Source organism: Azospirillum sp. A26, assembly GCF_042604635.1.
Taxonomy (GTDB): domain Bacteria; phylum Pseudomonadota; class Alphaproteobacteria; order Azospirillales; family Azospirillaceae; genus Azospirillum; species Azospirillum palustre.
The window spans coordinates 230,037-281,719 of record NZ_CP170478.1 but is presented as its reverse complement, the minus strand read 5'-3'; the positions used below and the strand labels follow the sequence as shown (position 1 = coordinate 281,719).

41 protein-coding genes, 3 pseudogenes, 2 riboswitches and 1 other annotated feature are annotated in these 51,683 nt (G+C 64.4%); of the genes and pseudogenes, 19 read left to right on the top strand and 25 right to left on the bottom strand.

Annotation, left to right across the window (positions count from 1 at the left end):
- The first annotated feature begins 18 nt into the window (after positions 1–18).
- Complete coding sequence (locus ABNQ39_RS37250; RefSeq protein WP_376968045.1) at positions 19–702, top strand: hypothetical protein; 684 nt, start codon at positions 19–21, stop codon at positions 700–702.
- Positions 703–1,527: 825 nt separating this feature from the next.
- Positions 1,528–1,800, top strand: a complete 273-nt coding sequence (locus tag ABNQ39_RS37245) for a hypothetical protein (protein WP_376968042.1) — start codon at positions 1,528–1,530, stop codon at positions 1,798–1,800.
- Between the two features lie 249 nt (positions 1,801–2,049).
- Here the strand turns inward: ABNQ39_RS37245 and ABNQ39_RS37240 are convergent, their stop codons facing one another.
- The 4 genes from ABNQ39_RS37240 to ABNQ39_RS37225 form a co-directional block, all read right to left on the bottom strand.
- Entirely contained in the window at positions 2,050–2,751 is a 702-nt protein-coding gene (locus ABNQ39_RS37240; protein ID WP_376968038.1) for a hypothetical protein, read from the bottom strand.
- Positions 2,752–3,273: 522 nt separating this feature from the next.
- Entirely contained in the window at positions 3,274–3,693 is a 420-nt protein-coding gene (locus ABNQ39_RS37235) for a hypothetical protein (RefSeq protein WP_376968035.1), read from the bottom strand.
- A 162-nt stretch (positions 3,694–3,855) separates the two neighbouring features.
- Positions 3,856–4,104, bottom strand: coding sequence for a type II toxin-antitoxin system Phd/YefM family antitoxin (locus ABNQ39_RS37230; RefSeq protein ID WP_376968032.1), 249 nt, complete (start codon positions 4,102–4,104; stop codon positions 3,856–3,858).
- 1 nt (position 4,105) lies between these two features.
- Positions 4,106–4,366, bottom strand: coding sequence for a hypothetical protein (locus ABNQ39_RS37225; RefSeq protein ID WP_376968030.1), 261 nt, complete (start codon positions 4,364–4,366; stop codon positions 4,106–4,108).
- Between the two features lie 1,138 nt (positions 4,367–5,504).
- On the opposite strand from ABNQ39_RS37225, the gene ABNQ39_RS37220 reads away from it, so the two are divergent.
- The gene (locus tag ABNQ39_RS37220; RefSeq protein ID WP_376968027.1) at positions 5,505–6,434 is read left to right on the top strand and encodes a recombinase family protein; all 930 of its coding nucleotides are present in this window, start codon (positions 5,505–5,507) and stop codon (positions 6,432–6,434) included.
- A gap of 93 nt (positions 6,435–6,527) precedes the next feature.
- On the opposite strand, the gene ABNQ39_RS37215 is transcribed toward ABNQ39_RS37220, so the two are convergent.
- Genes ABNQ39_RS37215 through ABNQ39_RS37205 form a run of 3 tightly spaced genes read right to left on the bottom strand, consistent with a single transcriptional unit; the run spans position 6,528 to position 9,089 of the window.
- Positions 6,528–7,685 carry a glycosyltransferase family 9 protein gene (locus ABNQ39_RS37215; protein WP_376968024.1) on the bottom strand — a complete coding sequence of 386 codons (1,158 nt, stop codon included), beginning with the start codon at positions 7,683–7,685 and terminating at the stop codon, positions 6,528–6,530.
- Positions 7,682–8,560 (bottom strand): tetratricopeptide repeat protein, encoded by an 879-nt coding sequence (locus ABNQ39_RS37210; RefSeq protein ID WP_376968021.1) that lies wholly within the window; start codon positions 8,558–8,560, stop codon positions 7,682–7,684. The genes ABNQ39_RS37215 and ABNQ39_RS37210 overlap by 4 nt, the downstream gene beginning before the upstream one ends.
- Positions 8,561–8,567: 7 nt before the next feature.
- Positions 8,568–9,089 carry an invasion associated locus B family protein gene (locus ABNQ39_RS37205; RefSeq protein WP_376968018.1) on the bottom strand — a complete coding sequence of 174 codons (522 nt, stop codon included), beginning with the start codon at positions 9,087–9,089 and terminating at the stop codon, positions 8,568–8,570.
- 450 nt (positions 9,090–9,539) lie between these two features.
- Here ABNQ39_RS37205 and ABNQ39_RS37200 point away from each other — a divergent pair, with 450 nt between their 5' ends.
- The 3 genes from ABNQ39_RS37200 to ABNQ39_RS37190 all read left to right on the top strand — a co-directional run bounded on the left by ABNQ39_RS37200 (position 9,540) and on the right by ABNQ39_RS37190 (position 17,904).
- Complete coding sequence (locus tag ABNQ39_RS37200; RefSeq protein WP_376968014.1) at positions 9,540–14,627, top strand: autotransporter domain-containing protein; 5,088 nt, start codon at positions 9,540–9,542, stop codon at positions 14,625–14,627.
- A 99-nt stretch (positions 14,628–14,726) separates the two neighbouring features.
- Complete coding sequence (locus ABNQ39_RS37195) at positions 14,727–17,198, top strand: sensor histidine kinase (RefSeq protein ID WP_376968011.1); 2,472 nt, start codon at positions 14,727–14,729, stop codon at positions 17,196–17,198.
- A gap of 34 nt (positions 17,199–17,232) precedes the next feature.
- Positions 17,233–17,904, top strand: a complete 672-nt coding sequence (locus tag ABNQ39_RS37190; RefSeq protein WP_376968008.1) for a response regulator transcription factor — start codon at positions 17,233–17,235, stop codon at positions 17,902–17,904.
- A 187-nt stretch (positions 17,905–18,091) separates the two neighbouring features.
- Here ABNQ39_RS37190 and ABNQ39_RS37185 read toward each other — a convergent pair.
- Positions 18,092–18,498: pseudogene (locus ABNQ39_RS37185) on the bottom strand (IS5 family transposase); the annotation flags it as partial.
- Positions 18,499–18,604: 106 nt separating this feature from the next.
- Between ABNQ39_RS37185 and ABNQ39_RS37180 the strand changes: the two are divergent.
- A protein-coding gene (locus ABNQ39_RS37180; protein ID WP_376968005.1) for an IS630 family transposase occupies positions 18,605–19,550 on the top strand; the annotation gives its coding sequence in 2 pieces (ribosomal slippage) (positions 18,605–18,943 and positions 18,945–19,550; 945 coding nt in all).
- A 12-nt stretch (positions 19,551–19,562) separates the two neighbouring features.
- On the opposite strand, the gene ABNQ39_RS37175 is transcribed toward ABNQ39_RS37180, so the two are convergent.
- Positions 19,563–20,159, bottom strand: coding sequence for a recombinase family protein (locus ABNQ39_RS37175; protein ID WP_376968002.1), 597 nt, complete (start codon positions 20,157–20,159; stop codon positions 19,563–19,565).
- 410 nt (positions 20,160–20,569) lie between these two features.
- Between ABNQ39_RS37175 and ABNQ39_RS37170 the strand changes: the two genes are divergently transcribed.
- From ABNQ39_RS37170 to ABNQ39_RS37160, 3 genes are all read left to right on the top strand, one after another.
- Entirely contained in the window at positions 20,570–22,060 is a 1,491-nt protein-coding gene (locus tag ABNQ39_RS37170; protein WP_376968000.1) for a PAS domain S-box protein, read from the top strand.
- A 68-nt stretch (positions 22,061–22,128) separates the two neighbouring features.
- Positions 22,129–22,926, top strand: a complete 798-nt coding sequence (locus ABNQ39_RS37165; RefSeq protein ID WP_376967997.1) for an alpha/beta fold hydrolase — start codon at positions 22,129–22,131, stop codon at positions 22,924–22,926.
- Positions 22,905–24,188: an ATP-binding protein gene (locus ABNQ39_RS37160; RefSeq protein ID WP_376967995.1), complete on the top strand. Its 1,284-nt coding sequence runs from the start codon at positions 22,905–22,907 to the stop codon at positions 24,186–24,188. Before ABNQ39_RS37165 ends, ABNQ39_RS37160 begins: the two co-directional genes overlap by 22 nt.
- Before the next feature lie 218 nt (positions 24,189–24,406).
- Here the strand turns inward: ABNQ39_RS37160 and ABNQ39_RS37155 are convergent, their stop codons facing one another.
- The gene (locus tag ABNQ39_RS37155; protein WP_376967992.1) at positions 24,407–25,582 is read right to left on the bottom strand and encodes an ISNCY family transposase; all 1,176 of its coding nucleotides are present in this window, start codon (positions 25,580–25,582) and stop codon (positions 24,407–24,409) included.
- Here ABNQ39_RS37155 and ABNQ39_RS37150 point away from each other — a divergent pair.
- A protein-coding gene (locus tag ABNQ39_RS37150; RefSeq protein ID WP_376967989.1) for an IS3 family transposase occupies positions 25,581–26,812 on the top strand; the annotation gives its coding sequence in 2 pieces (ribosomal slippage) (positions 25,581–25,875 and positions 25,875–26,812; 1,233 coding nt in all). The genes ABNQ39_RS37155 and ABNQ39_RS37150 overlap by 2 nt on opposite strands.
- Positions 25,865–25,981 (top strand) — a sequence feature (AL1L pseudoknot). It overlaps the preceding gene by 117 nt.
- A gap of 1 nt (position 26,813) precedes the next feature.
- On the opposite strand, the gene ABNQ39_RS37145 is transcribed toward ABNQ39_RS37150, so the two are convergent.
- Positions 26,814–27,050 carry a helix-turn-helix domain-containing protein gene (locus ABNQ39_RS37145; RefSeq protein WP_376967987.1) on the bottom strand — a complete coding sequence of 79 codons (237 nt, stop codon included), beginning with the start codon at positions 27,048–27,050 and terminating at the stop codon, positions 26,814–26,816.
- Positions 27,051–27,562: 512 nt separating this feature from the next.
- On the opposite strand from ABNQ39_RS37145, the gene ABNQ39_RS37140 reads away from it, so the two are divergent.
- The 3 genes and pseudogenes from ABNQ39_RS37140 to ABNQ39_RS37130 all read left to right on the top strand — a co-directional run.
- Positions 27,563–28,527, top strand: a protein-coding gene (locus ABNQ39_RS37140; protein WP_428846428.1) for an IS630 family transposase whose coding sequence is annotated in 2 segments (ribosomal slippage) — positions 27,563–27,914 and positions 27,914–28,527 — 966 coding nt in all. Because the reading frame shifts where the segments join, the coding sequence is not laid out codon by codon here.
- Between the two features lie 181 nt (positions 28,528–28,708).
- Positions 28,709–29,785 carry an IS5 family transposase gene (locus tag ABNQ39_RS37135; protein WP_376967981.1) on the top strand — a complete coding sequence of 359 codons (1,077 nt, stop codon included), beginning with the start codon at positions 28,709–28,711 and terminating at the stop codon, positions 29,783–29,785.
- A 147-nt stretch (positions 29,786–29,932) separates the two neighbouring features.
- Positions 29,933–30,406, top strand: a pseudogene (locus tag ABNQ39_RS37130) (ATP-binding protein); the annotation flags it as partial.
- 168 nt (positions 30,407–30,574) lie between these two features.
- On the opposite strand, the gene ABNQ39_RS37125 reads toward ABNQ39_RS37130, so the two are convergent.
- Positions 30,575–32,197, bottom strand: a complete 1,623-nt coding sequence (locus ABNQ39_RS37125; RefSeq protein ID WP_376968086.1) for an ISL3 family transposase — start codon at positions 32,195–32,197, stop codon at positions 30,575–30,577.
- A gap of 267 nt (positions 32,198–32,464) precedes the next feature.
- Between ABNQ39_RS37125 and ABNQ39_RS37120 the strand changes: the two genes are divergently transcribed.
- A complete protein-coding gene (locus ABNQ39_RS37120) occupies positions 32,465–32,737 on the top strand; it encodes a hypothetical protein (protein ID WP_376967978.1) in 273 nt (90 codons plus the stop codon).
- A 27-nt stretch (positions 32,738–32,764) separates the two neighbouring features.
- On the opposite strand, the gene ABNQ39_RS37115 is transcribed toward ABNQ39_RS37120, so the two are convergent.
- The 3 genes from ABNQ39_RS37115 to ABNQ39_RS37105 form a co-directional block, all read right to left on the bottom strand.
- Positions 32,765–33,157 carry a response regulator gene (locus tag ABNQ39_RS37115; protein ID WP_376967975.1) on the bottom strand — a complete coding sequence of 131 codons (393 nt, stop codon included), beginning with the start codon at positions 33,155–33,157 and terminating at the stop codon, positions 32,765–32,767.
- 536 nt (positions 33,158–33,693) lie between these two features.
- Positions 33,694–33,888, bottom strand: a complete 195-nt coding sequence (locus tag ABNQ39_RS37110) for a hypothetical protein (RefSeq protein WP_376967973.1) — start codon at positions 33,886–33,888, stop codon at positions 33,694–33,696.
- Between the two features lie 188 nt (positions 33,889–34,076).
- Positions 34,077–35,034 (bottom strand): IS630 family transposase gene (locus ABNQ39_RS37105; RefSeq protein ID WP_376967970.1). Its coding sequence is split into 2 segments (ribosomal slippage): positions 34,077–34,704 and positions 34,703–35,034, totalling 960 coding nucleotides; the frame shifts between segments, so codons are not numbered across the junction.
- Positions 35,035–35,394: 360 nt separating this feature from the next.
- Here ABNQ39_RS37105 and vapC point away from each other — a divergent pair.
- Positions 35,395–35,802 carry a type II toxin-antitoxin system tRNA(fMet)-specific endonuclease VapC gene (gene vapC, locus ABNQ39_RS37100; protein WP_376967967.1) on the top strand — a complete coding sequence of 136 codons (408 nt, stop codon included), beginning with the start codon at positions 35,395–35,397 and terminating at the stop codon, positions 35,800–35,802.
- A gap of 265 nt (positions 35,803–36,067) precedes the next feature.
- On the opposite strand, the pseudogene ABNQ39_RS37095 reads toward vapC, so the two are convergent.
- The 10 genes and pseudogenes from ABNQ39_RS37095 to ABNQ39_RS37050 form a co-directional block, all read right to left on the bottom strand.
- Positions 36,068–36,184: pseudogene (locus ABNQ39_RS37095) on the bottom strand (SAM-dependent methyltransferase); the annotation flags it as partial.
- Positions 36,185–36,318: 134 nt separating this feature from the next.
- The gene (locus tag ABNQ39_RS37090) at positions 36,319–37,179 is read right to left on the bottom strand and encodes an isocitrate lyase/PEP mutase family protein (protein WP_376967964.1); all 861 of its coding nucleotides are present in this window, start codon (positions 37,177–37,179) and stop codon (positions 36,319–36,321) included.
- Between the two features lie 18 nt (positions 37,180–37,197).
- Complete coding sequence (gene prpF, locus ABNQ39_RS37085) at positions 37,198–38,409, bottom strand: 2-methylaconitate cis-trans isomerase PrpF (RefSeq protein ID WP_376967961.1); 1,212 nt, start codon at positions 38,407–38,409, stop codon at positions 37,198–37,200.
- Complete coding sequence (acnD, locus tag ABNQ39_RS37080; protein WP_376967958.1) at positions 38,409–41,054, bottom strand: Fe/S-dependent 2-methylisocitrate dehydratase AcnD; 2,646 nt, start codon at positions 41,052–41,054, stop codon at positions 38,409–38,411. Before acnD ends, prpF begins: the two co-directional genes overlap by 1 nt.
- Positions 41,055–41,068: 14 nt before the next feature.
- On the bottom strand, positions 41,069–42,238 hold the full coding sequence (prpC, locus tag ABNQ39_RS37075; RefSeq protein WP_376967955.1) for a bifunctional 2-methylcitrate synthase/citrate synthase: 1,170 nt from the start codon (positions 42,236–42,238) through the stop codon (positions 41,069–41,071).
- 197 nt (positions 42,239–42,435) lie between these two features.
- The gene (locus tag ABNQ39_RS37070) at positions 42,436–43,527 is read right to left on the bottom strand and encodes a ribonucleotide-diphosphate reductase subunit beta (protein ID WP_376967952.1); all 1,092 of its coding nucleotides are present in this window, start codon (positions 43,525–43,527) and stop codon (positions 42,436–42,438) included.
- Positions 43,528–43,576: 49 nt separating this feature from the next.
- Positions 43,577–45,520, bottom strand: coding sequence for a ribonucleoside-diphosphate reductase subunit alpha (locus ABNQ39_RS37065; protein ID WP_376967950.1), 1,944 nt, complete (start codon positions 45,518–45,520; stop codon positions 43,577–43,579).
- A gap of 116 nt (positions 45,521–45,636) precedes the next feature.
- Positions 45,637–45,883: riboswitch (cobalamin riboswitch) on the bottom strand.
- 116 nt (positions 45,884–45,999) lie between these two features.
- Positions 46,000–46,707, bottom strand: a complete 708-nt coding sequence (locus ABNQ39_RS37060; protein ID WP_376967947.1) for a hypothetical protein — start codon at positions 46,705–46,707, stop codon at positions 46,000–46,002.
- A 110-nt stretch (positions 46,708–46,817) separates the two neighbouring features.
- Entirely contained in the window at positions 46,818–47,564 is a 747-nt protein-coding gene (locus ABNQ39_RS37055) for a CbtA family protein (RefSeq protein ID WP_376967945.1), read from the bottom strand.
- A gap of 17 nt (positions 47,565–47,581) precedes the next feature.
- The gene (locus tag ABNQ39_RS37050; protein WP_376967942.1) at positions 47,582–47,791 is read right to left on the bottom strand and encodes a CbtB domain-containing protein; all 210 of its coding nucleotides are present in this window, start codon (positions 47,789–47,791) and stop codon (positions 47,582–47,584) included.
- Between the two features lie 37 nt (positions 47,792–47,828).
- Positions 47,829–47,968, bottom strand: a riboswitch (cobalamin riboswitch).
- A gap of 33 nt (positions 47,969–48,001) precedes the next feature.
- On the opposite strand from ABNQ39_RS37050, the gene ABNQ39_RS37045 reads away from it, so the two are divergent.
- The 3 genes from ABNQ39_RS37045 (at position 48,002) to ABNQ39_RS37035 (ending at position 51,045) form a co-directional block, all read left to right on the top strand.
- Positions 48,002–48,613, top strand: coding sequence for a histidine phosphatase family protein (locus ABNQ39_RS37045; RefSeq protein ID WP_376967940.1), 612 nt, complete (start codon positions 48,002–48,004; stop codon positions 48,611–48,613).
- 444 nt (positions 48,614–49,057) lie between these two features.
- The gene (locus ABNQ39_RS37040) at positions 49,058–49,597 is read left to right on the top strand and encodes a TRAP transporter small permease subunit (protein ID WP_376967937.1); all 540 of its coding nucleotides are present in this window, start codon (positions 49,058–49,060) and stop codon (positions 49,595–49,597) included.
- Entirely contained in the window at positions 49,594–51,045 is a 1,452-nt protein-coding gene (locus ABNQ39_RS37035) for a TRAP transporter large permease (protein ID WP_376967935.1), read from the top strand. The genes ABNQ39_RS37040 and ABNQ39_RS37035 overlap by 4 nt, the downstream gene beginning before the upstream one ends.
- The last annotated feature ends 638 nt before the right edge of the window (positions 51,046–51,683 follow it).

Genomic DNA, 51,683 nt, shown 5'->3' with positions numbered 1-51,683 from the left:
CGATGATCGTTGTTAAGTGTGAGCAACCAGGCCCCGGTGAAGCGCCCATATGGCAATATTTGGGAAATGCCTATACAGGAATGGCTGGGCAACCACTGGGATCAGCCGATCAAGTACGAAGACCCCTTGGCCGTTGAATACGCCTATACGCCTGACAAGATCGATGCGGATTGGCGGAATGCATGCGTAGCTCTCGAAGAACGAAAGCCTGGAGCGGAGGAAATTAGTCGCGCCCTCCACGAGCAACCGCCAGTTCATGAAAACAATGGATATCAATTTGCGATCTTCTCCATGGCATTTAGTAATATGCCAACCTGCGTCATGGCAGTTGCTAAAGAGCAGGGGGATGAAGAGTGGAAAGCTGCTGGTGAATACCGAGACAATTTACTCATCATTAAGCGCGACTACCGGGGGAATGGCCTCAGTTACCCACTTATCCGTGCAAAGTTCAAGGCGAATGGGGGATACTCACCCAACCCAGATCGCGGCTATTCCAGTGCGGGACGCGGGGCGCTGCTTAATGCCTGGAAGCTGGAAGTCGAGTGGGCTCGTGCCAACGACCAGCAGGTGCCGCCAGCGATCCTTCAGGATTACGCTAACTGGTTTATCGAGGCGGTTGCGCCTGAAGCAACTGCACCTAGCGAAGGATGGATCGAGCGGTCACTGAAGAACGTGGGAAGGTACTTGGGGGTGATTAAATGAGTGCTGGTGGAGCTGGCCGGTCGCCAGGCTGGCACCGGCCGTTGCGGTCGGGTCCGCCATACCGGCGGCAGCGACCAGCAGCAAAATTTTCGCGCATGACGAGCATGCGCGCGGTAGACTACTCCGGCAAACAAAGCGAGGCCTCATGATCCGCCAGCTATTACCCGTCCAAGATCCCTAAATGACCGACAGGCGCCGCCCGGCAGGTGCCGAGCCTCCGGAGGCTCTTGATCCAGCCGCGGCATTTGCGCTGGGGCAGTGGGGCATGGCGAAGCGGCTAGCCCAGCCTGGTCGACCACCGCGCCGGCGCTGAGATGTCCAGGCAGGCATTGACCTGCCGCTGTCTATCAAAGGAGAACCTGCAAGAAGCGCTTGAGTGGTCAGCGGAGCCGGAGCATTCAGTGCGACGCGCTTCAAGCAGCTCTGCGGATTATGGATGGACGGATAGCCGTGTGCCGGAAGAGCGAAATCGACTGGGCAGCCCACTCCCCAGATGACCAGCTCGGAGCGGCGACGGAACGGGCGGCGCGCCGCGACTCTGAACTGGTCGCTGATCAGTTGCGTGCTCTTCGTCTAATTTCGGAGGGGAGCTGTGCCGCGTATGGCGACCCGCTGTATCCCCGGCAGAGCAGTGTCGTACGTAGCGCGAGCAGGTACCAGAAATTTCGTGGTTAGCACGAAACCATCGACTTTTATGCGATTATAGGGCGTAATGGGTGGCCGGGAGAGCAACGCCTTGCCCGCCATTAACTGCAGCACTGAGCAACAGGTTGACCAATGCCGAGAACCGTACACGACGTTCTTCTTTCCATGTGGCAAATGCAAATGCACAAGCATCCTGCCGAAATGCTGCGAAACCCGCTTCTGCCGGTCGAGGATATCTTGAGCCACGGCGAACAAAACTTCTATGATGAATTGCTGTATACCGCAAAAGTTGAAAGAACTACGATAAAGAAAGTACGTGTCCCACCAGTTTTCTTTGAGCGGGTTGGAAAGCCAATGGAAACAATCACGTATCAGAACCTTGTCGTTGAGCTGGATACTGCTCTCACTGACAAAGTTGCTATCGAATTCAATCCGTACACAGCAAGGTATTGACAAGGGCGACGATGTAGCGCCGCCATCTCACCGTAACCGAGGAAGATGTACCCCAGCGGCTGGAAACTGAAAGCCGCCGGTGAACCGAAGGTATACGTGCGATGCTGCAGGAATCAGGGCGCCCCGGCTTGGTGCAGGAACTGGACCGGCAGCGACGTGAAAGCCGGTTGGGGGTCACTGGGGCGCGGGTACTCCAAAGGGCGGCACTGTCGATGAGCGTCGCTCCTTGAGAGAGGCAGAGGTGCCACCTTAGGCGGTTGGATGGGCTGTCCTTTGTTCAACTGCGGTGTACCGGCCGTTGACGGCGCGAACCTCTCCCTTCTTGCAAAGCTTGGAAAGACAGGAGCTTACCGCTCCCAAAGTGGTCTCAGGGCGGAGTGTCACAATTCGCTCGAACAGCTCTCGGGTTGCGGCGCCTTGCTCTCCCATCGATAGCAACCTCTGTCTGATAGTGTCACTCAAGCTCGGTTGAGGGATCTTGTTCGGCGAGAGCTGCACAGTGTGCAGCAGGGATACAAGGTCGCCAGGTGCATGTTCGACGGCCCACCAGATCCCGTTCTGCCCGACAACCTTCCCCTGCTTCTTCTTTTGTGACAGAGAGCTGCTGACCCAGCCATTCTTCAGTTCAACCCCGGCTATGGCGCAAGCGTCAGCCAGAGCTTTGGCGCTTGCGCCCGTATGACCGAAGCCTCTCAGGACGTCGAGCATCGCCTCAACCTTCGGACCTGAGGGAGCAGACGGAAGGGAAGAGGGCGCTGAAGGCGCTACCCTGGCCGATGGTGATGCACTCTGCGACCGCAGGATTGACGCAATTTCTTCCCCACCGGGACGCACGCCGGCTGCCGCCTGATCCACGATCTCTTCAAGCAGGAATGCTTGGTTTTCGACCGAGGAGCGATCCGCCGCGAGTGATGCGAGGCGTTGCCGGCATGTCTCGATCTGACGTTCCAAGTCGGTGATTTCCCGGCCGATTTCCTCCAGCCGATTGCGTCGTTCGGCTAGGGCGGCTCGCACACCCTGTTCCCATGGATTCATACAGCGCCTCCGATGCGCTCACCGGACTTTGCGGCAGAGAGAAAAAGGCTCTTGCACTCGCAGGTCAAATAATTCTGACTGGAACACAGAGAGCAGAGCGTCACCGAATATATGCTAGGCGACGGACGGAGGGAAAGATGGAATAGGCTAGGCAACGCAAAAAGGGCGGCCGCGGGAACGGTCGCCCTTTTCAGAAAATGAGTATGCTCTTGCGCAGTCCTCAACTCCACAGTCATGAGGATTGCGCACGGGTGTGGGCTTGTCAAGCGCTGATTACTTCAGTGCTCGAGAGAGCTATTGCCATGCACTCATCTGGTCGTCCCCCCGACATTTCGCTTGAACACGCCGGGCGTATTCTGTGCGCCGTCCTTTCCGGAGAATGGCCAGTGAAGGATGTTGCCCGTAAGTTTGATGTTAGTCGCACCACGGTGTGGACAATCAAGAAACCGCGTCCAGGGAGCCGGTTTTGGGGCCTAAGCCCCATAGAGTTCGATCGCGAAAATCCCATGGCAGGCCTCTCCAGAAGGAGGCGATCGTAGCGGCATGTGTTCCCACCAGTCGAGAAAGGCTACGTTTATGAAAGCTTGCTACGTGTTGTGGTTGGTGAACGTAGAGATGACCAGCCAGACAGAAGCGAGTATTCAGGTTGGTTTGAATTCCGGAACGGTCAATCACATCGTGCGCGGACGGCGTTTCCGGCATGCCTACCCGATTTGTCCACCACATCGCCGGGATTGACTTCGGTACGGCTGCGGATTGGCCGCGTCTCATCGAGGCCGATCCGCAGCGCTCACGCCATGTCTTCATGCCGATCGACGTGTCGAAGAGAATCATGTCGGCCCACTGGAACTTCTCCATGGCGCCGGTATCCAGTTATCGACACACCTCCGGCTGTCGGGCGGAGAGCGGTTGTGGCGTGATCGTTCCAGCGAGGACCCGGTCCCCCATGGGCGTGCCGGGTCCCCTGGAAACGCCGCTTATAAACCGATGGCGGCCGGCTGTTACACCAAGTGGGGCCACTCATCGTCGGTCGTACAAGGAATTGCGATCCCCTCTCCGGGTGTTGAGGTGCACACCCTCATCCAAGGTTTGGAACAAGCGATTCCAAGCGGAGCAGGCATCGCCAGTGGCGGAGGGCGGCGCATATGGCTCCAGCCGCGCCATGGGCTGCCCGCGCTGGGTGATGATCACCGTCCGGCCGCTGGCGGCCTGCTTGAGGATCGTAGAGAATTGTCGTCTGGCATCGGCTGCGGATATGAGACGTGGCATGTCACCGCTCAGTATCGGACAATGGATTGGCAACTTGAACGATTGGAGCGATGCCGCGCAGTTGTCTGACGGCTTCCAGAGCTGCTGGAAGGTGGCTGATTGTTCGATCGTAAAGTGCGAGCATATCGCTTTGCTCGTCCGCTGACATGCTGTCGATGCTTTCCATGGCGAGTGCCTTCTGGCGCTTGCCCAGAGGCAGGAGGTCGATGGCTGCCCGGAGGCGTTTCTGGCGATCTGTGCCCTGCCGATCTGTGTCCTGCATGAACCACCCCGCTGTACCGGTCGTTCCGCGCCCTGCATGCCGCACCTGACGGTGGTGATGGTACGCCGGCCGACCGGGTCATGGAAGGCCCCTTGACCGTCGCCTGGGTCAGGCCACTGACTGCCGTGGTGGCTTGCTCCGGCGGGCCGGGAAGAGCAGGAGGAGGGAGCGGTGCCAAAGCGTGCATCGTGACAGTTCAAGGAGTTGCGGTGGTTTGAGGGTGAATCGTTCGGAAGCCGTCTACTGCTCCAGCTGTCGATCAATGGACGAAGTCAGCGAGATGTTCGGGGCCGCCACCCCTCTTCCGCTGTCATTTGGCGAATCGCAATCGTGAAATAAAAGTGATTCATGTGAATAGCCCGAGACGCAAGCCTTGGGTTGAGTGCATCCCATTGAGATGGCGAGAAAAACTCTCGACAGCGTTGGCTTGCCTACTGCGGCCTGCTTCCTCTGCAGCTTCGACCGCGCGGCCCAGAGTGATCGATCGGCTTGGCGTCTTGTCGCGCGGGCCTCAGCCAGGTGCCGGCGCAAGCGGCAGGAGAGATGCCTCCCGGCCAGACCGGGGCCCATCCGTCGGGCTCTTGTAAAGGAAATGGAGTGCTCTGAAACCCTCGTTTGCTCGTATCTCTAAAAACTTTACAATAGGGCACTGTCTCCATCTTGGCTTGAAATTCGCCATGACACTTATCGGCTACGCCCGCGTTTCGACCGACGACCATATCGGCTGGCGAAATAACCTATACTGAAGCCGTTTCGGTCGAAATCCTGGTTGTAATAGCGTGAACTGGCGCATTGCGTCGGTGCCCCTTCGACCTCAATAACCTTTACCGACGATCCCAATAACCTTGACTGGCACCCAGTCCCCGGCTGGGCGTTACTCCCACGACGCAGGCGCTTCTCCGTTTCGGCATACTCCGAGTAGCTTGGCATCTTGTCGCCCTATACTCGGGAGGGTTTCACGACGCCGGTTACCAGGGCTTTCCGCTGCTCCGTGCAACGGTCTTCTCCCACCGTGCGGCGATGCCGGAGTGGGCTGGAGTCTGTTCAAACTGTCTGTACAGGCGGCCAAACGATCATTTTCTCAGAACTGATCAAACTGTACAAAGGGACGATTTCTCCTCCGTCCCGGAGCTTCCCCATGGCCCTGATCGGCTACGTCCGTGTGTCCACCGAGGATCAGGCGACCTTCAGCCAGCTCGACGAGTTGAAGGCCGCCGGCTGCGGGGTGATCTTCGAGGAGAAGGCATCGGGCGCCAGCCGGTCGAGACCGGAACTGGCCAAGGCCGTTGCCCATATGCAGCGCGGCGATATCCTGGTGGTAGCCCGCATCGACCGACTGGCCCGCTCCCTCTCCCACCTGCTGGAAGTGATCGAGAGGGTGGAGGCCGTCGGCGCCCACTTCAAGTCGTTGCGCGATCCAATCGACACCTCGACGCCGCAGGGGAAGTTCGCCCTCCAGGTGCTCGGCGCCGCCGCCGAACTGGAACGCGCCCTGATCCGTGAGCGGACAAAGGCTGGCCTGCGGGCGGCCAAGGCCCGCGGCCGGGTGGGCGGCAACCCGGCGCTCAAGCGGCGCGATCCGGAGGCGATCGCTCAGCTCTCGGCGATTCGGGACCGGCAATACATGGCGGACCTGTTGGCCAGCACGGCGGCGTGGCTGCCCAAGGTGCGTGCGCTTCGCCCAGCGAATTCGTGGGGTAAGGTGGCCAAGTCCCTCGGGCGGCTGGGCTCGCCCGATCGGCCTTGGACGGCCGACCGGCTGTCGCGGGCGGTGCGCCGTCTCGTCGCGGAGGGGCTGGCTGAGCCGGCCCTGATCGAGCCGGCACTGCGCAAGCCGCCCAAGGAAGACATCCTCTTGGTCATCGCCGGCATCAAGGGAGCCGATCCGAACCTCAGCCTGCGGGCCATCGCCGCCCGTTTGGAGGAGATGCGCATCCGCGCCCCGCGTGGCGGCCCCTCGTGGTCGGCGTCGTCGGTGAAGGCATTGCTGGATCGCGCGGAGCGCGCAGGGCTTGTCACTCCAACCCAAAAGGTCAGACGGAACCAGAAGAGGATCAACAAAGGATAAAAAGACTGTGCAGCAGCGTGCGGGTGGCCTCCACTGGTTTCTATTACTGTCAACGCGTTTCCGCGCTGATCGGTGTCAGAACCTCAGGCCGATTCACAAAGATGTTCCGTGACGGCCCGGCAATTCAGCCGCGATCCTTCGGCAAACGCTGTCCCAATCCCCACGCGACGGCTGGCGGAAGAGCCGCAGCGTCGGGTACCAGGGAGAATCGTCGCGCCGCATCAGCCATCGCCAATCCGGAACGTAGGGAAGCAGCACCCAGGCCGGGCGGCCCAGCGCGCCGGCCAGATGCACCGGGGCGCTGTCCACCGAAACCAGCAGATCGGCGACGGTCAGGATAGCCGCCGTGTCCTCGAAATCGGCGATCTCGCCGTCCAGCCGCTCGATCCGCATCCCCGGCGGCGGAGTCAGTGCCTGGGCCGCCGACGGCCCTTTCTGAAGCGCCAGGAACGTCCCGCCGGCCACCGCCAGCGGCGCCAGACGGTCCAGGGTCATGGAGCGGTTGGCGTCGTTGAGGTGGGTCGGCCGTCCGGCCCAGACCAGACCGACCAGTGGCTTCCGCAGGCTGGCCAGCCGCTTGCGCCAACGCTTCACACGGGACGCCTCGGCGCTCAGGTAGGGGATTGCGCCGGGCAGGTTGGAGGGCGTCAGGCCCATCGCCATCGGCAGGCTCATCATTTCGCAATGCACATCGAAGGGCGGCGGCAACTGGCCGCGCAGGACCAGCTCGTCGGCCCCGGCCGACCGCCGGGCGAAACCGGCCTGCTCGTGGTTGATCTGGAGGACGACGCGGGCTTGGGCGCGCGCCTTTGCCCAGGCCACCATGCGCAGGAACTGGAAGGTGTCGCCATAGCCCTGCTCGTCGTGGATCAGCAGCGTCTTGCCGGGAATCGGCCGTCCGTCCCAGCGCGGGCGCTGCACCCGCCGTTCGAGCTGGGCGGTGTGCGGCATGCCGTAGCGGTGGTGATACTCGCGCCAGCCGCGCTCGAACTCTCCCATCAGCAGCAGCGTTTCCGCCAGTTCGAAACGCAGGCTCAGGTTGCCGGGGAGCTTGTCGACCAGCAGCTCATAGATACGCCGGCATTCGTCGAGATGGCCCTGGGTGCGCAGGGCGACCGCCAGCAGGTGCCAGCCGTTCGCCGATCCGCCGCCTTCGGCCAACGCCTGCCGCGCGCAGCGCTCCGCCTCCTCCGGCTTGCCGGCCGCCAGCAGGGCGCGCCCCTCCTCCTCCAGCGCCCGCGGGTTGGTCATTCCGGCCTGCGCTCCGGTGCCGCTTCGTCGCCGGTGCGGCCGAGTTGGGCGAGGACGACGGCGTGGGCCGCGGCAAGCTTCGGGTTGTCGGGGGCGAAGTCGCGCAGGGCCTCCAGCCAGTTCAGCGCGTCGGCCCAGCGCCCGCGTTCGCCTTCCAGTTCGGCGGCGTTGAGGTAGGCGTCGGCCATGCGCGGGGCGATGTCGATGGCGCGGCGCAGCAGGGCCATGCCCTGCTCGGGCTGCCCGAGGGCGGCCGTCAGCTTGCCCAGGTTGCTGCATGCGTCGGTGTAGAGCGGGTTGAGAACGAGGGCCGCGCCGTAGCGCCGGGCGGCCTCCCACGGTCGTTCGAGCAGCAGGAGTGTGTTGCCGAGGTTGTTGTGGCCCTCCGGGATCTCCGGCGCCAGCGTCAGCACGCGTTGCAGGCAGCGCAGGCTGTCCTCCAGCTTTCCCGCCTCCTGGAGGATGATGCCGAGGTTGCTCCAGATGCCGGGGGCCAGCCAGTCCCGCGCCACCGCCTGCCGGGTGGCGCGCTCGGCCTCCTCGAACCGGCGGGCGCGGCGGCACAGCTCGCCGAAATTGCTGAAATAGGCGGCCGGCGCCGCCGGATGCCCGCAGGCCTGGCGCATGTGCTCGATGGCGAGGTCGAGGCGGCCGGCCGCGTGCGCCATCAGGCCGAGCAGATGGTGGGTGTCGATCTGGGCGGGCAGCACCGCCAGCACCTGCCGGCAGAGGCTTTCCGCTTCCGGAAGCTGGCCCGCCTCCCAGTGACGGTAGGCCAGATCGACGGCCTGTTCGACCGGCATTCCCTGCGGCGGGGGAGCGGCGGCGCGGGAGCGGGATTGTCCCGGCTTGCCGGGGCGGGGCGAACGAGCCATGGCCGGTCTATTTCCTGAGCTGCTTCAGGGCCGCGTCGAACCCCTTCAGCGGAACCGGAATGTCGACGGCCTTCCGGTCGGCGGTGACGAAGCGCACCGTCACCTTGTCGCCGCGCCGGAACTGGTCGAGGCTGGACTGGTCGAGGTCGGCGACCATGCGGCAGCCTCCGGCCTGGCAGCTTTCGAACGGCAGGGTGACGGGCTTGGCGGAATCGATGCTCATCGCCAGCCCCGGCTGGAGCAGCACGCCGAGCGGCGCCGTCATGATCAGGCGGGGCTTTCCCTCCGGCGCCAGATAGCCGACCAGGACGTTCAGCAGGATGGCGTTCGCCGGCATCGCCACGGCGTACTGCTCGATGAAGCAGCTCTCGCGGTCGCCGGCCTCCTTGACGCAGCGCTTGCTCCACAGGGGCGCCGGCGCGGCGTCCGCCTTGGCGGGCGGGTCGGCCGCCAAGGCGGCGTCCGGGGCGGGCGCCGTTCCGGCGGCGGCCAGGGCGAGGACAAGTGGAACGGCCTTCCAGGTTTTCATGACATCCTTGTCCATCGATGCGCCCGTCCGTCATGCCGCGGCCGGACCGGCGCGTAAACCACCTGCCGGGCATCCGGCCGGGCCGGTCTGCACGCAATGAGCGTTCTTTTCATTTCGTCAAATAGCTTAGCAAAATCGGCATCTATTGGCAATAACGATGCCAGAATTCCAAGTGAAAGAATTAGAAAGATCTGGAAAGATCTGGAAAGAAATCATGTTACATTTAGTGTCATTGACTTTTTCATTGTGATTGATATCGATAAGTAGGAATTGCCTTGAGCCGGCGAGATTTTTTCCCAAGAACTATTGTTTAAGAATTTTTCAATAGCCGGCCAATTGGATAGCGGCAACCTGTGGATGTCGTGTGTTTGCGCCCAAGAATCACCCTCCGGCCGGATTGAGGCAAGCCTCCCGATCCCGGGCCGGATGAACGACCGAGGTAGGACGAAGATGCTGACCGTTTCCGCCCGCAAGCTTTCCGCCCTGCGCTGGACCCTCTTGGCGGGAGCCTCCATGATCGTCATGGCGGGCGTGCTGGGCCCCATGCCGGCGGACGCGGTGACCAACACCATCACCGGCACCACCCTCTCCACGATGCAGACGGTCACGGGCGGCAACAGCCTGTCGATCACCTCCACCGGAACCGTCTCCCCGGCGTCGGCCGCCGCCATCTACGTCACGGGAACCGCCGGGAGTCTCTGGAACGACGGCGCCATCACCCCGGCCAGCGGGAGCGGCATCGTCATCAACGGCTCCGCGACGATCACCAGCATCCACAACACCGGCTCCATAAGCGGCACGATCGGTCTGGAGACGTCGTCGAACGGGCGGATCGGCACGATCACCAACTCCGGAACGATCGCCGGAACCTCCGTCGGCGTCACCATCAGCAGCGTTGCGCTGGGCACCCTCACCAATTCGGGGCTGATCCAGACGAGCGGAGTCAACGGAGCCCTCGCCCTGAACGGGACCACGAGCGCCGGGAGCGTGCTCAACAGCGGCACCGGCACGCTCACCTCGACGTCCGGCTACGTGTTTTCCGTGACGGGAACGGCGACCTCGCTCACGCTGCTGGACACTGCCGGACTGATAAAGGGGGCCAACGGCGTCCGGGTGCAGGGAACGCTCGCAACCCTGACCAACAGCGGCACGATCCAGGGAACGTCCGGCAACGCCCTCTCGATCGCCAGCACCGGCACGATCACCTCGCTGTCCAACACGGGCGTGATCGCGGGCAACATCAACGACAGCCGGACCACCGGCCTGACGATCGCGGGCGGCACCGGCACGATCTACGGCACGCTGACCGGCGGCACGATCACCAACGCCGGCACGATCACCTCGTCCGGCGGCGTCACCTTCACCGGCAACATCGCGCTCAACAGCAACGTCTCGGCCAATTCGGGCACCGGGACGGTCACCAACACCGGCACCCTCTACACCGCCCGCGCCACCACCATCGCCGGCTCCTACACCCAGCCCTCCGGCGCGGAACTGCAACTCGGCGTCGTCTCCACCTCCGTCTACGGCGCGCTGAACGCCTCGGCCGGCCTGACCCTGACCAACGGGTCGGTCGTCATGATGGCGGCGCCGTCGGGAACCCTGGCGGCGGGCACCTACACGATCGCCAGCGGCGGCACGGTCGGCACCGACTACACCAACGTCACCGTCACCGCCCCGTCCTCCGGCCTGGAGGCTTCGACCACCACCACGATCGCCAGCAACAAGAATTACCTGGTCGTGACGCTGTCGCAGGCGAGCCGGCTCTACTGGGACGGCGACACGGGCGGCAACGCCGCCAACAGCACCGTGGACGGCGGCAACGGCACCTGGAGCAGCGCCGGAACCAACTGGACCAAGGTGGACGGCACGAGCAACGGCACGCTGACGGGCAGCACCATCACGCCCTTCTTCCAGGGCACGGCCGGGACGGTGACCGTCTCCGGCTCGGTCTCGGCGGCCGGGATGACCTTCGCGACGAACGGCTACCTGCTGACCGGCGGCACCATCGGGCTGGGCAGCCCGGCCGCGACCATCGTCGTCGACAGCGGCGTCACCGCGACCATCGCGTCGAGCCTGACCGGCGGCGGGGTGTACAAGAACGGCGCCGGCGAGTTGGTCCTGTCCGGGGTCAACGGCATCGGCAACAACTCCACCGTCAACGCCGGAACGCTGACCCTGATGGGCGGCTCGGCCCTTCCCGACACCAAGGCGGTGGCGGTCAACGGCGACGGCACGCTCAAGCTCGGCGCCGACGAGACGGTCGGCGCCTTGACGGGCTCCGGCGTGATCAACCTGGACAGCCACACCCTGACCAGCAACGCCGAAGCCCCCTTGAACACCACCATGTCCGGTTCGATCACCGGCACCGGCGGGTTCGTGAAGGCGAACACCGGCAGGCTGACCCTGTCGGGAACCGGCAGCTACACCGGCGGCACCACCATCACCGGCGGCACGCTGACGGCCGCCTCCGCCACCGCTCTCGCCAGCACGGGCGCGGTCAGCATTTCGAGCGGCGCGACCTTCGCCATCAACACCAACCTGACGATCGGCGCCCTGTCCGGCGCCGGCGACGTCGCGCTGGGGTCCAGCACGTTGACGGCCGGCGATGCCGCCAGCACCACCCTGTCGGGCGTCATGTCCGGTACCGGCGGCTTCACCAAGGCCGGCAGCGGCACCCTGACCCTGTCGGGTGCCAACAGCTACACCGGCAGCACCACCATCGGCAGCGGCACGCTGGCGGTGACCGGCACCATCGGCAGCGTCTCCATCGCGCCGGGGGCGACGCTCAGCGGGACCGGCACCGTCGGGGCGCTCACCAACTACGGCACGCTGGCGCTCGGCAGCTCGGCGCTGACGGTGGCCGGCAACATCAACGGCACGGGCGCCATCACCTTCACCATCGGCAGCGGCGGCACCGGCTACATCGTCAACACGACCAACACCGCCAACTACACGCCGGGTGCAGGAACCGTCACCGTCACGCCGACGCTGAGCGGCGTCACACTGACCAACGGCGCCACGGTCGCCCTGATCCGCGGCAACAGCGCCTCGACGGCGCCAAGCTTCACCGGCACCACCCTTTCGGTGGTGTCGGCCGGATCGGAAACCTGGACGGCGGCGGCCGGTACGGCCTATGTCGGGACGGTGGACCTGAACGGCTACACCATCGCCGCCAACGATACGGTGCTGGTCGCCAACGTGACCTCGCCGCCTCCGCCTCCCCCCCCGCCGCCGGTGGTGGTCACGACGCCGACCACGCCCGAGGTGACGACTCCCGTCGTCGTCACCCCGACGACACCGGAGGTCACGACACCGACCACTTCAACCACTCCAACCACTCCCGTCGTGACGACGCCGACCACTCCAACCACCCCGACCGTCACCACGGGGGTGATCGACGGTTCCCAGCCGACCTTCACCAACGAGGATGGGGCGGTGCAGGCCACCACCGTGACCTTCGACGGCGGCACGCTGAAGCCGACGGCGCCGCTGACCTTGACCCAGACGGTCAAGGTCGAGGCCACCAACGGCGTGATCAACCCGAACGGCTCGACCGTCACCCTGTCCGGCTCGATCACCGGAGCGGGGCAGCTGACGGTGAACGGCTCCGGCACCCTGGTCGTTTCCAGCAGCGTGTCCAACAGCGGTGGCCTGAGCGTTCAGTCGGGCGACGTGACCGTGGCCGGCGGCGGCAGCGTCTCGGCCCCGGTGACGGTCAGCGGCGGCGCCGTCACCGTCGAGCAGGGCGGCAGCGTCTCGGCACCAGTCACGGTCGGCAACGGCGCCGTCACCATCAACAGCGACGGCACGGTCGCCTCCTCGTTGAAGGTGGAGAGCGGCGGCTCGGCCAAGGTCAACGGCGAGGTCACCGGTGCCGTCACCGTCGCCGACGGCGCGACGCTGAGCGGCGGCGGGGTCATCGGCGGCATCACCTCGGTTTCCGGCATCCTGGCGCCGGGCAACTCGCCGGGCACCCTGTTCTTCACCGCCCCGGTCACGCTGAACGCCAGTTCGGTCTACCAGGTCGAGATCGACGGCACCGGCACCGGGACGGGGGCGGGCAACCACGATCAGGTGGTGGTGGCCGGCGCCTCCTTCACCGCCGGCGGCCGGCTGACGCCGGTCCTGCGCGGGATCGGCGGCTCGGCGACCAACAGCTTCACGCCCTCGCTGGGTCAGAGCTTCACCGTGGTCACCGCCGACGGCGGCGTCGCCGGCCGCTTCGCCACGCTCGACCAGCCGGCCGGCGGGCTGGCGGCCGGCACGCGGCTCGACCTGATCTACGGCAGCAGAGCCATCGCCCTGGTGGCGACGCCGGCCAGCTACGCCGACCTCGGCGCGGCCGGCCTCGCCCAGAGCGCGAACCAGCGGGCGGTGGGTGCCGCGCTGGAGAGTTTCCGGCCAGTGGCCGGCGGGCAGGCGGCCGACGCCACGGCGCAGGCGCTGTTCGACAACCTCCACAGCCTGTCGGGCGACCGCATCGGTCCGGCGCTGAACCAGCTCTCCGGCGAGATCCACGCCGACACGCTGGCCGCCGACCGCGCCAACCGCCGCCGGTTCGGCCGCGCCGTCGAGGCCCGGCAGGCGGCCGGGCGTGGAACGTCCGGCGCGCCGGGTCCGGTGGCGGGCGTGGTGCAGTTCCTGTTCGACGGCAAGGCGCGGTCGGCCACCGGCCTGCCGGAGGGGGCGGACGGCGGCGCCAGGGCGGCGGGCGGCGCCACCGGCCTGTGGGGCCAGCCGCTGGTCGGCCGCGGCCGCAGCGGCGGCGACGGCGGAGCGGTCGACCGTTTCACCGGCGGCTTCATGGTCGGTTCCGACCACGCCTTCGACCCAAACCTCACGGCCGGCGTGGCGCTGGGCTTCCTGCGCACCCGCGTGAAGGCCGACGGCGGGCTTGGCAAAGGCACGGTCGACAGCTACCAGGCGACCGCCTATGGAAGCTGGACACCGGGTGCGGCCTTCGTCGACGCCGCGCTGGGCTATGGCCACAGCCGCTATGAAACCTCACGGTCGGTGGTGTTCGGCGCCGTCGCCGGGGCGGCGTCGGGCGAGGCGGACGGCGACGACCTCTCGGCGGAGCTGTCGGCGGGCGTCCGCGTGGCGCTGGACGGCGACGCCTGGGTCGAGCCCCGCGTCGGCCTGCGCTGGGACCGGCTGCAGCGCGGCAGCTTCACCGAGACCGGCACGCCGCTGCTGGGCCTGAGCGAGGAGGCGGCGACGCAGAACGCCCTGCGCAGCTCGCTGGCCCTGCGCGCCGGCACCCGGATCAGCCTCGGCGAGACGGCGGTCGAGCCGACCGGGCTGCTCGGCTGGGAGCATGACTGGCGGGGCGTCGATGCCTCGGCGACCGGCGTGTTGAACGGCGCGCGCTTCACGGTGCGCTCCAGCCGGCCGGGCCGCGACGCGGCGGTGGTCGGCGCCGGGGTCAATGTGGCGATGACGCAGCGGCTCTCGCTCCAGGTCGGCTATCTCGGCGAGATCCGCCGCCGCGACAGTGACCACGGCCTGTCGGCCGGGCTGCGCTGGTCCTGGTGAGGGAAGGCGCGGCGGTTTCCGGACACGAATCCACCTTTCCAAAAGCCGGGGGAAAGGGGAAAGATCGGGTCCGGTGGACATGACCGGTGGTGGATGGCGATGACGGGGCGATCGGAGTTGCGGGCCATCCGCGCCGGATGGTGCGGCGTCCTGGCGATGCTGATGCTGCTGGTCGCCGGCGGTGCGGCGGCCGAGGCGGTGCGGGTGGACGGCCGCAACCGGCTGGCCCTGTCCGGCTTTGCGTTGCTGCGCGATCCCGGCCATGCGTTGGCCGTCACCGACGTGATGGGCCGCGATGCGGACCGCTTCGAACCGGCCCCCAGACTGGCCGAAGGCCACAGCCTGGGCTTCACCGCCGACGCGGTCTGGCTGCGTGTGGAACTGTCGGTCGCGCCGCAGGGCGCCGGCCGCTATTTCCTTGCTCTCGACATCCCCAACTTCGACCGGCTGGAAGCCTGGGGGTCCTGGAGTTCGGGAAATTCCGGGGCTCCGGCGGAGGCGGACCCGCCGCCGCTGCTGCGGCTCGGTGACCGCGTCGCCGACGAGCGCGCCATGCCGACCCGCCTGCACGCGGCGGGCATCGACCTGCCCGCCGGGGAGCATCGGCTGTGGCTGCGGGCGGTGTCCACCAGCTCGATGGCCCTGCCGCTCGAACTGTGGCGGCCCGGCGCCTTCTGGGTCTCTGAGCAGGCGAGGATCCAGATCCACACCATGCTGACCGCCGTCATCGGCATCCTCGGGCTGGGCGCGCTGCTGCTGGCGGTGGCGCTTCCCAGCCTGCCGATGGCGTTCTACGCCGCCTCGGCCCTGGCCACCACCGGGCATGTCATGGCCATGAACGGGCTGGATGTCCTGCTGTGGGGCGGGCATTTCTTCTTCGGCGACATCTCCTCGATCGTCTGGCTGGTCGGCGCCGGAGTCTTCGGCGCCGGATTCCTGCTGACGGCGCTGCCGCTACGGCGCCATGCACGGTGGGCGGTTCCCGTGTTGGCCGTCCCGGCGCTGCTTGTCGCCGGGCTGCTGGCCGGCTATCCCGTTCTCGACGGCGACACGCGGTCGCTGGTGATTCCCGTCGCCACCAACTTGCTGCTGGTGGTCTTGGTCGCTGGGATGGCAGCCAGTGTCCAGTGCCGCCTGGCCGGCGACCGGCCCGCCCTCTACATGGTGTTCGGCTGGCTGGCCCTGGCCGCGGGGAACCTGCTGGCCGGGCTGCGCAACGCCGGCGTCCTGCCCTGGACGGACGCAACCTACTATCTGCCGGCCTACGCTCCGATGCTGGAGATGCTGTTCTTCGCCGCCATGCTCGCGGCGCAGCTCCGCCAGCTGCGCGTCGAGAAAGCGCACGCCCAGCGGGCGCTGGTCGAGGCGCTGCGCCGGAACGAGGCCGAGCTGGCGCAGCGGGTGGCGGAGCGCACCGACGCCCTGGACCGCGCCAACGCCGTCCTGCACGACCGGGAATCACAGCTTCGCGCCCTCCTGGAGGCCGCGCCCTTTCCCATCCTGCTGTCCGATGCGGCCGGGGCGGTGACGCTTTACGCCAACCGGCGGGCGCGAGGCCGGTTTCTCGGCGATCCCGACGCGGCGCCGGTCCCGCGCCCGGCCGCCGACCTCTTCTGCGACCCGGCCGACCGTGACCGGCTGCTCACCCGGCTGGAGCGCGACGGCGGTGTCGAGAACGCCGAGGTCGAGCTGCAGGACAGCGCCGGCAACCGTTTCTGGGCACTGGCGTCGATGGTGGCTATCGAGCACGAGGGCCGGCCGGCCCGCCTCGTCGCCGTGAACGACATCAGCCGGCGCCGCCAGCTCGAACAGGAGCTGACCAAGGCGAAGGAAATGGCGGAAACCGTCGCCGGCCTGGAACGCGCCGCGCGCGCGACCCAGCGGCAGTTCCTGGCGATGATCAGCCACGAGTTCCGCACGCCGCTGACCGTCATCGCCATGGCGGCGCAGAACCTCGAACTGGACGCCCCCGACGCCACCGCGCAGGAGCGGCTGGCCCGGATCGGCCGGGCGGTGGCCTACATGAACGGCATGATCGACGCCTGCCTGCTCGACGACCGCATCGAAGGGGCCGGGCTGGTCCTGCGCACCGGCAGCCTCGATCTGGCGGTGCTGGTCCGGGAGATCGTCGACGCCACCCAGGCCGCCTCTCCCCGGCACCGCATCGCGGTCCGCACCGGCGACCTGCCGGTGACGGCCGGCGACGCGCCGCTGATCGGCGTCGCCCTGTCGAACCTGATGGAGAACGCGGTGAAATACTCGCCGCCGGACAGCGCCGTCGAGGTTACGCTGGAGCGCGATGGCCGGGAGGCGGTGCTGACCGTCGCCGACCGGGGACGGGGCGTGCCCGACACCGAGCGCGAGCGCATCTTCGAGAAGTACTACCGCTGCGTCGACACCGGCGGCGTGCCGGGCGCCGGGCTGGGCCTGTACCTGACCCGCAGCATCGTCGCCGCCCATGGCGGCACGGTCGCGGTGCGGGACCGGCCGGGCGGCGGGACCCTGTTCGTCATCCGGCTGCCGCTGCAGGATGCCCTGGCGTCGGACGGCGACGCCCGCGAAGCCGCCTGACCCACCGGCCCCTCTTTACCAAGGACCATCGGCCATGCCCGTCGACGTGCTCGTTGTCGAAGACCACGCGGATCTGCGGGAGGAGATCGTCTCCTTCCTCCAGCGCCGGCAGATGACGGTGCGGACCGCCGGTTCGGCGCGGGAGATGGATCTGGCCCTGGCCGATCGCCCGCCGGACATCGTCGTCCTTGACCTCGGCCTTCCGGGCGAGGATGGGGTGTCGATCGCCGGGCGGCTGTCGAACGCCGATCCACGGCCGGGGCTGGTCATCGTCACGGCGCGCGGCCGGGTCGAGGACCGGATCCTGGGGCTGCATTCCGGAGCCGACATGTATCTGGTCAAGCCGATCGATCTGCGTGAGTTGGAGGCTGCCGTCCTGTCCGTCATGCGCCGTCGGGGGCACCCGCCGGCCGTCCCGGCGCCCGCCTGGCACCTCGACGCCGAACAGTGGCGCCTCGTCACGCCGGGCGGAACCATCGTCCTGCTGAGCGAGGCGGAGGTGCGCTTCCTGTCGCCGTTCTTCGAAACCCCCGGCGCGACCATCGACCGCCGCATGCTGGCCGAACGCATCCAGGGCGACGCCCGGGGCATCGATCTTCTGGTGCACCGGCTGCGCCGAAGGGTGGAGGCCGATGCCGGAGAAGCCCTGCCGTTGCGCACGGTGCACGCTCGCGGTTTCGCCTTTACCGCTCCAACCGTGCTCTAGGAGCGCCTAATCAGAGCCCCGGTCTGGTGCGCTGAAGCGGTTGATTTTCCTCACCTCAGACCGGTTCTGATCGGTGCTCCAAGCCGAGCAGTCGAGCAGACCGTTCACCCGCAGTTGGCTGTGTGGTCTGTTGCTGTAGCCCGGAAGCACATGGAAGGAGGTGGCGCCGATCAGCTAGGGCCAGGACTCATAACCAGTAGCTGACAATCGCGGCAATGTGGACGGCGGCCAAGAAGTTGATGGCAAGCCGGTCATAGCGGGTGGCGATGCGTCGGAAGTCCTTCGGCCGGTTGAACATGCGCTCGATGGCATTGCGGTTGCGGTACAGGTAAGGCGAGAAGCAGTTCTTCCAGCGTCGGTGGCCTTAGGCGGGATGTTGGGCGCTGCGCCCTTTTCCTCGATCTTCCGGCGCACGGCGTTCGTGTCGTAACCCTTGTCCCCGTGCACCAGTTCAGCGGTCGTGAACTGGTCCAGCAGCCTGTCGGCGGCCACGCAATTGGCGACCTGGCCGCCGGTCAGCAGGAAGGCGACGGGGCGGCAGGCAGTGTCGGTTAGGGCATGGATTTTGGTCGTCCGCCCTCCACGCGACCGGCCGCCCTGCGTCTAGAGTCTGTCTGTTTGTGTCTGAATCGGAGATGGGGATTCCCGAGGGAGCGGATATGTGATTCAACGGGTTGACTGATTTGGGAGATCAACCCTGATGGCACGTCCGTTGTCTCTGGATCTTCGAGAGCGCATTGGGGCTGCGTTGGCGAGTGGCCTGACGACCCGCGCGGTGGCGCAGCAGTTCAGCGTCTCGGTTGCGACGGCCGTGCGGATCGGTCAGAAGCAGCGTGCCGGACAAGGGCTTGAGCCGGGCAAGATGGGCGGTCATCGTCCCTTCGTGCTGGGGCCGGATGTGGTGGATTGGCTGCGCGAGCGGCTGGCTGAGAAGGGCGACCTGACGATCCGGGCGCTGACGGCGGAACTGGCGGAACGCGGCACAGTGGTGACGCCGGACACCGTCTGGCGATGCGTGCGCCGATTGGGCCTCAGCTTCAAAAAAAACATTGCTGGCCAAGGAGCAGGATGGGACGAAGCTGGCTCGCTTCCGAGCGCGCTGGAAAGCCCACCAGCATAAGATCGATCCCAAGCGCCTGGTCTTCATCGACGAGACCTGGGTGAAGACCAACATGACCCGCACCCGGGGGTGGTGTGCGCAGGCCCAGCCTTACCTCGCCAAAGTTCCCCACGGCCATTGGAAGACGCTGACTTTCCTGGCGGGCCTGCGTCACGACAGGATCGTGGCTCCTCTGGTCCTGGATGGGCCGATCAACGGCACCATGTTTACGGCCTGGGTCGAGCAATTCCTGGTGCCCACCCTGGCACCGGGCGATGTCGTCGTTCTCGACAACCTGGGCAGTCACAAAGGAGCCGCGGCGCGCAATGCCATACGGAATGTCGGCGCCCATCTGCTCTTCCTGCCGCCCTACAGTCCCGATCTCAATCCCATCGAGATGATGTTCGCAAAGCTCAAAACCTTGGTCCGGAAAGCCGAGGAAAGGACCATCGAAGCCATATGGCGGCGCATCGGAGCCCTACTCGATCACTTCCAGCCTCACGAGTGCGCCGCATACATCCGACATGCAGGATATGATTCTACTTAAATCAGACAGACTCTAGCCTGGCATTTCGGAAGCGTCCCGCCCTTTTGCCTCCCTGTCCCGTTTGACAATTTCCGCCACCGCATTTTTGCTGAGCCCCAGTTCTCTGCCGATCGGTCGATAGCTTCGCCCCGCCGCGCCCAAGGCCAGCACCTTGCACGCGAGCCGGTCTGACTTGGGCCGCTGTCTCGGCTTGCGCCCCAGAGCCTTGCCCCGCGCCCTGGCGGCGGCCAACCCCGACCGGACCCGTTCGCGCAGTAGGTCGCGCTCGAACTCGACGAGCGCTCCGAACATATGGAGCACCAGCCATCCGCCACTCGACCCAGTGTCGATGGCATCGTGCAAGCTACGCAGCCCGACGCCAGCGGCATCGAGCCGTTCGGCCAATTCGATGAGGTCCTTCAGGAATTGGCCCAACTGGTCGAGCCGCCAGACGACCAGCATGTCGCCTCGGCGTACCACGTCGAGCCCGGCGGCAAGACCGAGGCGGTCCGTCCTGGCACCGCTGCGGCGATCCTCGAAGATCCTCTCGCACCCGGCCCCTCCGAGCGCGTCATGCTGAAGGTGCAAGTTCTGGCCGTCGGTCGATACCCGTGCGTAGCCGATCAGCATGGGTCAAGCCCCCGGTTGGGCGGGAAACCCGTGGTCCGCACTCGATGCCAGACGATGAAAGACTGACCGGATTCCTTGACCACATCAGTGGCGGCGCGACGCGATGTTCACGATGACGCAGGCGGGGTAAAGCAAACGACCGTTTTTCTGCCCTTACCTGCAGCAGGGAAGCGGAGTTGTCCAGAGTACAGTCTGGGAATCGCCTCCATGACAGAGAATACTTGTGTATTCATTCTGAATATCTCATTGAGGTAGACCGTTAGCGAGCTGCTCTTCCGCATAGAAGATATACCACTTCTATTAATATCCTTTCTAGATACCTTTTCCAAAGAGATTTATCTGGACAAGGGAGTGAATCTCATAAAAATACAACTGAGAAGGCGAAGGGATTTGATAAGGAAGGATCAGCAATGATCATAACCGGCTTTACGAAACATTATGAGATAAAAGCGAAACTTAACACTCTGGAGAGATTCCAAGCGGTCATTGAACTCGACCTTAATGGCAACATTATAACAGCCAATGAGAAATTCTTAAGAACGTTCGGCTACACACTCCCGGAGCTCCAGGGCAAGCACCACAGCATATTTGTCGATGAAACAGAAAAGGTTAGCGGCGAATACCGACGCTTCTGGGAGGCTCTGAACCGCGGCGAAGACCAGACGGCAGAGTACCAGAGATTTGGCAAAGGCGGCCGGAAGGTCTGGATCCAGGCAATCTACAATCCAATCTTCGGGCGGGCCGGACGCCTTCTCAAAATTGTCGGATTCGCCACCGACATCACCCAGCAGAAACTGAAGACGGCGGATCACCAAGGCCACATGGATGCCGTTCATAAGTCTCAGGCGGTCATTCAGTTCAAAATGGACGGCACCATCGTTGAGGCAAACGAAAATTTCTTGCGTGTCTTCGGCTATGATCTCTCCGAAATCCAGGACAGGCATCATCGCATGTTCGTGGAACCGGCATTCCGGGACAGCGCGGATTACTGCCGCTTCTGGGAGGCACTGAACCGGGGCGAGTTCCAGGCCGCCGAGTACAAGCGTCTGGGCAAAGGCGGCCGGGAGGTCTGGATCCAAGCGACGTACAATCCGGCTCTCGATCCCGTCGGAAAGCCGTTGAAGATCGTCAAGCTTGCTACGGACATTACCCCGCAGGTCCAGGAGCGCTTGCGCCGTGCTGCTCTTCAAAAAGAGGTCGACATCAGCCTCGGCGAGGTCATCGGTGCCGTCTTGACGGCGAACGAACAGGCCGCCGGCGTCGCTGGTGCGTCGGCCCTGATCTCATCAAACGTCCAGGCAGCAGCAATCGGTGCGGAGGAATTGGCCGCATCCATCGGCGAGATCGGGCGCCGCATGTCCGACGCCGCGCTGGTCACCGAACAAGCGGTGGAACAGGCCAACCATACCAATGCCATCATGACGAGTCTCGCCGAGGCGGCCAATCCGATCGGCAGCGTGGTAAGCCTGATCCAGCAGATCGCCAGCCAGACCAATCTCCTGGCGCTCAACGCCACGATCGAAGCGGCGCGGGCCGGTGAGGCCGGCAAAGGCTTCACGGTGGTCGCGTCCGAGGTCAAAAACCTCGCAACCCAGACGGCCAAGGCTACGAATGACATATCCGAGCAGATCTCAGGCGTTCAGGCGGCGACTGCCGAAGTGGTCGAAGCCATCAGCGGCATTTCCGGCATTATCACCCAAATCAACGACATTTCGATCGCCATCGCCTCGGCCGTGGAGGAGCAAGACGCAATGACTCGCGAAATGGCGGCCAACATGAATGGTGCCGCGCAGGGCGTCGGCAACGTCAGCGCCGGCATGAACGCGATCGCTTCAGCCATACGCGTCGTGAACGATGCCACCGTCAAGGTGAGAGGAATGTCTCAATCCTTGGTGCAGTAGCACGGACCGCCCGTATTCCGGCGACCATGAGAGCATTCACTCCGGTAAAGATTCAAGGAAAAGCGCGGATGTTCATAGTAGCACGGAACAACGTCAAAATTTCGGGCCAGGGGACGCGGACGATCATGTTCGCTCATGGTTTCGGCTGCGACCAACATATGTGGCGTTTCGTGACACCGGCTTTCGAAGGCCACTACCGCATCGTAACCTTTGACCATGTCGGCGCCGGGAGATCGGATCTCTCAGCCTATGACTATGCCAAATATGCGTCACTCGATGGTTATGCCTCGGATGTGGTCGAGATCGCCCGCGAATTCGACGTGAAAAATGGCGTCTTCGTCGGCCATTCGGTCAGCGCGATGATCGGCGTGCTGGCTGCGGCTCGCGATCCCATCCTCTTCTCGAGGCTCGTGCTGATCGGCCCCTCACCGTGCTATATTGACGATGGCGACTATGTCGGCGGTTTCTCGAAAGCGCAGATTAATGATCTGCTGGATTTTCTCGACAGCAACCACATGGGCTGGTCGCGGACGATGGCACCGGGCATCATGGGCAACCCGGACAAACCCGAACTCGGCGAAGAACTGGCCAACAGTTTCTGCCGGACGGATCCCGAGATCGCCAAGCATTTCGCGCGGACAACCTTCCTCTCCGACAACCGCAAGGATCTCGGGGGCGTGGTCATTCCGTCCCTGATCCTGCAATGTTCCGAGGACATCATCGCGCCGGAAGCCGTTGGCCGCTACGTCCATACGCACCTGGCCAACAGCACGCTGGTGCTGATGTCCGCGACCGGGCACTGTCCCAATCTCAGCGCGCCACATGAGACGATCGACGCCATCGAATGCTTTCTGGCCAGTTCATGATGGGCGCACAGGGAGATGAAGAACTGTGGGACCTGTTCGAGAACGCTCCTTGCGGCTACATCTCGGTTGATGCGTGCGGTCGTGTCCTGCTGACCAACCGGACCCTCACCGATTGGCTGGGCATCGGAGCGGGCGAAGCTGCCGGTCGGCGTTTCATCGATTATCTATCCGTTCCCAGCAAGATCTTCTTCCAGACCCATTTCGATCCGCTCATCCGCATGCAGGAGTCCTTCAACGAGGTCGCTCTGGACATGGTTACCTCAAAAGGAACGAAGCTGCCGGTTCTGCTCAATGCCGTCTCGCGCCGGAATGGGAGAGGCGATCTCGCCTGCATCCACATCACCATATTCAACGCCACCGAACGACGGTGCTACGAGAGAGAACTGCTTGTAGCGCATGCTGAGGCGCAGCAAGCGGTTGGGGAATTGAAGGCGTTGAACGCCACCCTTGAATCGCGGCTTGCCACAGCGGCCCAGGAGCGGACAGCAGTAGAGGCCGCACTCGGGTACGCAATGAAGATGGAGGCATTCGGCCACCTCACTGGAGGCATCGTGCATGACTTCAAAAACATGCTGACTGTCGTCATCAGCGGCTTATCGGTCCTCCAACATCGAATCGCCAAGCGAGACTTTCGGGACGTTGATAAACTGGTTGCCGCTACCGTAGACGGTGCGAACCGTGCCGCCAAGCTTACCCAGCGGCTTCTCACCCTCTCCCGGCAGCAGCCGTCGCCCGAGTTCCTCGATGTCAATGACTTCATCACATCTGTGCTCGAACTGGTCGGTTCAGTCCTGAACAATCGCATCGACATCCAAGCCACACTGGCCGATCGGATCGGAACGGTCATGGTCGATGCGAGCCAGTTCGAGAGCGCGCTTCTTAATCTGATCGTCAACGCCCGCGATGCTATGCCCGATGGAGGGAAGATCAGTGTGATCACATCTGAGATCGACATCCAGGAAGGCCTATACGCTGGTGTCATGCAGGGGTGCTATGTGTCCATCGCCATCGCGGATACTGGGGTTGGAATGCCTCCCGATGTCGCTGCCCGAGCCTTCGATCCGTTTTTCACCACCAAAGACGCGGGAAAAGGCACCGGTCTTGGACTGAGCCAAGTCTTTGGCTTCGCAAAACAATCAGGCGGACATGTTGAGATTGCTTCCAAGTCACAGCATGGTACAACGATCACGATGCTGTTGCCGGTGTTGCGACCGGGTAGAAGTGTCATTGGTTGGGGCAAAGTAGGAATGTCGGAGAGGTAAGCTTCGACTTGGCCGTGGGTTGTGGCGGCCGGCCTTCTTCGGCATATCTGGCATGGCTGCGTTCGGGTTCGGCTCGGCGGCGCGGTCAAGCCCCGGAGCCGCTGTGCGGTGCGCCGCAGGCGCAGGGCTTGACGGCGCCGCCGAGCCCGAGCCATCATCCCGCCGCCAGACATGCCGGCTGCATCGGGGCTTTGCGGACAGGGGGCAAACAGCTGCGGTCAGTCGGCCGCGCAGGCGCTGTCGGAAGGTCCGCCCTGCCGCTTGCGCCGCCCCGTCTTGTGGTAGCCGTTCTTTTTGCTGTTGGTCTTCACCCGAGGCGGCGGCTGGCTCTCCTGCATCTCCTTCACCTGGGCCAACACAGCGCTCAACCGCTTGTTCTCCACAACGTCGGCTTGGCTGACCCGCTGGTCCTTGTCGAAGGCCCGATAAGACAGCGCCACCCCCTTCCACCGCACCTCCAGACGGCCATCGGCGAAGGCGTAGGTGTCGACATACTGGCCAACCAGCCCCCGCGTCAGCTCCGTTTCCTCCAGCATGATCAGCTTGCGCTCGTAGGACAGCGTCAGTTGCTGCCCGACATGGCGCTGTTCGCGCCAGCACAGCACCTGGCACAGCCGATCCCGCGCGATGGCCAGCGGCCGGTGCAGATCGTCCGGCCGGGCAGGGGGCAGGGCAAAGCGGGCGTTGAAGCGCTCGACGAAGCCGGGCAGGAAGACATTGCCCGCCTCGATGCCGGTGACGCCAGCCAACCGCAACTCCTTCACCAGCCGGTCCTGCAGCGTTCGGTTCACCCGCTCGACCCGCCCTTTGGCTTGGCTGAAGTTGGCACACAGGATCTCGATGTTCAATTCCGCCAAGGCGCGGCCGAACTGCGTCATGCCCTGGCCGCCCTTTGCCTCGCGCTGTGAGACCCGGAACACCGAGTATTTGTCCGAATAGAAGGCCAGCGGCCGGCCATGGGCGTTCAGATAGCCCTCCAGCGCCTCGAAGTAGGAAAAGGCGCTCTCCGACCGGGCAAAGCGAAGCTGCATCAGCCGGCCCGTTGCATCGTCGATGAACGCCAGAAGCGTGCAGGGATCGGCGCGATCCTCGAACCAGCGGTGCTCGCTGCCGTCGATCTGGATCAACTCGCCGAACCGCTCACGGCGGAGCCGGGGAGGGTGGAACTGCCGGCGTTGCCGACGCGACAGCCAAAGGCCGGCCTCCGCCATCCACTGGCACAACGTCTCGCGCGAAACCGTCAGCCCATGCTTCTCCCGCAACATCTCTGCCGCCAGGGTCGGGCCGAAATCGCCATACCGACTGCGAACCAGCTCCAGCGCCCGCTCCCGCACCTCATTGAACCGTACCGGGTTTCGCGGAGGCCCCGTTTCCTGAGAGACTGGGGTCAACATGACGAAGCAAGCATCACCCAAATACGCCCCTGAAGTGCGCGAGCGCGCGGTTCGGATGGTGTTCGAACACGAAAGCGAACACGCGTCGCAGTGGGCGGCGATTAGCTCGATCGCGGCGAAGATCGGCTGCAATCCCGAAACGCTGCGGAATTGGGTCCGGCAGGCCGAGCGTGACCAGGGCAGGCGGCCGGGGCTGACGACGGACGAGCAGGAGCGGATCAAGGCGCTGGAGCGCGAGGTGCGGGAATTGCGCCAGGCGAACGAGATCCTTCGCAAGGCGTCGGCGTATTTCGCCCAGGCGGAGCTCGACCGCCCGTTCAAGAAATGATCGCCTTCATCGACGAGCACCGCGCTGTCCACGGGGTCGAGCCGATCTGCCGAGTGCTGCCGATCGCCCCATCCACCTATTATGCCCATGCCGCCCGTCGGGCCGATCCGTCCAAGGCGCCAGCCCGCTGGCGAAGCGACGCGGAGCTGAGTGTTGCTATCCGGCAGGTCTGGGACGCGAACTTCCAGGTCTATGGGGTACGGAAAGTGTGGCGGCAGTTGCGGCGGGACGGCATCGACGTGGCGCGCTGCACGGTAGCCCGACTGATGAAGCAGATGGGCTTGAAGGGAGCGATGCGTGGCAAGGTGGTGCGCACCACGATCAGCGACCGGGCGGCGCCCTGTCCTGCTGACCGAGTGAACCGCCAATTCCAGGCGCCCCGCCCGAACGCCTTGTGGGTGGCGGATTTCACGTACGTATCGACATGGCAGGGCTTCGTCTACGTGGCCTTCGTCATCGACGCCTTCGCGCGCCGCATCGTGGGCTGGCGGGTGTCCAGCACAGCCCACGCTGATTTTGTGCTGGACGCTCTGGAGCAGGCACTTCACGACCGCCGACCGGCCAGAGACAGCGGCCTCATCCACCACTCGGATCGTGGGTCGCAATATGTCGCTATTCGGTACACAGAGCGCCTGACCGATGCCGGTGTCGAGCCCTCCGTAGGAAGCGTTGGCGATTCTTACGACAACGCCTTGGCCGAAACCATCAATGGTCTCTACAAGACCGAGGTGATCCGGCGCCGTGGACCATGGCGCACCCTGGAGGCCGTCGAGTTCGCCACCCTGGAGTGGGTCGACTGGTTCAACCACCGGCGCCTGTTCGAACCCATCGGCAACATTCCTCCTGCCGAGGCCGAAGCGCGCTACTATACTCAAACCGAGGGCGTCGCCATGGCGGCGTAACTCAAGCCAAATGGCCTCCGCGAAACCCGGTACGGTTCACATCGCCAAGCCGCCGGTTCGATGGGCGGCCGCGCCCGCGGTGAACCAGAGCGCCGCCGCCACCGGCCTTGTAGCGCGCCAGAAGCCGCCACACCTGCCGCTCGCTCAAAGCCAGAACCGACGCCGCCGATCCGATCCCGCGGCGACCGCTCAGCACCTCGCCGAGAACCTCAACGCGTTGCAAGTCCCGTTCGCTCATCGTTATCCAGCCCATCGCCAGCCTCCCAGCCGTCGAAAACACGACCGAAGACTGACACTTCTATGTTGCGAGGGACTGACATTCTGACATTGCGCCTACAGCCGGTGTCCACAAAGGGATCTATATGGGAAATCAGCTGATGATTTTATTCGTCAACATTGCATAATATATTTTGGAATTTCTTGAGGAATTGCACGAAAATAATATCTTCAGTCTAAGGAAATATATGTGCATTTTGACTGGACTGTAGTCTCACAGAGTGCGGGCCGTCGCTCATGATCTCGGGTCCGTCTCAAACACTGTGGGCTACCTCTCACCGAATGTGGGCCGGAGCCCGCTTCCCGTCTCAGCCAATCCGGTCCCGGAATCGCTCGGAATCTTGGGTCCGACCGTCGATGATCTCGGGCCGCTACAGCTAGAGCGTTCTCAGGTTGCCTGGAATCGCTGAGGGGGATTTCCATTGCCATCGTAGCATGATTCGCTGCTCCTGGATTTCCGGTCTGGGGGTAGCGATGGCATGGCGTCAGGGGCAGAGCTATTCGGACGATCTTCGGTCCCGGGTTCTGGCGGCGGTTGATGGCGGCATGGCCGTGCGCGCTGCCGCCTCGGTGTTCCAGGTCAGCATCTCCTACATCTACAAGGCGCTGATCCGACGCCGGACCACCGGCGAGACGGCGGCCAACCGGTCGCGCGGCCACCGCCCCCGCAAGTTGACGCCAGAGCAGGAGACCGCGCTTGCGGCCCATCTGCGGACACATTCGGACATGACGCTGGCGGCGATGCAGACGTGGCTGGAGAGCGAGCATGGCGTCCGGCTGAGCAGCGGCGCGCTGTGGACGGCCATAGATCGGCTCGGGCTGACGCTCAAAAAAAGACACTCAAGGCGAGCGAGCAGGACCGACCGGACGTCGCAGCCCGTCGACGGGTCTGGCGGGCGGCCCAGCCCTTCGTCGATGCCGACCGGCTCGTCTTTATCGACGAAACCGGTGCCTCCACGAAGATGACTCGGCTGTACGGCCGGGCGCCGCGCGGCCAGAGGCTGATTGCCTCGGCGCCTTTCGGGCACTGGAAGACCACGACCTTCGTGGCCGCGCTGAGACGTGACGGCCTGACCGCGCCGATGGTGCTTGACGGGCCGATGACCGGAGCGGCCTTCCTCGCCTACGTCCAGCAGGTGCTGATCCCAACCTTGCGGCACGGCGACATCGTCGTGCTCGACAATCTGCCCGCCCACAAGACCGCCGAGGTCCGCGCCGCCATCCAAGCGTCCGGCGCCCAACTCTTCCTGCTGCCGCCCTACAGCCCCGACCTCAATCCCATCGAGATGGCCTTCGCCAAGCTTAAGACCCTGCTGCGCCAAGCCAAAGAGCGAACAGTCGATGGCCTCTGGCATCGTATCGGCCAACTCCTGGACCACTTCAAGCCGGACGAGTGCGCCAACTACTTCCGCGCCGCAGGGTATGGAGACTCATTCTGAAAATGCTCTAAGGACCGGTGTGTCGGCGCCCCCGGTGCTTGGCGTGTCCAGGCCAGGGTGCTGAGCGCGGTGTCGAGCCGGATCTCCAGTAGTATTTCTAGCAGGACGCGGAAAAAGGCTGTGCTGTGGCGGGCTCTCGTGATTCTGTGTGCTGACACGGGGTGCGGTCGGAGAGAGGACGATGCGCGGATCGGACGAACGCAGCGAGGGGCTTTTCAGCTACGTGAGCTGCGAGGCGCGGGTTCCGGCCAATCACCCTCTGCGGCCGATCCGGGCCATAGTGGATGAAGCGCTGGAGGTGATGTCGCCCGCCTTCGAAGGCCTGGACTCGAAGATCGGGCGGCCGTCGATCCCGCCGGAGAAGCTGTTGCGGGCTTTGCTGCTCCAGGCCTTCTACTCGGTGCGCTCGGAACGCCAGTTGATGGAACAGCTCGACTACAACCTGCTGTTCCGCTGGTTTGTCGGGTTGTCGATGGACGCCCCGGTGTGGGATGTGACGGTGTTCACCAAGAACCGTGAGCGCCTGCTGGCCGGCGATGTGGCGGCCAAATTCCTGGCCGCTGTGCTGGGTCAACCCCGGGTCAAGGCGCTGCTGTCAGACGAGCATTTCTCAGTGGACGGCACGCTGATCGAAGCCTGGGCCAGCGTGAAGAGCTTCCGGCCCAAAGATGGCAGCGGCGAGCCGCCGGGGCCGGGACGCAACGGCGACCGCGACTTCCATGGTGAGAAGCGGTCCAACGAGACCCATGCGTCGACCAGCGATCCCGAGGCGCGGCTGTACCGCAAGGGCAACGGGCAGCCGGCGAAGCTGGCCTTCATGGGCCACGCCCTGATGGAGAACCGGAACGCCCTGGTGGTGGATGTCCGGCTGACGGCAGCCACCGGCTTGGCCGAACGCGAGGCGGCGGTTTCCATGGTCGAGGCCATTCCTGGCCGTCACCGCATCACGGTGGGCGCCGACAAGGCTTACGACACCAAGGATTTCGTGGCGAACATGCGCGAGTTGGGCGCCGCTGCGCATGTCGCGCAGAACACGAGCAACCGCCGCTTGGCGATCGACGGCCGGACCACCCACCACCCTGGCTATGCCGTGTCCTTGCGCATCCGCAAACGGATTGAGGAGCTGTTCGGCTGGATCAAGGGCGCCGGCTTGCGCAAAACACGTCATCGCGGCACGGCCCGCGTCGGTTGGATGTTCACCCTGACCGCTGCCGCCTACAACCCGATCCGCCTGCCCAAGCTGCTGGCTGCGGCATAATCACGCCCGGAGCCCGCCTGAACGGCGGCTTCGAGCGTCTCAGAGCACGAAAAGGCGCTCCATTCTGACAAAAACGGGCGGCGGAAACGCCATTTCCAAGCCTCAGTGGAGGCAAAAAGCCAAAATATGTTCGTTTCTCCGCGCCCTGTTAAGGCCGGCCGCTCGGTCTACTTCGCCACTCTGGCCGACATCGTAAGCTCGCTGGCCAAGGCCGAGCGTGAGGGGACCTTGCGCGAGCGCCTGCGCTTCCTGTGCCGGCCACAGCTGCTGATCGTTGACGAGATCGGTTCCCTGCCGGTGATCCCCGGCGGCGGCAACCTGTTCTTCCAGTTGGTCAACGCCCGCTACGAGCGCGGCGCCATGATCCTGACCTCCAACCGCGGCTTTTCCGAATGGGGCGATGTCTTCGGTGGCACCGTCGTCGCTTCCGCCCTGCTAGATCGCCTGCTGCACCATGCCGTGGTGGTCCAGATCGAAGGCGCCAGCTACCGACTGCGCCGTCATGCTGAACTGATGCCGGACAACAACCGCAGCCGGCCGATCACCGCTCCGCCTGCGCCGCTACGGCGCCGAGGGCGGCCACCAAAAGCGAGGAGTGCCGACATCGAAGCCAATCCATAGCCCTTCAAACCATCTGGGGATTTTTCGACCGACCGTTCTGGGGAAACTTCATTAGGCCTTTACAGGCCCCCCTATCAATGGATAGCCGCTGGTCTGGACCTGTCAGGCGACACGTCAAACTGGTCCTTCCGCGTTTTCGGTGCAACAGCGTGGCTGGAGCGCTGCCGTTCAAGCCGCCTCCAGGACCCGGTGACGCAGCAGGTCGAACTTGGCGCGGCCGCACATGGTTCGCTTGATGGTCTTCAATCGGCTGATTTGCCCCTCCACCGGCCCGGTGCTCCACGGCAGCGACAGCGCCGTGCGGATCGCCGCGAGATCACGCGCGAGCCCATCGGCAAACCCAGCAAGGGCGGTTTCCTTCGCCGCGGCCAACCATTCATCCAACCGGCCCGCCTGCTGACGGCGCACCATGGTGCTGAACGCGCGGGCCAACTCAATGACCTTGGTGAGTCCCTCGGAACGGATGAGCAGGGCATCGACGAACCGTTGCTCGGCGGCATCGATCATCTCCGGATCGGCCACCACCAGCCACGCCGCCCGGCGTTTCGAGGGCAACTTCCATGGTCTCATCGTACCGGCCGCGCCGGCTGGGGGCGGGTTTGCGTCCCGAAGGCGCCCGGCCCAGCGCTGCACGGTGCGGAGTTGCCCGCGAAACCCACGCTCCTGGATCTCTTGCCACAGCCGGGCGGCGTTGTGGTAGCCCTCACTCCAGCGTTGCCGCAGATACGTGGCGTGGCGATCGACCGCGCTGCCGCGATCCCGTTGAGACCAGACCGGAAGTTCGCCGGCCCGCACCCACGTGCGGACCGTCTTGCGATTGATGCCGAGCGTCCGGGCGATCCGCTTCATCGGCCAGCCTTGGCCGTGCAACGCCATCACCTCGTCAAACCGGGCTTGCCGAACGCCATGGCGATCCGTCATCGGCAACCCGGCCAACGGTGCCGGGAGCGGTGCGGTCGTCGGGGACGGCGAGGCGGCCGTGCCGACTTCCATGGCGGCTCCCGCTGCCGCTTTGCTTGCCACGCGCAGGTCATGATGATGCCGGTCGAGAGCCCCGGCGAGAGCATCCCCAAGATTGCGCAGAAGGTGCCAGCGATCCGAGACCTGGACGGCGTTCGGAGCACCGGCCCGAATGCCGTCGGCGTAAGCGCCGGCGCGGTCGCGGGCAACGACCTCCACCCCGGGATAGGCTTTCAACCACGCTGCCACCGTCTCCGCGTGGCGGTCGGGCAGCAGGTCGATGGGACGGTTGCGTTCCAGATCGACGATGATCGTGCCGTAGCGCTGACCGCGCCGCCAAGCCCAGTCGTCGATGCCGATGACGCGCGGCGTCGGCACCGCCGGCAGGGGTGCCGCCCGGATCAGGCGCAACAGCGTGTCGCCGCTGACCGGCATGGCCAAGCAAGCCGCCAAGCGGGCACCGGCCTCGCCGCCGGTGCTGAGGGCGATGCGCCGTTGGGCCTCCGAGAGCCGGACGGTCCGCCGAACCTTCGGGAAGGCGACGGCCGGCAGGCGTTCGGCGAAGATGCGGCGCGGACACTCGACAGCGGCGCAGCGGAACCGGCGAACCTGGAGTTCGAATTGGCCGACCCGGCCCTGCCAAGGCAGGTCGCCGAGGCGACGAAGGTAACGACTGTGAACGCGGCGCGACGGCCGCCGACACACCGGGCAGGCCGCCGTAGAAGCACGAGCGCGCACGGCCGCAACAACGCGATCGTGGGTGACGGTGACGTGATCAACGATGAGACCGGGCGGGAGCAGGGACAGCAGCGATTTGGACAAGGAAATCAGAGCACTCAGAAAAGGGATACCGTTTCCTCTATGTGTTCACTGCTGCCCGTAAATGCATTAACGCTGCACCGAAAACGCGGAAGGACCAGTTCGGGATGTCGTTTGACAGGACCAGCAAGTCCAGAACGCAGACCCAGCCGACGGCCGGCCGCCAGGGCAGTGATGTGGGGGATGGCTACGGCCATGAGTGCCTCCTTTGGGCATGAAAAAGCCCTCGGCCGGGATGGCGCGCGGGCGGATGGATTGTCAGGTGGATAGGGCAGGCGCATGCTGACCGGCAGCAGGGAGGCCAGCATGCCCAAGCCGCAGTACAGCAGCCGGACAGCCGCACAGGGATACCTGACGCGGGATCAAGTCATGTGCGTTCTGACGGCCGATCCGGATACCGGGGAGGTTCGTGCGCCCGGCGCCGAGCTCCCGCCGGACTGGCTGCTGGAAGAGTGCCAGGACCTGGGGCTGGTGACGCCGGGCGAGAAGCCGTGCACATGGAAACTCAGCCCAGACGGGTGGGATGCGCGGGTGGCGCTGCTGTCGGACTGAGAAGCGCTCAGCCGGCGTCGAAGTTGGTCAAGAAATGTCTTTCGCTTCAAAGATCGCTCGCAATGCCACGAGCAAGGCGTTAGCGGGCATGGGTTTGTGCAATAGAACGGTCGTACCGGGGGTGTCGCCTGTCAGGTCCCGCACCCCGCCAGCAGGAGGATCGGCCGTCACAACGACGATTGGCAGGCATGGCCATTCGGCGCGCAGTTCTCGGATCATACGTCGGCCATCGCATCCAGGCATGTTGAGGTCGGTTACCACCACATCGAACGGCGCTGCGGCAAATGCCCTTAGTCCGTCTTTCCCGTTGTAGGCGCAGGTCACGGAATAGCCGACGGCTTCACATGTTTCGGCAAGTCCCAACAGGACAAGACCATCATCCTCTACAATTAAGATCCGAAAATTTTGTGAAATCATCATGGTATCCGTGATCCATGGTTGAGAATAAGTGCGAGTGCATGGAACCGCAAAGAAAATTGCATGTCATTCAAGCAGGCTCAACTTGCGGTCAACCCGTATTCGGGGTCCTATCTCAACGCATCATGGCCGCACGCGGGTTTTCTTGGATTTGCCGCCAGCCGACGTCCGGATTAAACCGACGGAACGCCCATGCTCGCAGCCAGTGACGAGCAGGCCATACCCCTCCCCGCCGCGGTTGCCTTCTCCTTAGCGTCAGGGGCCCGGAGCTTGTCGAGCAGGTTCGCCAACAGCGGCGTCGAGGCGGTGATCAGGAATGGCTACGACCATGGGTCGCCTCCTTTGGGCAGGGAAAAAGCCAACGCGAGGTGGTCGCAAGCGGCAATGTTAGGGTCAGTGTTCTCAACACGTTCGTTTTTTCCTGCGATCTGCCTTCCATCAGCAGAAAAGGTCTTTATATGGACGCTTAATATTCGCGATATGTTCTCAAAGAGGATTATTCCCTGATCTATTCGGCATCTAAAATTGCGGATGCACGATCACTTGGTCGCGCCGGCGTGCGCCTGACTTTGCCGATAGCTGCTGACGAACTGAAAGCTTGCCTGCGGGTGCAGCGGTAGCGCGCGGGCATCGGGTGCCGATCTTTCACGCTGGAAGTCATGGTCCGGACAGGACGCCAGCGCTCGCAGGTTGGCCTTCACCTGGACGATCAGGCTCTTGGCTTCGACCGTCACGCTCAGACTTCCATGAATTCTGCCAACCGGTTGAGCCAGCCGGCGGCGTTGAGCGCCTGATCGTCGCTACGACCGCGCTTCCGAGCATCGCCCGAGATCAAGGGGGCACTCCATAGAACGGGCGATATCATATGCCAAGCAGCAAACCACTGAATGTGTTTCACTTTTCTCGCTAGAGCTTGGAGCTTTTAATCTGAGGCATATCCTGCGTGCCTGAGATAATTGCAGCATTCGTCGGGCGTGTAGAGGTCGCAGATTGAGCCGACGGCTTTCCACAGTTCCTCAATGGTGCGGGCACCGATGCGCCGGAGATGAGCCTTGAGCTTGGCGAAAGCCATCTCGATGGGATTGAGGTCAGGGCTGTATGGTGGCAGGAACAGGAACCAGGCGCCCCGCTCCTTGAGGGTGGCCTTGGCCTTTTCGCTCTTGTGGCAGGACAGGTTGTCGAGGATGACGACGTCGCCCGGCCGCAAGGTCGGGGCGAGTTGGGTCTCAACGTAGGTCTCGAAGAGCGCCCGGTTCATCGCGCCCTTGATGATCCAGGGAGCGGTCAGCCCGTCGCAGCGCAGGGCGGCAATGAAGGTCTGGGTCCCCCAGTGGCCGAACGGCGCCTTGGCCTTGAACCGCTGGCCGCGCTTGGCCCGTCCGCGCAGCCGGGTCATCTTCGTGGTGGTGGCGGTCTCGTCGAGGAACACCAACCGCTCCGGTTCCTGGCGCATGCGGGGCTGGCGATGGCAGTGCCAAGTCCGGCGGTCTTCGGCGACGTCAGCGCGACCGGCCTCGGTCGCCAGCAACGTTTTTTTTGACGCTGTAGCCGCGAACGATCAGAAAGCGCGACAACGAGGCAGGGTGGGCCGTCACCCCGCGCTCGGCTTTCAGCTTGGCTGCCAATTCCGGCATGGTGATGTCGCCTTGTTTCTCCACGCAACCGGTCAGGAACTCGGCATGGGGAGCAAGCTTGCCCCCGCCGGGCGGGCGACCTTGCCGGGCTGGTTCCAGCGAACCGGTCGTCGCCATCCGCTGGGCAAGCCGTACGCTCGTGCTCGCGCTCACATCGAACCGGCGGGCCGCTGACCGACGCGAGCCGCCTTGCTCGATCTCTGTGTAAATCCGAACCCGAAGGTCCGACGAGTAACTGCGACCCATGATCCACCTCCAAACACGGTGAATCATGTCAGACGCCAAAGCGCAACCCTCGATTCATATTTCAGGCGCGAAGCTCTAGCGTCCAAGCAAGCCAAAATGCGGGCATTATCGATCTAGCGGAACCGCAGCTACGTAAACCCCAACATTTCTGCGACTTCCTGGGACGCTTCCAGGAGCTCTCGTTGATCCCGGCATGCCCCAAGTTCCGGCTCTGTCTCCTTCCCGTAGTTTCTCGCCCGTCCTATGGAGTGATCGCGTCATCGTTCCCGCCGACCGCGCGTGGGACGATTTCTTCGACTCCCCCGGAATCGCCTTTCCAGACCGTGACCAGCCGGCCATCCAGGAGCGCGAGGCGCTGTGATGCTGCGCTACATGCTGGATACCAACCTCTGCATCCGCGTGCTGCGTGACCGTCCCCCTGGTCTGCGTGGGCGTTTCAACGCGGAAGCTGGCGCGCTCTGCATCTCTACCGTCACCTTGGCTGAACTGCTGCATGGTGCCGCTAAGTCGGCGCGTCCGGCGGAACAGCGCCATGAGGTCGAGCGACTGATTGGTCGATTGGAGGTACTGCCATTCGACGACGACGCGGCCGGGCACTACGGTGAGATCCGTGCCGACCTTGAGCGGCGTGGAAGCATTATCGGACCCTACGATCTGATGATCGCCGCGCATGCCCGCAGCCGGGGCCTAATCGTCGTAACGGGAAACCTGGGTGAGTTTCGGCGTGTCGATGGCCTTCGGTCGGAAGATTGGCTCAGCGACGCCTAATCCAGAAAAGGAGCCATAACGTGAAAACTTCATTATGGCGCACGATGAGGGGACGGACGTAAACATGGACGAATGCAATCGAAGTCGCCCACGCCGCGTCGACACAATCGCGTATGTCACATCATTACTATTAAGGTTATTATTCGTTGCCATTCTTGGCGCTTTGATCTGGTACTCAATCTGAACGAATCAAGCGCCGGCCCGGTCAGCCGTCTGCCGACACCTCTGCCGTATCGGCAGCGGGCGGAAGATCGGCTCACGGTCCGGAATAAGAGGTGTCGAGAATGAAGAAGACGTCCACCCGGTTCAGAGCGTTGATGGCCTGGATCGTGACGTAGTCTGGATTGCCGGCCCCGATGCCGATGATGAGGATGCTCTTCAAGATGCTACCTGTCGCATAGGGTCAGGCCCGATTTTGCTTCTTGGGAGGTGAAAGGTGCCGGAAGCGCCGCAAAACACCCCCACGCAGGTCAAGCCGAGTTGGAGGCTTGGCTTCACCTCCCATCGGAGCACCGCTCAACTGTAGAGCTTTTCCAGAGCGTCCCATTCGGATTTGCCAACCAGACGCTGGCGTTCGGCAAAGGGGGTGACGAGGCCACTCGATTCCCGGACCTCCTTCTCGTCGCGCAGCACGGTCAGCGCCTTCTGCATGCCAGCCACGGCGCCCTGCAAGGCGGCATTGGCGTAGAGGACGATGCCGTAGCCGAGGTCCGCCAGTTCGGTCGCGTTGAAGATCGGCGTCCGCCCCCCGATGACCATGTTCATCAGCTGTGGCTTGTCCAAGCGCTGCGGCAGGGCACGGATTTCGTCCGCCGTCGTCACCGCCTCGACGAAGAGAATGTCTGCACCGGCCTCGGCGAAGCGCTGGGCCCGTTCGACGGCGGCCTCGAAGCCATGGACGGCGGCGGCGTCAGTGCGCGCCATGATCAGCAGATCGCTGTCTCGGCGGGCATCCGCGGCGGCCTTGATCTTGCCCACCGCCTCCTCGGTGGAGATCACGTCCTTTCCGGCGAAATGGCCACAGCGCTTGGGCGCCACCTGGTCTTCGAGCTGGATGCAATCGACGCCCGCGCGCTCCAGGGTGCGGACGCTGTGGTAAACGTTGAGCGCATTGCCGAAGCCGGTGTCGGCGTCAACGATCAGCGGCACACTCACCGCATCGCGGATGCGCGCCGTGTGGTCGGCGATCTCGGCCAGCCCCATGAAGCCCTGGTCGGGCATGCCGAACCACATGTTGGTTACACCGGCGCCGGTCACATAGATCGCCTCGAAGCCGAGATCCTCCACCACCTTGGCGGACAGGGCGTTGAAGGCGCCCGGAACGATGACGCCACGGCGGGCTTCAACGAGCGTTTTCAAAGTCTTGCGGGTGGACATACCGTTTCCTCTCGGAAATCAGAACGAATCGCCGGGCACGCGGACCCAGCCTTCCATCAGGATGCGGGCGCTGCGGCTCATCACCGCCTTGGTGACGGTCCAGCGGCCGTCCGCCAGCACGGCTTCCGCCCCGACGCGCAGGGTGCCGGACGGATGCCCGAAGCGGACCGTGCCACGCCCGCCGCCACCCGCCGCGAGATCGACCAGCGTGCCGGGCACGGCGGCGGCGGCGGCGATGGCGACCGACGCCGTGCCCATCATCGCGTGGTGCAGCTTGCCCATCGACAGAGCCCGTACCAGCAGGTCGATCTCGTCGGCCTCAACCGTGCGGCCGTTGGAAGCCGTATAGTCGGCGGGTGGAGCGACGAAGGCGATCTTCGGCGTGTGCTGACGCTTGGCGGCCTCGCCGGCCTCCTTGATCAGCCCCATGCGCAAGGCGCCGATGGTGCGCAGGGCCTCGAAGCGGGCCAACGCCGCGGCGTCGCCGTTGATCGCGTCCTGCAATTCCGTGCCGCTGTAACCGAGATCGGCGGCGTTGACGAAGATGGTGGGGATGCCGGCGTTGATCAGCGTCGCCTTCAACCGTCCGCCGGGAACCAGTGTGTCCGGCACCTCCAGTGTGTCCACCACGTTGCCGGTGGGGAACATCGCTCCGCCGATCTCACCCCCGCCCTCGCTCTCGTCGGCGGGATCGAGGAACTCCAGCACGATCTCGGCTGCGGGGAAGGTCACTCCGTCCAACTCGAAATCGCCGGTCTCCTGGACCTGGCCTCCGCTGACCGGCACATGGGCGATGATGGTCTTGCCGATGTTGGCCTGCCAGATGCGGACAGCACAGGTGCCGTTCTCCGGAACACGCGCCGGATCGATCAGGCCGGCGTGGATGGCGAAGGCGCCGGCCGCCGTGGTCAGGTTGCCACAGTTGCCCGACCAGTCGACGAAGGCGCTGTCGATGGAGACCTGCCCATACAGGTAATCGACGTCGTGTCCAGCCCGCGTGCTTTTCGACAGGATGACGCCCTTGCTGGTGCTGGAACTGGCGCCGCCCATGCCGTCGATGTGCTTGGTGTAGGGGTCGGGACTGCCGACGACCCGCAGGAACAACCGGTCGCGCGCGTCACCCGGTACGCGGCAGCGCTCCGGTAGGTCGTCGAGGCGGAAGAACACGCCCTTGCTGGTACCGCCGCGCATGTAGGTGGCGGCGATACGGATTTGCGGTGCGAACGCCATCAAATGGGTGCCCCCTTGGGATAGTTTGCGTCTTCCAAAGCCAGGAAATCCTGGGCGAACCTTTGGAGCACGCCGCCGGCCTCGTAGATCGACACCTCCTCGGCGGTGTCGAGGCGACAGGTGACCGGCACGCGCACGGCTTCGCCATTACGGCGGTGGATAACCAGGGTCAGGTCCGTGTGCGGAGCACGGTTGCCAATCACGTCGTAGACCTCGGTACCGTCCAGGCCGAGCGTCAGCCGGGTGGTACCCAGCTTGAACTCCAGCGGCAGCACGCCCATGCCGATCAGATTGGTGCGATGAATGCGCTCGAAGCCTTCAGCAACAATCACCTCGACCCCAGCCAGGCGCACGCCCTTGGCCGCCCAGTCGCGGCTCGACCCCTGGCCGTAGTCGGCCCCGGCAACGATGATCAGCGGTTGCTTGCGTTCAAGGTACATCTCGATGGCCTCCCACATGCGCATCACCGTGCCGTCGGGCTCCAGCCGGGTCAGCGAGCCCTTCTTCACCGCCCCATCCACCACCGCCATTTCGTTGACGAGTTGCGGGTTGGCGAAGGTGGCGCGCATGGCGGTCAGGTGGTCGCCCCGGTGGGTGGCGTAGGAGTTGAAGTCCTCCTCCGGCAGCTCCATCCGGGCCAGATACTCCCCGGCCGCCGAGTCGGGCAGGATGGCGTTGGAGGGCGACAGGTGATCGGTGGTGATGTTGTCCGGCAGCACCGCCAGCGGGCGCATCCCCGTCAGGGTGCGCGGGTTCGCGGCCAAGGCGACGACCCCTTCGGTGTCCCAGTAGGGCGGGCGGCGGATGTAGGTGGAGGCCGGGCGCCAGTCGTAGAGCGGGCTGGCCTTCTCCGATCGTCCGCGGTTCGTTGCGAACATCGGCTCGTAGATCACGCGGAACTGCTCGGGCTTGACGCAGGCGGCGACGATGGCGTCGATCTCGTCGTCGGACGGCCACAGATTCTTCAGCGTGATCGGCTTGCCGTCCGGGGCCTCGCCCAGCACGTCCCGCTCGATGTCGAAACGCACCGTGCCGGCGATGGCGTAGGCGACGACCAGCGGCGGCGAGGCGAGAAAGGCCTGCCTGGCGTAGGGGTGGATGCGCCCGTCGAAATTGCGGTTGCCGGACAGCACGGCAGTGGCGTAGAGCTCGCGCTCGACGATCTCCCGCTGGATTGCCGGGTCGAGCGCGCCCGACATGCCGTTGCAGGTGGTGCAGGCATAAGCGACGATGCCGAAGCCGAGCGTTTCCAGCTCGGTCAGCAGGCCGGCCTCCTCCAGATACAGCCGGGCGACCTTGGAACCCGGCGCGAAGGAGGTCTTGACCCAGGGCTTGCGCATCAGCCCCAGCGCGTTGGCCTTCTTCGCCAGCAGGCCGGCGGCGACGACGTTGCGCGGGTTCGACGTGTTGGTACAGCTCGTGATCGCAGCGATGATCACCGCGCCATCCGGCAGCAACCCGGCGCGCTCCTCCGCCAGAGCCTTGTCGAGGTCCATGGCGATGCCGCGCTCCTTGAGCGCCAATGTGGGCAGGCGCCGGTGCGGGTTGGACGGGCCGGCCATGGCGCGCTCGACGCTGGACAGGTCGAACTCCAGCACGCGCTCGTATTCGGCGGTCTCCAGCGAGTCGGCCCACAGGCCCAGCGTCTTCGCGTAATGCTCGACCAGTGCCACCTGTTCCGGCTCCCGGCCGGTCAGTTTCAGATACTCGATGGTCTGCCGGTCGATGGCGAACATCGCGGCGGTGGCGCCATATTCCGGGCACATGTTGGAAATGGTCGCGCGGTCGCCGATCGACAGGCCGGCGGCGCCCGCGCCGAAGAATTCGATCCAGGCGCCGACCACCCGCTCCTTGCGCAGGAACTCGGTGAGTGTCAGCACGATGTCGGTGGCGGTGATGCCGGGCCGGTGCGCGCCGGTCAGGCGGATGCCGACGATGTCCGGCAACCGCATCATCGAGGCGCGGCCGAGCATCACCGTCTCGGCCTCCAGCCCGCCGACACCGATGGCGATGACGCCCAGCGCGTCGACATGGGGCGTATGGCTGTCGGTGCCGACGCAGGTATCGGGAAAGGCGACGCCGTCACGGACCTGGATCACCGGCGACATTTTCTCCAGGTTGATCTGGTGCATGATGCCGTTGCCGGCCGGGATCACGTCGACGTTCTCGAAGGCGCGCTTGGTCCACTCGATGAAATGGAAGCGGTCCTCGTTGCGGCGGTCCTCGATGGCGCGGTTCTTCGCGAAAGCGTCCGGGTCGAAGCCGCCATGTTCGACGGACAGTGAGTGATCGACGATGAGCTGGGTCGGCACCACCGGGTTGACCCTGGCCGGGTCGCCGCCCTGGGCGGCGATGGCGTCGCGCAGGCCGGCAAGGTCGACCAGGGCGGTCTGGCCGAGGATGTCATGGCAGACGACCCTCGCCGGGTACCAGGGGAAATCGAGGTCGCGCCGGCGCTCGACGAGCTGGCGCAGGGCGCCGTCCAGCAGGACCGGATCGCAGCGGCGGACCAGCTGTTCGGCAAGCACGCGCGACACGTAGGGCAGCCCGGCCCAGGACCCCGGACGGATGGCGTCGACGGCGGCCGGCGCGTCGAAGTAATCGAGCCGGGTGCCTGGCAGCGGCTTGCGGTGAGATGTGGTCATGGCGCGTCCCGCTCTCACTGGCGCTGATCGATGGCAACGAAGACGCGGTCGTCCGGCCCGACATAGTTGGCGCTCGGGCGAATGATCTTGTTGTCGACGCGCTGCTCGATGACGTGGGCGGCCCAGCCCGAGGTGCGGGCGATGACGAAGAGCGGCGTGAACATCGCGGTGGGCACGCCCATCATGTGGTAGCTGACCGCGCTGAACCAGTCGAGGTTGGGGAACATCCGCTTGACCTCCCACATCACCGTCTCCAGCCGGGCGGCGATGTCGAACATCCGGGTCGAGCCGGCGTCCACCGACAGCTTGTGGGCCACGCCCTTGATCACCTCGTTGCGCGGGTCGGAGACAGTGTAGACCGGGTGGCCGAAGCCGATCACCACTTCCTTGTTCTCGACGCGGCGGCGGATGTCGGCCTCCGCCTCGTCGGGAGTGTCGTAGCGCTTCTGGATCTCGAAGGCGACCTCGTTGGCGCCACCATGCTTGGGTCCGCGCAGCGCGCCGATGGCGCCGGTGATCGCCGAATACAGGTCTGAGCCGGTGCCGGCGATGACCCGGCCGGCGAAGGTCGAGGCGTTGAACTCGTGTTCGGCGTAGAGGATCAGCGAGGTGTGCATCGCCCGCTCCCACAGCGCCGAGGGCTTGCGACCGTGCAGCAGGTGCAGGAAATGGCCGCCGATGGAGTCGTCGTCGGTCTCGACCTCGATGCGCCGGCCGTTGGTCGACCAGTGGTACCAGTAGAGAAGCATGGATCCGAGCGAGGCCAGCAGGCGGTCGGCGATGTCGCGGGCTCCGGGAATGTTGTGATCGTCCTTTTCCGGCAGCGCGCAGCCCAGCGCCGATACCCCGGTGCGCATCACGTCCATCGGGTGGGCCGAGGCCGGCAGGCATTCCAGCGCCTGTTTGACGTTGGTCGGCAGGCCGCGCAGGGATGCCAGCATGGCCTTGTAGGCCTTCAGCTCGGGGAAGGTCGGCAACTTGCCGTGCACCAGTAGATAGGCCACCTCCTCGAATTCGCAGCGCTCGGCGATATCGAGGATGTCATAGCCCCGGTAATGCAGGTCGTTGCCGGATTTCCCGACGGTGCACAGCGCGGTGTTGCCGGCGGTGACGCCCGACAGGGCCACCGATTTCTTGGGCTTGAAGGGGGCCGGTGCCGTGGTCTCGGGCGCGGTCATGGTCATCGGGTGGTTCCCTGTGCGAGAGCTGCCTGTTGGATGACCGCATCATCGGAACCTGCCCCTGTTTGGAGAAGGGCTGAAAAGGTGGAGATTTGTTGGGCGATTCCTGCAAATCGGCGAATGTTGCAAAAGCTTGCCCGCGCGCGGCTGGAGCGGAAGGCATGGAGCGCGCGGTGCCAGAGCCTCCTGCGATGCTGTTTTCAGGATATGGTCGCATCACGCGCACGCACCCGGTCGAAAGCGGCCCAGACACCATCCGCTCCGTCCCATTGACCGCTGGTGGCGCCTTTCGAATATTCGGTCGCGCGCTGCTCGAAGAAGTTGGCGTGCTCGACGCCGTTCAGGATCTCGACGAGCCAGGGCAGCGGGTGCGGCTTCACCGGCTCGTAACCGTCGTCCACCGGCTTGAAATAGCCGTAGAGCGTCGGCAGCCGCAGCTGCGTCAGCCGCCAGTCGGCGATGTAGTGGACATAGGCGCGGATGTCCTCCGGCGTCATCCCCTGCACCGGTCCCAGGCCGAAGGCTAGGTCGATGAAGCGCTCCTCCAGCCCGACCATGGTGCGGCAGACGTCGAGGATGTCGTCGCGCACGGAGGGCGTCATGGCACCGGTTTCGCGGTTCCATTCGTGGAACAACCGGATGATGCCCTCGCAATGCAGGCTCTCGTCGCGCACTGACCAGGTGACGATCTGGCCCATCCCCTTCATCTTGTTATGGCGCGGGAAGTTCAGCAGCATGGCGAAGCTGGCGAACAGCGCCATGCCCTCGGTGAAGGCGCCGAACATGGCGAGCGTGCGCGACACGTCGGCCACCGTGCCGACGCCGAAACTGTGCATGTAGTCGGCCTTGTCGCGCATCTCCGCATAATCGCGGAAGGCGGCGAACTCGGTCTGCGGCATGCCGATGGTGGTCAGCAGCAGGGCATAGGCGTCGATGTGGACCGTCTCCATGTTGGTGAAGGCGGCCATCATCATCTGCACTTCCAGCGGCTGGAAGATCGGCATGTAGCGCTTCAGGTAATTGTCGCTGACCTCGACATCGCTCTGGGTGAAGAAGCGGAAGATCTGGGTCAGCAGGTTCCGTTCGCCATCGGTGACGCGGTCGGAGGTCCAGTCCTTGATGTCCTCGCCGAGCGGGACTTCCTCGCCCATCCAGTGCACCTGCTGCTGCTTCTTCCAGTAGGCGTAGGCCCAGGGGTAGCGCTCGACATTGTAGGCGGCGGAGCCCTGCAGCAGGCCGACGCGGCCGGTGCCGATCAGGCTGACGGGATCGAGGTGGAGAAGCGAGGTCATGGCGACGGATCCGTGATGGCGGAAAGGAGGGGTGCGGTCGGACCGCCGGTCACTGGCAGGCGAGGCATTCCTCGTAGTCGGTGCGCGGCGTCTGCATTGCCTCCGCCTTGCCCATGGCGCTGTCCTTGCCGGCGAATGCGGCGCGCTGCACCGACTTGGAGCGGCAGTAGTAGAGGCTCTTCAGCCCCCGCTCCCACGCCGTCCAATGCAGCATGTGCAGGTCCCACTTGTCGATGTCGCCTGGCAGGTAGAGGTTGATCGACTGGCTCTGGCAGAGGAAGGGCGTGCGGTCGGCGGCGAATTCGATGATCCAGCGCTGGTCGATCTCGAAGGCGGTGCGGAAGACGGCCTTCTCATCTTCGCCGAGGATATCGAGGTGTTGGACCGAGCCCTCATGCTCGATGATCGACTGCCAGATCTCCGGCCGGTCGGCGCCCTTGGCGGCCAGCAGCCTCTCTAGATGCGGGTTGCGCACCGACATCGAGCCGGACAGCGTCTTGTGGGTGTAGATGTTGGCCGGGATCGGCTCGATGCAGGCACTGGCCCCGCCGCAGATGATGCTGATCGAGGCGGTCGGTGCGATCGCCAGCTTGTGGCTGAAGCGCACCATCATGTTGCGCTCGGCGGCGTCGGGACAGGGGCCGCGCTCGTGGGCCAGTGCGACCGAAGCGGCGTCGGCGTCGCGGCGCAGCTTGCGGAAGAAGCGCAGGTTCCACACCTTGGCCATCGCACCCTCGAAGGGTATGCCACGGGCCTGGAGGAAGGAGTGGAAGCCCATCACCCCGAGCCCGACAGACCGTTCGCGCATCGCCGAATAGACGGCGTTCTCCATGCCCTCCGGTGCGTCCTCGATGAAGCGGGTCAGCACGTTGTCGAGGAAGCGCAGAACGTCCTCGACCAGCCCTTCCTCGCCTTTCCACTCGTCCCAGGTCTCCAGGTTCATCGAGGCGAGGCAGCACACCGCCGTGCGGTCGTTGCCCAGATGGTCCTTGCCGGTCGGCAAGGTGATCTCGCTGCACAGGTTGGAGGTGGTGACGCGCAGGCCAAGCTCGCGCTGGTGCTTGGGCAGGGCGCGGTTCACCGTGTCGCCGAACAGCAGGTAGGGCTCCCCGGTCTGCATGCGGACTTCCAGGATCTTCTGCCAGACCTGACGGGCGTTGGCGTGCCTGAGGACGGTGCCGGTCTTCGGGCTGATCAGCGGGAAGGGTCTGTCATCGCGTACCGCCTCCATGAAGGCGTCGGTGATGACGATGGCGTGGTGCAGATTCAGGCTCTTGCGGTTGAAGTCGCCGGAGGATTTGCGGATCTCCAGGAACTCCTCGATCTCCGGATGGTGGATGTCGAGATAGACGGCGGCCGAGCCGCGGCGCAGCGACCCCTGGCTGATCGCCAGCGTCAGGCTGTCCATCACCCGGATGAAGGGGATGATGCCCGACGTGCTGCCGCAGCCCTTCACCGCTTCGCCGATGGAGCGGACCCCGCCCCAATAGGTGCCGATGCCGCCGCCGTTCGACGCCAGCCGGACATTCTCGTTCCAGACTTCGACGATGCCGTCCAGCGAATCGGGCACGGCGTTGAGAAAGCAGGAGATGGGGAGGCCGCGGGTGGTGCCGCCATTGCTCAGCACCGGGGTTGCCGGCATGAACCAGAGGCGCGAGATGGCGTCGTAGATCCGCTGGGCATGCGCGGCGTTGTCTGCGTAGGCGGCGGAGACACGGGCGAACAGGTCCTGATAGCTCTCGCCCGGCAGCAGGTAGCGGTCGTCCAGCGTCGCCTTGCCGAAGGCGGTCAGCAGGGCATCGCGGCTGCGGTCGAGGCGAATGACGGAGGGGTCGGGCGGCGTCCAGCGCTCCGTGGGGGCGCGGCCGCCGGTTTGCCCGGACGGGCGCCGGGGCAGCGTCAGCAGGTTCCCGTGACGGTCGAAGCCGTTGGCCAAATCCCGGGTGAAGTCCTGGGCAAGGTCCTGGGCGAGGTCTTGAGCGAGCGCCGGCATCCGTGATCCCTTGTTCTTGTGCGACGGGAGCGGCACGGGAGCACGACTTGCGGGAAGCGCAGGCGCAAAAAGGCCCCGCCGATCGGCAAGCGCACCACCGGGACACCCCGCCCGTGGACGTTCATTCGGTTACGGCAGGTCTCCTGGCTTGCGGGTCACCGCAGTTTCGTCCGGCCTTCCCGGCGCCGCCCTTGGAAAGGGTTGGCACCAGTGGCGCTGAAAACGACGAAACCGCTCTCCGCTCACAGTTGCGGGGGCAGCGCCGGCCTTGCCGCACGTCCCTGATACAGGGTGGCGGCTCACCGGCTTCCCTCTTAGCCCTAGATATAGAATATCCAGGGAACCGTAACGCAAGATGAAGTAGCGGGAAGCCCCGGCGGTGTCAAGCCATACCGATGGCCGAATACGGTTCATGCGAGACCCGCCAAGAGGAAAGGGCGAGCCGCAACCGTCGACACGCGGCTGGCCCCGACAGCTCCTTATCTCGCCGTGCTGCCCGCGCCGATCCGCGCCATTCCCCTCCACAAGCCGCCGACAGCGGCTGCCAGGAGAACCGCGACCCCGGACAAGGATAACAGGCTGGTTGGGTGGAACGGTACGTCGATCCAATGAGGGGCGATCACGTCGGCCGTGTTGAAGGGGTCGCCGCTATAGGCGCAGAGCATCGGCGCGGTTTCCTTCGCCAGCATCGCCATGGCCACCCGGTTCAGCAGTTGGCTGGCCTCTTCCGGACCATGTCCTTGAACACCTTCGCGATCACGCAGATGCAGAAGCAGAGCCATGGTCCCGGACAAATAGGCATGGCTGCATTCGTTGAAGGGACTGTCCTCGTCGGCAAGGCTATCTGGGACCATCCCCCACAGGCAGGCCATGCGCTGGATGTCGACGAAGTTGCGCAGCCGGATCAGGGTTTCGTCACGCCGGGATTGGCGATCTGCCACACGGAGGACCGCTTCCCGGTATTCGGCGACCACGGCCAGCTGGTCATGAGTCAGACCCGGAATGGGAAGGCCGTCCGCGGCCACGACGCTCGACCGGTGAGCGATCGCCCGCCCCGGCATGGCCGCGACCAGCAGAACACCGATAAGGCACGGCACCATCGCCTTCAACACCGGGAAGCGGTGCCCGCGATCTCCAGCCGGCTTTGTCCGGAGGCGGCAACGGAAACGCTGAATGGGCGTTTGCAAGGACTTCGCTCCTGTGTGCCGGAGTTTCCGGAAACACCTGGCGGCCGGAAAGCAAGAGGCCGGCATTTAGCCGGCCTCTCGTGATCATCGATCCGTCTTCTGAAACGTGGTCAGGCGGACCGGACCCGCAAGGCAGCGGCCCCACCGGTCCGGCCGACGAGCACCCGCTCGGCCAGGGCACCGAAAGCGAGGCCGATCACCGTCCACATCAGGAATTGGATGCCAAGCGAGGCGACGCGGAACTTCCACAGAAGAAGGGCGGGGAATTCCGACGGCACCTCGTTGATGTCCGGCAGCAGCGCGCTGACGACGGCGACGATGGCGACGAAGGCCACGGCGGCCAGGATGCCACCGTTCCAACCGCCCAGACGCACGGCCAGTGACCGCTGGAACGTCACAGCGAATGCGAGCGCCGCGATGGAGAAGACCATCATGAAGAAATACAGCCCGGTGCGGTAGCCGATGGTTTCCGGAACACCGACCGCCGGCGGGTTGGCGGGGTATTTCAGATCCGGGACGAGATAGATCGCCACGAACGCGGCAGCCGCCAGCAGGGCGGCGAGCGCACGCGGGCTCAGGCTGCCGATCCGGCCATAGGCGAAGGCGAACACCAGGGCGAACAGCCCGCCGATTCCAACCCCGTAGACCACGACTCCGGTCAGCAGGCCGATGGAGGCCTGGACCTCACGGCTGACCAGCTCGGGTTCGGCCGGTTCGCCGGCCTTCTGGGCCGCCTGTTCTTCAAGGGCGATCGCCTGCTCGACCATCGGTTCACCGAACACCCGGGCGAAGCCGAAGGCCAGCAATCCCGCGAGGATGCCGACCAGCATACCGCGCAGCAGCAAAGATCCGATCATGAGTCCAGCTCCGGCGTTCAGTGGCAGGGGAAGCCGAGGAGATGGCGGCCGTCATGCACGAACTCATGGACGTAGGAGCCGGAGAACAGAGCCATGGCCCCTTCCTCGACGCCGATGAAGTACAGCATCAGCAGGAACATGACCCCGCCGAAGATCGCCCAGGGGGCCAGTTCGCGCACGGGAATGGCAATCGGTTCATGGACTGGACGGGTGACGGACTGGCTCATGCCACAATCTCCTAGGGAAGTGTGCGTCCCGTTGAGGGTCTGTTCGGGGCGAGGAGCAGGTCTGACTTCCAATCCAACGGGCCAAGGCCGGGACCGGTCACAGCGGCGCAACCGTGCCGGACTTTCACCGGCTTCCACTCTTCGCATTTCACTGGCACCCTTACGCCCGCCCGTCCCAGGCGTCAATCCCGACCTCCCGCCGGATCGTCCATGACCGTTCGCCTCCTCCTGATCACCCATGCCGCGACGAGCGCGGTGCGTACGGCATCCTTCCCGCTCGACGAGCCTCTCGACACCATGGGGCTGGCAGACACCCAGGCTGCCGCAGCAACGCCTTTGCGGGTCGACCGATGCTGGAGCGGGCCGGAGCAGCGCACCCGGCAAACCGCAACTGCGCTCGGTCTCGACGCCGCCGTGAACCCGGAGCTGGCGGACTGGGACTGCGGCCGCTGGGCCGGCGCCACCCTGGCGGACCTGCACGCCCGGGAGGCCGAAGCGGTCGGCGCCTGGCTATCGTCGCCGGACGCCGCCCCCCATGGTGGCGAATCGCTGAACGACCTGCTGTCGCGCATCGGCCGCTGGCTGGACCAGCTGACGCCGGCCCCGCGGGTTGCGCGATCCACCCGCATCGTCGCCGTCACCCATCCGACGGTGGCCCGCGCGGCCGTCGTGCAGGCCTTGTGCGGTACCGCCGCATCCTTCTGGCGAATCGACATCGGGCCGCTGTCCCGCATCGAACTCGTCGGACAGCCGGGACGTTGGGGATTGCGCACGATCAGCCGCGCCGGCCGATGGGAGGAGGAAGCATCGGACGGGTCCTGACCGCCGGCAGCGTTGCTCAGCGGAGGGATCCAGCGCTTTACCCGGCACTGCACGGAAGCGATCCGTCGGCTTCGCACATTTGGGATCGTCTATTTCAGCTGAAAGCCACAGTGTAAACATTAACAATGCTTGCGTTTTATAAGTTGCATTATCCCTAGACAGCCGCTGATTCTATAATTTTAGGTTGAATTATCGTTTGGTACGATTGTTTCCTCACCAAGTAATTATGATGCGTCTCTGAAGGCATTGTGGATTGTACGTAGCTCCAACGTATGGGGTTATTCTTCCTGCACGTTTGGTATATCCACTAGCAAGATCCGTATACCGAATCGCTGACACCTTTTGCCTTCGGAACCAGTCGTTTCACGAGTGGATGCGGATGTTCGTGCCCTTTGGAGCCAACAAAACGGGAGACACCTCTCTCCCGAACGATGGGGGGATACGGTGAGACGCCTTCTCGCTTTAAGTCGAGACATAGACTGGATCAACGAACGGTTGGGTCATATCGCCAACTGGACCGTATTTGCCGCCTGCATGATCAGTGCTGGCAATGCCATTGTGCGATATACGTTCAATTATAGTTCAAATGCTTGGCTTGAAATCCAGTGGTACCTGTTCGGCGCCATGTTTATGCTCGGCGCTTCCTACACACTGAAGGTAAACGGCCATGTCCGGGTCGATCTGGTCTATGGCCACGTCAGCTCGAGAACCAAGCTCTGGATCGATGTGTTCGGCACCATCCTTTTCCTTTTGCCGATGACGATCATCATCGGCTGGCTGTCCTGGTCGATGTTCTTCTCGTCGCTGGTTTCGATGGAATATTCCAGCAATGCCGGCGGGCTGATCCGTTGGCCGATCAAGTTCTTCCTTCCCTTCGGCTTTCTGATGCTGACCGCCCAGGGATTGTCCGAGCTGATCAAACGGATCGCGGCCTTGCGCGGCGACGCGGACCTCGTCCAATCCTATGAGAGGCCCGTGCAATGATCCCCATGGACATGATGGCCCCGCTGATGTTCGGCGGGCTGGTGGTCTTCCTGCTGTTCGGCTATCCAGTCGCTTTCTCCCTCGGTGCGGTCGGCCTGTTCTTCGGCTTCATCGGTATCGAGCAGGGATTCTTCCAGACTTCGCTGCTACAGGCCCTTCCGGAACGGGTCTACGGCATCATGGGCAACGACCTGCTGCTGGCCATCCCCTTCTTCACCTTCATGGGAGCGATCCTGGAGCGCTGCGGACTGGCCGAGGATCTGCTCGACAGCATGGGGCAACTGTTCGGACCGATCCGCGGCGGCCTCGCCTATGCCGTAATTCTGGTCGGCGCCGTTCTCGGCGCGATCACCGGGACCGTCGCCGCGTCGGTGATCGCCATGGGCATGATCTCGCTGCCGATCATGATCCGGTACGGTTACAACATGCGGCTGGCCACCGGCGTCATCGCGGCGTCGGGAACGATCACCCAGCTCATCCCGCCGTCCCTGGTGCTGGTCGTGCTGGGTGACCAGCTCGGCAAGTCGGTCGGCGACATGTATGCCGGCGCGATCGGCCCGTCGATCGTCCAGGTCCTGCTGTTCTGCGCCTACATCGCCGTGCTCAGCATCGTGCGGCCGAACGACATGCCGGCCCTGCCGCCGGAATTCCGCACCCTGCGCGGCTGGCCCCTGATCTGGAAGTGCCTGTGGGGGATGGTTCCCTCGCTCGTGCTGATCTTTCTCGTGCTCGGCACCATCCTGATGGGGCTCGCCACGCCGACGGAAGGCGGTGCGATGGGGGCGGTCGGCGCCATGGTCCTGGCGGCGATGCACCGGCGCCTGAGCTGGCAACTGCTGTGGCAGGGGATGTCCACCACCATGGTGATCTCGACCATGGTCGTGTTCATCCTGGTTGGATCGACGGTGTTCGGCCTTGTCTTCCGCGGCGTGAACGGCGACCTGTGGATCGAGCATCTGCTGACCGGGCTGCCCGGCGGCGCCGTCGGTTTCCTGATATTTGTCAATATCTTCGTGTTCGTCTTGGCGTTCTTCCTAGACTTCTTCGAGATCGCCTTCATCATCATTCCGCTTCTGGCGCCGGTGGCTCAGAAGCTGGGCATCGATCTGGTGTGGTTCGGCGTGCTGCTCGGCGTGAACATGCAGACCTCCTTCATGCACCCGCCCTTTGGCTTCGCCCTATTCTATCTGCGTGGGATCGCCCCGCCGGAGGTGAAGAGTCGCGATATCTATTGGGGTGCCATACCCTGGGTCGGCTTGCAGCTCATCATGGTGGGAATCGTGATCGCCTTCCCCTCGCTGGTGACGAGCTTCCTGGATGCCGAACCCGACATCGATCTCGACACGATCAAGATCGAGATTCCGCTGAGCGAGGACAATGCTCTTCCGCCATTCCCGGATCAGGAAAGCAGTCCGAACGATGATTTGATGAAGCAACTCCAGAAATGAATCGCCACGGCTGCCAGCATGGCAGCCGTGTTTTTTCTACTCGGGAGAACCTCATGCATCAGGGTGGAATGCACCAAGCGGGAGACAGTGGAGGGGCCGACCCACAGGCACTTGAGCCTCTCCACACACTTGTCCCAGCGATCATCGATCAAGGCGGCTTGGTTCGCCAGGACGCACCCTATTGGTTGGTTCTTGAGGCCGCCCGATTGGCTCTTATCGAACCTGTCGGTTTAACCGGTCGCTGGCAGCTGTCGAATGCAGGAGTGGAGATGTACACAAGGCCACCTCAAGAGAGGTCATAGCCTTCGTTGACACCCATCCCAATCACACAGTCTTCCCAGTCATATCGGATGCGCGTCAGGGAGATATGGTATGGATAGGCCTGAGCTAAAGCTATTACCTGAACATGTTCGCGCTGCACGAGCTCTCCTTGATTTCAGCCAGAAGGAGATGGCTAAGCGCGGAAAATTTGCCAAGAGAACAATCATAGACTTCGAGCGAGGATTGGCAAACACACGCCCAGCCACCAAGAAGAAAATATACGATTTTCTCGTTGGCGCGGGAATTGAGTGCATCAGCGATGGCCAATATCGGGGAACGGGGGGGATTGGCGTGCGTATCATTCATAAATTGAAGCC

Excerpts from the sequence above, each read along its gene's own strand:
- vapC (WP_376967967.1), top strand. The coding sequence starts at position 35,395 with ATGCTGCGCTACATGCTGGATACCAACCTCTGCATCCGCGTGCTGCGT.
- ABNQ39_RS37170 (WP_376968000.1), top strand. The coding sequence starts at position 20,570 with ATGATCATAACCGGCTTTACGAAACATTATGAGATAAAAGCGAAACTT.
- ABNQ39_RS37165 (WP_376967997.1), top strand. The coding sequence starts at position 22,129 with ATGTTCATAGTAGCACGGAACAACGTCAAAATTTCGGGCCAGGGGACG.
- acnD (WP_376967958.1), bottom strand. The coding sequence starts at position 41,054 with ATGACCACATCTCACCGCAAGCCGCTGCCAGGCACCCGGCTCGATTAC.
- ABNQ39_RS37135 (WP_376967981.1), top strand. The coding sequence starts at position 28,709 with ATGCGCGGATCGGACGAACGCAGCGAGGGGCTTTTCAGCTACGTGAGC.
- ABNQ39_RS37055 (WP_376967945.1), bottom strand. The coding sequence starts at position 47,564 with ATGATCGGATCTTTGCTGCTGCGCGGTATGCTGGTCGGCATCCTCGCG.
- ABNQ39_RS37120 (WP_376967978.1), top strand. The coding sequence starts at position 32,465 with ATGCTGACCGGCAGCAGGGAGGCCAGCATGCCCAAGCCGCAGTACAGC.
- ABNQ39_RS37155 (WP_376967992.1), bottom strand. The coding sequence starts at position 25,582 with ATGTTGACCCCAGTCTCTCAGGAAACGGGGCCTCCGCGAAACCCGGTA.
- ABNQ39_RS37065 (WP_376967950.1), bottom strand. The coding sequence starts at position 45,520 with ATGCCGGCGCTCGCTCAAGACCTCGCCCAGGACCTTGCCCAGGACTTC.
- prpC (WP_376967955.1), bottom strand. The coding sequence starts at position 42,238 with ATGACCATGACCGCGCCCGAGACCACGGCACCGGCCCCCTTCAAGCCC.
- ABNQ39_RS37195 (WP_376968011.1), top strand. The coding sequence starts at position 14,727 with ATGACGGGGCGATCGGAGTTGCGGGCCATCCGCGCCGGATGGTGCGGC.
- ABNQ39_RS37070 (WP_376967952.1), bottom strand. The coding sequence starts at position 43,527 with ATGACCTCGCTTCTCCACCTCGATCCCGTCAGCCTGATCGGCACCGGC.
- ABNQ39_RS37175 (WP_376968002.1), bottom strand. The coding sequence starts at position 20,159 with ATGCTGATCGGCTACGCACGGGTATCGACCGACGGCCAGAACTTGCAC.
- ABNQ39_RS37200 (WP_376968014.1), top strand. The coding sequence starts at position 9,540 with ATGCTGACCGTTTCCGCCCGCAAGCTTTCCGCCCTGCGCTGGACCCTC.
- ABNQ39_RS37235 (WP_376968035.1), bottom strand. The coding sequence starts at position 3,693 with ATGGAGAAGTTCCAGTGGGCCGACATGATTCTCTTCGACACGTCGATC.
- ABNQ39_RS37035 (WP_376967935.1), top strand. The coding sequence starts at position 49,594 with ATGATCCCCATGGACATGATGGCCCCGCTGATGTTCGGCGGGCTGGTG.
- ABNQ39_RS37220 (WP_376968027.1), top strand. The coding sequence starts at position 5,505 with ATGGCCCTGATCGGCTACGTCCGTGTGTCCACCGAGGATCAGGCGACC.
- prpF (WP_376967961.1), bottom strand. The coding sequence starts at position 38,409 with ATGGCGTTCGCACCGCAAATCCGTATCGCCGCCACCTACATGCGCGGC.
- ABNQ39_RS37245 (WP_376968042.1), top strand. The coding sequence starts at position 1,528 with ATGCACAAGCATCCTGCCGAAATGCTGCGAAACCCGCTTCTGCCGGTC.
- ABNQ39_RS37115 (WP_376967975.1), bottom strand. The coding sequence starts at position 33,157 with ATGATGATTTCACAAAATTTTCGGATCTTAATTGTAGAGGATGATGGT.
- ABNQ39_RS37215 (WP_376968024.1), bottom strand. The coding sequence starts at position 7,685 with ATGACCAACCCGCGGGCGCTGGAGGAGGAGGGGCGCGCCCTGCTGGCG.
- ABNQ39_RS37045 (WP_376967940.1), top strand. The coding sequence starts at position 48,002 with ATGACCGTTCGCCTCCTCCTGATCACCCATGCCGCGACGAGCGCGGTG.
- ABNQ39_RS37210 (WP_376968021.1), bottom strand. The coding sequence starts at position 8,560 with ATGGCTCGTTCGCCCCGCCCCGGCAAGCCGGGACAATCCCGCTCCCGC.
- ABNQ39_RS37145 (WP_376967987.1), bottom strand. The coding sequence starts at position 27,050 with ATGAGCGAACGGGACTTGCAACGCGTTGAGGTTCTCGGCGAGGTGCTG.
- ABNQ39_RS37205 (WP_376968018.1), bottom strand. The coding sequence starts at position 9,089 with ATGAAAACCTGGAAGGCCGTTCCACTTGTCCTCGCCCTGGCCGCCGCC.
- ABNQ39_RS37225 (WP_376968030.1), bottom strand. The coding sequence starts at position 4,366 with ATGCAGGACACAGATCGGCAGGGCACAGATCGCCAGAAACGCCTCCGG.
- ABNQ39_RS37190 (WP_376968008.1), top strand. The coding sequence starts at position 17,233 with ATGCCCGTCGACGTGCTCGTTGTCGAAGACCACGCGGATCTGCGGGAG.
- ABNQ39_RS37050 (WP_376967942.1), bottom strand. The coding sequence starts at position 47,791 with ATGAGCCAGTCCGTCACCCGTCCAGTCCATGAACCGATTGCCATTCCC.
- ABNQ39_RS37160 (WP_376967995.1), top strand. The coding sequence starts at position 22,905 with ATGCTTTCTGGCCAGTTCATGATGGGCGCACAGGGAGATGAAGAACTG.
- ABNQ39_RS37090 (WP_376967964.1), bottom strand. The coding sequence starts at position 37,179 with ATGTCCACCCGCAAGACTTTGAAAACGCTCGTTGAAGCCCGCCGTGGC.
- ABNQ39_RS37230 (WP_376968032.1), bottom strand. The coding sequence starts at position 4,104 with ATGCCACGTCTCATATCCGCAGCCGATGCCAGACGACAATTCTCTACG.